General features: G+C 35.6%; 41 protein-coding genes and 2 tRNA genes (1 of these 43 running past the window's edge). 26 read left to right on the top strand and 17 right to left on the bottom strand.

Annotation, left to right across the window (positions count from 1 at the left end; translation table 11 throughout):
* On the top strand, window positions 1-370 hold the 3' portion of the coding sequence (locus tag PL77_RS16805; protein WP_044207734.1) for a response regulator. The gene continues 683 nt to the left of window position 1, outside the view; only the last 370 of its 1,053 coding nucleotides appear in the window; its start codon lies off the left edge, out of view; its stop codon occupies window positions 368-370.
* A 385-nt stretch (window positions 371-755) separates the two neighbouring features.
* Complete coding sequence (gene recQ / locus PL77_RS16800) at window positions 756-2,930, top strand: DNA helicase RecQ (RefSeq protein WP_044207730.1); 2,175 nt, start codon at window positions 756-758, stop codon at window positions 2,928-2,930.
* Between the two features lie 150 nt (window positions 2,931-3,080).
* Here the strand turns inward: recQ and PL77_RS16795 are convergent, their stop codons facing one another.
* The 5 genes from PL77_RS16795 to PL77_RS16775 form a co-directional block, all read right to left on the bottom strand.
* Complete coding sequence (locus PL77_RS16795) at window positions 3,081-5,222, bottom strand: M3 family metallopeptidase (RefSeq protein ID WP_044207727.1); 2,142 nt, start codon at window positions 5,220-5,222, stop codon at window positions 3,081-3,083.
* Window positions 5,223-5,340: 118 nt separating this feature from the next.
* Window positions 5,341-6,228 (bottom strand): NAD kinase, encoded by an 888-nt coding sequence (locus PL77_RS16790; protein WP_044207725.1) that lies wholly within the window; start codon window positions 6,226-6,228, stop codon window positions 5,341-5,343.
* Between the two features lie 2 nt (window positions 6,229-6,230).
* The gene (locus tag PL77_RS16785) at window positions 6,231-6,902 is read right to left on the bottom strand and encodes a CBS domain-containing protein (RefSeq protein ID WP_044207722.1); all 672 of its coding nucleotides are present in this window, start codon (window positions 6,900-6,902) and stop codon (window positions 6,231-6,233) included.
* Window positions 6,903-7,069: 167 nt separating this feature from the next.
* Window positions 7,070-7,825, bottom strand: a complete 756-nt coding sequence (locus PL77_RS16780; protein ID WP_044207720.1) for an alpha/beta fold hydrolase — start codon at window positions 7,823-7,825, stop codon at window positions 7,070-7,072.
* Between the two features lie 91 nt (window positions 7,826-7,916).
* Window positions 7,917-9,866: a DUF885 family protein gene (locus tag PL77_RS16775; RefSeq protein ID WP_044207719.1), complete on the bottom strand. Its 1,950-nt coding sequence runs from the start codon at window positions 9,864-9,866 to the stop codon at window positions 7,917-7,919.
* Between the two features lie 293 nt (window positions 9,867-10,159).
* On the opposite strand from PL77_RS16775, the gene PL77_RS16770 reads away from it, so the two are divergent.
* From PL77_RS16770 to glgX, 4 genes are all read left to right on the top strand, one after another.
* Window positions 10,160-11,368 carry an isochorismate synthase gene (locus PL77_RS16770; protein ID WP_052444498.1) on the top strand — a complete coding sequence of 403 codons (1,209 nt, stop codon included), beginning with the start codon at window positions 10,160-10,162 and terminating at the stop codon, window positions 11,366-11,368.
* 224 nt (window positions 11,369-11,592) lie between these two features.
* Window positions 11,593-12,225 carry a peroxiredoxin family protein gene (locus tag PL77_RS16765; RefSeq protein ID WP_044207717.1) on the top strand — a complete coding sequence of 211 codons (633 nt, stop codon included), beginning with the start codon at window positions 11,593-11,595 and terminating at the stop codon, window positions 12,223-12,225.
* A gap of 151 nt (window positions 12,226-12,376) precedes the next feature.
* Window positions 12,377-13,696 carry a UDP-N-acetylglucosamine 1-carboxyvinyltransferase gene (gene murA, locus PL77_RS16760; RefSeq protein WP_044207715.1) on the top strand — a complete coding sequence of 440 codons (1,320 nt, stop codon included), beginning with the start codon at window positions 12,377-12,379 and terminating at the stop codon, window positions 13,694-13,696.
* Window positions 13,697-14,013: 317 nt separating this feature from the next.
* A complete protein-coding gene (glgX, locus tag PL77_RS16755; protein ID WP_044207714.1) occupies window positions 14,014-16,092 on the top strand; it encodes a glycogen debranching protein GlgX in 2,079 nt (692 codons plus the stop codon).
* A 106-nt stretch (window positions 16,093-16,198) separates the two neighbouring features.
* Here the strand turns inward: glgX and PL77_RS16750 are convergent, their stop codons facing one another.
* Entirely contained in the window at window positions 16,199-16,915 is a 717-nt protein-coding gene (locus PL77_RS16750) for an OmpA family protein (RefSeq protein WP_044207712.1), read from the bottom strand.
* Between the two features lie 197 nt (window positions 16,916-17,112).
* Between PL77_RS16750 and PL77_RS16745 the strand changes: the two genes are divergently transcribed.
* The 3 genes from PL77_RS16745 (at window position 17,113) to ccsA (ending at window position 22,088) form a co-directional block, all read left to right on the top strand.
* The gene (locus PL77_RS16745; RefSeq protein WP_082026597.1) at window positions 17,113-18,090 is read left to right on the top strand and encodes an OmpA family protein; all 978 of its coding nucleotides are present in this window, start codon (window positions 17,113-17,115) and stop codon (window positions 18,088-18,090) included.
* A gap of 22 nt (window positions 18,091-18,112) precedes the next feature.
* The gene (locus PL77_RS16740) at window positions 18,113-19,297 is read left to right on the top strand and encodes a LysM domain-containing protein (protein WP_044207709.1); all 1,185 of its coding nucleotides are present in this window, start codon (window positions 18,113-18,115) and stop codon (window positions 19,295-19,297) included.
* Between the two features lie 202 nt (window positions 19,298-19,499).
* Window positions 19,500-22,088: a cytochrome c biogenesis protein CcsA gene (gene ccsA, locus PL77_RS16735; RefSeq protein ID WP_044207707.1), complete on the top strand. Its 2,589-nt coding sequence runs from the start codon at window positions 19,500-19,502 to the stop codon at window positions 22,086-22,088.
* Between the two features lie 77 nt (window positions 22,089-22,165).
* Here ccsA and PL77_RS16730 read toward each other — a convergent pair whose 3' ends face one another.
* The 5 genes from PL77_RS16730 to PL77_RS16710 all read right to left on the bottom strand — a co-directional run bounded on the left by PL77_RS16730 (window position 22,166) and on the right by PL77_RS16710 (window position 30,205).
* Window positions 22,166-23,104, bottom strand: a complete 939-nt coding sequence (locus PL77_RS16730; RefSeq protein WP_052444497.1) for a metallophosphoesterase — start codon at window positions 23,102-23,104, stop codon at window positions 22,166-22,168.
* A 133-nt stretch (window positions 23,105-23,237) separates the two neighbouring features.
* The gene (locus PL77_RS16725; RefSeq protein WP_044207705.1) at window positions 23,238-24,860 is read right to left on the bottom strand and encodes a RagB/SusD family nutrient uptake outer membrane protein; all 1,623 of its coding nucleotides are present in this window, start codon (window positions 24,858-24,860) and stop codon (window positions 23,238-23,240) included.
* A gap of 69 nt (window positions 24,861-24,929) precedes the next feature.
* Window positions 24,930-28,244: a TonB-dependent receptor gene (locus PL77_RS16720; protein ID WP_082026595.1), complete on the bottom strand. Its 3,315-nt coding sequence runs from the start codon at window positions 28,242-28,244 to the stop codon at window positions 24,930-24,932.
* A gap of 103 nt (window positions 28,245-28,347) precedes the next feature.
* Entirely contained in the window at window positions 28,348-29,280 is a 933-nt protein-coding gene (locus PL77_RS16715) for a FecR family protein (RefSeq protein WP_044207702.1), read from the bottom strand.
* A 391-nt stretch (window positions 29,281-29,671) separates the two neighbouring features.
* Window positions 29,672-30,205 carry an RNA polymerase sigma factor gene (locus tag PL77_RS16710; RefSeq protein WP_044207699.1) on the bottom strand — a complete coding sequence of 178 codons (534 nt, stop codon included), beginning with the start codon at window positions 30,203-30,205 and terminating at the stop codon, window positions 29,672-29,674.
* 614 nt (window positions 30,206-30,819) lie between these two features.
* Here PL77_RS16710 and PL77_RS16705 point away from each other — a divergent pair.
* Window positions 30,820-31,299 carry a hypothetical protein gene (locus PL77_RS16705; RefSeq protein ID WP_044207697.1) on the top strand — a complete coding sequence of 160 codons (480 nt, stop codon included), beginning with the start codon at window positions 30,820-30,822 and terminating at the stop codon, window positions 31,297-31,299.
* A 64-nt stretch (window positions 31,300-31,363) separates the two neighbouring features.
* Here the strand turns inward: PL77_RS16705 and PL77_RS16700 are convergent, their stop codons facing one another.
* Window positions 31,364-32,338, bottom strand: coding sequence for a VWA domain-containing protein (locus PL77_RS16700; RefSeq protein ID WP_044207694.1), 975 nt, complete (start codon window positions 32,336-32,338; stop codon window positions 31,364-31,366).
* A 246-nt stretch (window positions 32,339-32,584) separates the two neighbouring features.
* Here PL77_RS16700 and PL77_RS16695 point away from each other — a divergent pair.
* The 6 genes from PL77_RS16695 to PL77_RS16670 all read left to right on the top strand — a co-directional run bounded on the left by PL77_RS16695 (window position 32,585) and on the right by PL77_RS16670 (window position 36,990).
* A tRNA-Ser gene (locus PL77_RS16695) sits at window positions 32,585-32,669 on the top strand.
* A gap of 7 nt (window positions 32,670-32,676) precedes the next feature.
* Window positions 32,677-32,751, top strand: a tRNA-Pro gene (locus PL77_RS16690).
* A gap of 169 nt (window positions 32,752-32,920) precedes the next feature.
* Window positions 32,921-34,609: a glycosyltransferase family 39 protein gene (locus PL77_RS16685; RefSeq protein WP_156152403.1), complete on the top strand. Its 1,689-nt coding sequence runs from the start codon at window positions 32,921-32,923 to the stop codon at window positions 34,607-34,609.
* Entirely contained in the window at window positions 34,584-35,270 is a 687-nt protein-coding gene (locus PL77_RS16680; RefSeq protein WP_044207691.1) for a phosphatase PAP2 family protein, read from the top strand. Before PL77_RS16685 ends, PL77_RS16680 begins: the two co-directional genes overlap by 26 nt.
* Before the next feature lie 114 nt (window positions 35,271-35,384).
* Window positions 35,385-36,266, top strand: a complete 882-nt coding sequence (locus PL77_RS16675) for a diacylglycerol kinase family protein (protein ID WP_052444494.1) — start codon at window positions 35,385-35,387, stop codon at window positions 36,264-36,266.
* Window positions 36,267-36,324: 58 nt separating this feature from the next.
* Entirely contained in the window at window positions 36,325-36,990 is a 666-nt protein-coding gene (locus PL77_RS16670; protein WP_156152402.1) for a phosphatase PAP2 family protein, read from the top strand.
* A gap of 119 nt (window positions 36,991-37,109) precedes the next feature.
* Here PL77_RS16670 and PL77_RS16665 read toward each other — a convergent pair whose 3' ends face one another.
* Entirely contained in the window at window positions 37,110-39,044 is a 1,935-nt protein-coding gene (locus PL77_RS16665) for an LTA synthase family protein (RefSeq protein ID WP_044207684.1), read from the bottom strand.
* A 201-nt stretch (window positions 39,045-39,245) separates the two neighbouring features.
* Between PL77_RS16665 and mfd the strand changes: the two genes are divergently transcribed.
* The 6 genes from mfd to PL77_RS16635 all read left to right on the top strand — a co-directional run bounded on the left by mfd (window position 39,246) and on the right by PL77_RS16635 (window position 49,479).
* Window positions 39,246-42,611 carry a transcription-repair coupling factor gene (gene mfd / locus PL77_RS16660; protein ID WP_082026594.1) on the top strand — a complete coding sequence of 1,122 codons (3,366 nt, stop codon included), beginning with the start codon at window positions 39,246-39,248 and terminating at the stop codon, window positions 42,609-42,611.
* A gap of 156 nt (window positions 42,612-42,767) precedes the next feature.
* Window positions 42,768-43,997, top strand: a complete 1,230-nt coding sequence (gene gldJ / locus PL77_RS16655; protein ID WP_044207681.1) for a gliding motility lipoprotein GldJ — start codon at window positions 42,768-42,770, stop codon at window positions 43,995-43,997.
* 317 nt (window positions 43,998-44,314) lie between these two features.
* Window positions 44,315-46,609, top strand: a complete 2,295-nt coding sequence (locus tag PL77_RS16650) for a Tex family protein (protein WP_052444493.1) — start codon at window positions 44,315-44,317, stop codon at window positions 46,607-46,609.
* A gap of 165 nt (window positions 46,610-46,774) precedes the next feature.
* Window positions 46,775-47,602, top strand: coding sequence for a purine-nucleoside phosphorylase (locus PL77_RS16645; protein WP_044207678.1), 828 nt, complete (start codon window positions 46,775-46,777; stop codon window positions 47,600-47,602).
* Window positions 47,603-47,697: 95 nt separating this feature from the next.
* A complete protein-coding gene (locus PL77_RS16640) occupies window positions 47,698-48,618 on the top strand; it encodes a universal stress protein (protein WP_044207677.1) in 921 nt (306 codons plus the stop codon).
* 93 nt (window positions 48,619-48,711) lie between these two features.
* Window positions 48,712-49,479, top strand: a complete 768-nt coding sequence (locus PL77_RS16635) for a TerC family protein (protein WP_044207674.1) — start codon at window positions 48,712-48,714, stop codon at window positions 49,477-49,479.
* A gap of 64 nt (window positions 49,480-49,543) precedes the next feature.
* Here the strand turns inward: PL77_RS16635 and PL77_RS16630 are convergent, their stop codons facing one another.
* Complete coding sequence (locus tag PL77_RS16630) at window positions 49,544-50,413, bottom strand: hypothetical protein (protein WP_044207672.1); 870 nt, start codon at window positions 50,411-50,413, stop codon at window positions 49,544-49,546.
* Window positions 50,414-50,416: 3 nt separating this feature from the next.
* Window positions 50,417-51,205, bottom strand: a complete 789-nt coding sequence (locus PL77_RS16625; protein ID WP_044207669.1) for a polysaccharide deacetylase family protein — start codon at window positions 51,203-51,205, stop codon at window positions 50,417-50,419.
* A gap of 188 nt (window positions 51,206-51,393) precedes the next feature.
* Here PL77_RS16625 and PL77_RS16620 point away from each other — a divergent pair, with 188 nt between their 5' ends.
* The 4 genes from PL77_RS16620 (at window position 51,394) to PL77_RS16605 (ending at window position 56,029) form a co-directional block, all read left to right on the top strand.
* Window positions 51,394-52,980: an arylsulfatase gene (locus PL77_RS16620; RefSeq protein WP_082026593.1), complete on the top strand. Its 1,587-nt coding sequence runs from the start codon at window positions 51,394-51,396 to the stop codon at window positions 52,978-52,980.
* A 124-nt stretch (window positions 52,981-53,104) separates the two neighbouring features.
* Window positions 53,105-54,058: a methyltransferase gene (locus PL77_RS16615; protein WP_044207667.1), complete on the top strand. Its 954-nt coding sequence runs from the start codon at window positions 53,105-53,107 to the stop codon at window positions 54,056-54,058.
* Window positions 54,059-54,169: 111 nt separating this feature from the next.
* Window positions 54,170-54,604 carry a cupin domain-containing protein gene (locus PL77_RS16610; protein WP_044207664.1) on the top strand — a complete coding sequence of 145 codons (435 nt, stop codon included), beginning with the start codon at window positions 54,170-54,172 and terminating at the stop codon, window positions 54,602-54,604.
* Between the two features lie 207 nt (window positions 54,605-54,811).
* A complete protein-coding gene (locus PL77_RS16605; RefSeq protein ID WP_044207661.1) occupies window positions 54,812-56,029 on the top strand; it encodes a GTP-binding protein in 1,218 nt (405 codons plus the stop codon).
* A gap of 81 nt (window positions 56,030-56,110) precedes the next feature.
* Here the strand turns inward: PL77_RS16605 and PL77_RS16600 are convergent, their stop codons facing one another.
* Window positions 56,111-57,061 (bottom strand): endonuclease/exonuclease/phosphatase family protein, encoded by a 951-nt coding sequence (locus PL77_RS16600; protein ID WP_044207659.1) that lies wholly within the window; start codon window positions 57,059-57,061, stop codon window positions 56,111-56,113.
* A 55-nt stretch (window positions 57,062-57,116) separates the two neighbouring features.
* Window positions 57,117-57,581: a hypothetical protein gene (locus PL77_RS16595; RefSeq protein ID WP_044207657.1), complete on the bottom strand. Its 465-nt coding sequence runs from the start codon at window positions 57,579-57,581 to the stop codon at window positions 57,117-57,119.
* Between the last annotated feature and the right edge of the window lie 90 nt (window positions 57,582-57,671).

Genomic DNA, 57,671 nt, shown 5'->3' with positions numbered 1-57,671 from the left:
ATGTGAAATCACCATGATCCCTAAGGAAGATTTCTTCTCATTAATCCACAATAACAGAGACGTTTCACATGCTTTCATTAAGCTACTTACGAAAGAAGTCATCGAACAAGAAGAAAAGCTATTAAAACTAGCTTACGGTTCGGTGAGACAACGTGTTGCTGAAGTATTACTTCAATTGGATAAGCGTTATCAACAAGGACCAAACGAAAGAATGTCAATCACAAGAGATGACTTGGCGAAAATCGTGGGTACTGCAAAAGAAACATTGATTCGTACTTTATCTGATTTTAAAGACGAAAAATTGATTGAGATCAAGGATAAGAATATCACAATTATCAATTTACCAAGGTTAGAAAGATTAAGTCATTAGTCCTTGATTAACAGCCAATATTGATATTTCAACCAATATTTAAGAAGCCTACATTGAAAAAATGTAGGCTTTTTTTGTAATATTACATTACTAAAGTTGGAACAGAAGTATATTTTATTGGATTTTTTCTATTTGTAATCTTATTCAGAATTATCATAATATTCTCACCTTCAATGTTGAGGGCTTGAATATTGAAATAACAATAGCATCTATTATAATTTGGTTACGAATAACTACTATGAAAACTAATAGTGTTTTTGTATATTCATATAAACAATAGGATTGAAGCTACAATACTTTTAGTATTCATCTATACAGACACAGAATTTTTAAAGCATCCAATTATTTATACATCTTATATAGATAATTTATTTTGAAATAGCATATGGCAAGTACGAATGTACAATCACCGTTAAAAGATAAATTAAAGGAGGTATTCGGTTATAATCAGTTCCGTGGAAACCAGGAAATGATTATACAGCATATTTTAGATGGCAAAAATACTTTTGTAATTATGCCTACTGGTGCTGGAAAATCTCTTTGTTATCAGTTACCCGCGGTAATGAAAGAAGGAACCACAATTGTGATTTCTCCTTTAATCGCATTAATGAAAAACCAAGTAGATCAACTTCAGGCTTTAGGAGTTAATGCTAGCTTTCTTAATTCAACATTAAGTAAAAGCGAATCAAATAGGGTGAAGAAAGAGACTTTGGAGGGAAAGACGAAACTGCTTTATGTTGCTCCTGAATCATTAACAAAACCTGATAATATTGAACTTCTAAAACAGTCCAATATTTCTTTCATCGCTATTGATGAAGCTCACTGTATTTCTGAGTGGGGACATGATTTTAGGCCTGAGTACAGAAGGATAAAACAAATTATAGAAGAAATTGGCGACTTGCCAATCATTGCACTTACTGCAACAGCTACTCCTAAAGTAAGAGCAGATATTCAGAAAAACCTTAGAATGGAAGATGCCAACATCTTCTTATCTTCTTTCCATAGGGACAACTTATTTTATGAAATTCACCCCAAGAAAGACCCTAAGGTACAGCTGATCAAGTTCATTAGAAAACATCAGAACAAATCAGGAATTATCTACTGTCTCAGCCGTAAAAAGGTAGAGGAAGTAGCGGAGTTTTTGAGAATCAATGGTATTAATGCTCTTCCTTATCACGCTGGTATGGAATCTTCTCTGAGGATGGGCAATCAAGATGCCTTCTTGAACGAAGATTGCGATGTGATTGTAGCCACAATTGCATTTGGTATGGGTATTGACAAACCTGATGTTCGTTTTGTAGTACACTATGATGCTCCAAAATCATTAGAAGGGTATTACCAAGAAACAGGTAGAGCCGGTAGAGATGGATTGGAATCTTACTGTATGATGCTCTTCAGTCCTGAAGACATCTCAAAATTGGAAAAATTCCATAAAGATAAATCAATTACAGAGAGAGAAAATGTACATATCCTCCTTCAGGAAATGAGCTACTATGCTTACTCTTCTGTCTGTAGAACCAAGCAATTACTTCACTACTTTGGTGAACATGTTGAAGAAAATTGTGGGCACTGTGATAACTGTAAAGCGAAGCATTCTTCATTCAATGCTAAAGATCAGATTTTACTAGCCTTAAAAGCAGTTGAGGAAACCGAAGAACGTTTTGGTATTGAGCATATCTGTGATGTACTTACAGGTACTCGTACAGACTATGTGGAAAGCTACAATCATTTTGATTTAAAGTCTTTCAGTAAAGGAAGTGAGTTTGATAACAAACATTGGGAGTCTATCATCCGTCAATCGATGATTAATGGCTTCTTAGCGAAGGATGTTGATCAAATTACAATCATCCGTATTACAGAAAAAGGAAAGGATTTTGAAAAACGTCCTTTTGATATAGAATATACTCAGGATTACCAATGGCCTTCTGAATTGGAAGCTCTCAATGAGGAAGCTGTGGTAACCAATGCATTTGACAAGGAGCTTTTTGATATTCTGAAAGCGAAAAGAAAGAAAATCGCTCATCAAAAAGGTATTCCTCCTTATGCGATCTTCCAAGAACCTTCTTTGGAAGAAATGGCAACTACCTACCCTGTGACTAACGAAGAATTGATGCAAATCAATGGTGTTGGTGCAGGTAAAGCAAAGAAATTTGGCAAGCCATTCCTAGACATCATTCAAGATTATGTGGAGCAGAACGAAATCACTACGGCTAAAGATGTAGTGGTCAAAAGTACTGTCAACAAGTCTAAAGCAAAGATTGCTATCATTCAGCAAATCGACCGTAAACAGGATATTGAAGACATCGCTGAGTCATTAAAAATATCTTTTGATGATGTGCTAGATGAAATCGAAAATATCGTGGATTCGGGAACTAAACTGAATCTCGACTATTATATCGATACGATCATGGATGAGGAACGATTGGATGAAATCTATGATTACTTCATGAGTGCTGAAACGGACGAATTGGACGATGCTTATGATGAATTGGATGAGGACATCGGTGAGGATGAAATTCGCCTAGTGAGAGTAAAATTCTTGTCTGAGGTGGCAATGTAATTCTTTCAATAAAGGATATATGAAATAAGAGGGAAGAGAAAGTTTTAAATTTAAACTTTCTCTTCCCTCTTTCTTTTTATTGTTTATCCTGCCTAACGCTAAATATACAATAAGCAGTTACACGTTTGAAATTGTATAACTGCTAAAATATTATTTCGTTGGAAAACCTCTATCTCGCATGAGTGCTTCAATATGAGCATCTCTGCCTCTAAACAGTCTATAAGCTTTGGCAGGTTCTATCGCATTTCTTGGAGCAAATAAGTATTTCACTAATTTGTCTGCTACTTCCTTGTCATAGAAACCGTCAGGTGCATTCGCGAAAACCTCAGCAGCATCTGAAGTTAAAACGTCTGCCCATAAATAGCCATAGTAAGCTGCAGCATATCCCTCACCTGAGAAGACGTGACCGAATTGCGTTGAACGGTGACGCATCACAATCTCTTTAGGCATTCCAAGTGATGTCAATGTTTCCTTCTCAAATTTCACTGGATCAATTCCTGTAGGATCAACAGTATGATATTTCATATCCATTAATGCTGAAGCCAAGTATTCTGTAGTGTTGAAACCTTGGTTGAACGAAGCTGCTGCTTCAATTTTCTTCACTAATGATTTAGGCATTGGCTTACCTGTTTTTTGATGCGTTAAGAAACCATTGATTACTTTATCAGTAGATAACCAACGCTCTAATAGTTGCGATTGGAACTCTGTATAATCTCTCACGCCACTGTTTGATGTAGGATACTTTACATTCGCCGATAAGAAGTGAAGTGCGTGACCAAACTCATGGAAGAATGTTTCAGCATCACTCCATGATACTAATGATACCTCACCTGGTGCAGGCTTGATAAAGTTAGAGTTATTAGAAGCCAATACGATTTTCTCTCCTTGGTAAGAAGTAAAGCTTCTATAAGTGGTAGCCCATGCTCCTGAACGCTTACCTTTACGTGCGTAAGGGTCCAAGTACCATAAACCAATAATATCTCCTGAAGTTTTGTCCAATACCTCCCATACTCTCACATCTTCATGGAATACCGGTACTTTCCCTTTTTCAACAGCTTTGAAGTCAAATTCAAATAACTCACCTGCTACGAAGAACATTGCCTCTCTTAACTTTTCTAATTGAAGGTATTGTTTTACCTCATCAGAATCTAAGTCATACTTTGCTTTACGTACTTTTTCAGCATAATAGCGGTAGTCCCAAGGTTCAATAGTGATTTTATCACCACGCTTATCCGCTACTTTTTGCATATCGGCCACTTCTTCTTTTACTCTAGCGGTAGAAGCCGCCCATACTTTCTCCATCAAGTCCATTGCATTCTCAGGCGTTTTTGCCATTCTGTTCTGCAATCTCCAAGTAGCATAATTATCATAACCCAATAGAGCTACTCTTTCATCTCTTAATTGAAGAATTTCAGCGATGATTTTATTGTTATCGTGTTCGTCTCTGTTATCACCTCTTTTGATGTAGTTCGTCCAAACCTGCTTTCTTAAGTCTCTCTCATCTGAATACATTAAGAAAGGCTCCATCGAAGATCTTGTGTTTGTGATCGCATACTCACCTGCATGACCTTTTTCTTCAGCTGTTTTTGCTGCTGACTTTACAAATGATTCAGGAAGGCCACTTAGTTGATTTTTCTTCAAATACACAACATAATTTTCCTCATCTGCCAATACGTTATTGGAGAAGGAGTTGTATAATGAAGATAATTGTTTATCAATAGCAGCATATTGCTTTTTCTTTTCAGCATCCAGATCAGCACCATCCATCACAAAACCAGTGTAGATCAAGTCTACAATTCTTTGTGCTTCCTCTTCTAAAGGTTCTTTTTGAGAAGCCTCGTACACTGCTTTGATACGCTTGAAAAGTTTCTCGTTTTGTTTAATTTTAGAAGAATAATCAGAAATCTTCGGAGCTAATTTTTTAGCGATTTCTCTCAACTCAGGTGAAGAAACATTGCTTCTCCAAATTCCATAATAAGTGAAAGCTCTTTCTAACGGAGCTCCTGATTTTTCATAAGGAATAATTGTATTCTCAAAAGTTGGAGCTTCAGGGTTATTGGCGATGACATCAAGTTCTTTCAACTTCATTGCCATACCTTCTTCAATGGCCCCTTGAAGATCTTTTAATTGCATTTTGTCAAAAGCTGGAACTCCACCATATGGGCCTTCCCACTCTTGTAATAATGGATTTTTAGATGTCAATTGTACTTCTTCTTGTTGTTTTGGTGTGCAGGAAAAGAAGATGCACATCAGCACTCCTATTCCAAATAATGATTGAAATTGTTGTCTCATTTCGATAAATTGAATTGTTGTTGTATGTAATGTGAGTACCGGTTTAAATTAGTACACACTCGTTTTAGACGATTTATTCCGCTTTACTCTGTTTCCCATTTCAAGCTTAAAAACATCTTTAGTTTCGATTATCCAGTCCCCAGTTTAATTTCTTCCTTAGGGTATCTAAAAAGTTATCTTGTCCACCAATTTTCACTAATTTGGCTTTAAATGGACATTTTTTCACGGCTAATTGAATGGTTGCATCTACGGCTTCAGATCTTGAATCAAGAGATACTAAGAAGTTTTTACTTCGTCCCTCAATTTCAAAAGAAATAATACTACTGTCTGATACAATGAGTGGTCTTACATTGAGGTTATGAGGACATACAGGTGAAATAATAAAGTTTTCCGAACCTGGGATTACCACCGGTCCTCCTACACTCAATGAATATCCTGTTGAGCCAGATGGAGTAGATACAATCAGACCATCAGCCCAATAAGAGTTTAAGTACTCTCCGTTTAAATAAGTATGAACTACAATCATAGAAGAAGTATCTCTCTTCAAGATCGTGAATTCGTTAAGCCCAAATTTGATCCCTCCAAAAAGGTCCTCTCTATCACTGACCAATGCAAGCATTGTTCTTTCCTCAATGGAATAATAACCATTGATTAAAGCATCTATAGTAGTTTGAAAATTTTCTCTTTGAATAGAAGCCAAGAACCCTAGTCGACCTGCATTTACCCCCACAATTGGGATTTCAAGCTCTTGCACATAAGTCAAAGCCTGAAGTAATGTACCGTCTCCACCAATAGAAATCATAAAGTCTACCCCTCTTAGTGATTCGGTGTTACTAAAAACTTTTAATCCACGAGATAATTCTGGTTCTATTTTCTCCAAATAAGGAGCTAAGGCATCAGAAATCACTAATTCCACTTCTACTTTATCAATAATATACTTTATGGAATCAATAATAAATTTGCTGCGTTCAGTTTCTAGCTTACGGCTATGTAATGCAATTATCATTTTTAAAGTTCTAAATACCTTAATAGATTATCCAATCTGTCTTTGCTGTCATCTTTTCCTTCAGTAAATGTTGAAGAATAGATCACATTCAGATTAAAACGTTCAAAAGTAGCAATTACAGCATCCACTTCTACTTTATTTAATTTTAAAGTAACGATGACCATTTGGGGGTCATCAGGGTCAGATTCTACAAATGCACTTAAGATTTTCACGTTATTCGATTCGACCCATCGGCTCAAATCCTCCAACGAATAATGAATGGCTTCAATACGCAAAGCCACGATATTTCCCAATATCTGATCAGCATGCATTCTTGCCAACTCGTTCATCATCTCCTCTACGACAATCGAACCATGGTATTTCCCTTCTTTGTCTACCACTGGTACAATTTCAATATCAAACTCGTCTACTACTCTTAATACATCATAGAGATGGGTAGCAGGTAGTACAGATGCTTCCTCATAAGACAATGGTAGCTTCACAGACTTCACGCCCTCATTTATGTTAAGGTCAAAAAAGTCACTTTCTACCACTAATCCCAGGTACCTGTCATCCTTCACTACAGGAAGAGATTGAATATTGTTTTCCTCAAAATAAGTAAACACACATTCTAAAGTTGTATCTGGATCAATACTGGGTAATGTTTGTGAAATTAACTGTTTTGCTATCTGCATACCATCGTTTTTTTAATTCTAACGATAATTATAAACAAAATGGGAGATAAACCATTGATTTTCACCAATTTTTACCTCCCAATCTGAGAATAGTTATCAACACTATTCTAAATTCCCTTTGTAAATTTAGAGAAATTATTTGAAGGTTTCTCTAAACTACATTATTGTTAGTTATTTCTCAAGAAATCATCCACTAACATGTTGAATCTATTTGGATGTTCCATCATTGGAACATGACAACACTTATCAATAAAATGCAATTCAGAGTTTGGAATTCGTCTGTTGAATTCGTGTCCTGCTGATGGAGGTGTAATTGTATCATTCAATCCCCAAATCAACAATGTAGGGCATTTGATATCATTTAACTCGTCTCTAAGATTGTGTTTTTGTGCTGATCTTGCATAATAAACAATTCTCAAGCACTTTGCACTGTCAGAAGTCACTTCAAACACCTCGTCAACAAGTTCTTTTGTTGCTACTTCAGGATCATAGAAAGTATAACCAACTCTATCCTTAATAAATTCATAACTACCTCTTTTAGGGTATGATAAGCCCATACCAGACTCATAAAGTCCCGAACTACCCGTAAGAATTAGTTTCTCTACCTTATCTGGGTTTGCTAAAGTAAATAACAAAGAAACGTGACCTCCTAAGCTATTTCCTAATAAAGAAAACTTTGTTAATCCAAAGTCCTCTACAAACTTTTCAGTATAAGCGACCAATCCTTCTAAATTTGATTCATTTCTTGGTGAACTATAAATCGGAAGCATTGGAATGATCACACGGTAACGTCCAGAGAAGTAACTCAACACCTCAGACCAGTTACTCAAAGCTCCAAAAAGCCCATGTAACAGGATCAATACTTCACCCTCTCCTTCATCTATATAACTAAACCCGTGCTTTTCTTTAATTGTAAGACTCATATTTGTACTTAACTGTAATCGTTATTTCGAAAATACGTGCAAAGATAAGATTAAATTTGACCTTTATGCATATAAAATGCATGTTTAAAAATTACTTCATCTTATTTTCAGATTTATTTGCAAATATTAATTTATCAAATTCTGAAAAAGAAACTGCACCTTCTAAAAAGAGCGGTTTTAACTCATCTATAACATCCTGACTACCAAACTGCTCTCCTTTTTTTACAAGATAACTTTCAAATAGGTGCATTCCAAAACCTCTTGCCACTCCTTCACCTATTGAAGAGGAAGATAAGTCAACAATATTCTCCGCTTCACGTTTTGTTAATATAGATTTTTCAATGACATACTCCACAGCTTCCTTTTTGGTCCACAAATAATGATGTATACCTAAGTCACATACCATATATACCAAATTATGTACTTTCCATAGTTGGTATTGTATCTTTTCTTCCAATGAAGCATTGTTATAATAACCGTTTAAGTAGACATTTTTCCAAAACTCTTCGAGGTAGCGAAACGTTAATCCCCTTCTAAAAAAAGGTAAACTTTGGTTTGTAACCTTAAAACTACTCCATTGATTTAAAGCAGAAAGACAAATAGCCGTTGGTTTTAAAACCACCTTGTTGTAAAAGCTCACTGAATCTGAGAAGTACACCTTACCATACCTACTCCTATCATAACTCCCTTCATAATGTAAAGGCTCAAAAAAAGTAGTAGCAACTACAGGCGGTAGTTGTGTAAATTCCACTGGCTTTTGTGTTGTAAACAATGTAGGTGTCTGAAGAAATATCTCTTCAAATTGTTTTCTATATTCAGTAGGTGTAATTAGTTTTTGCTCTTCATATAATGAATCGATTTTTTCTCTCAGTGTTCCTTCTTTCGCTCCTATTTCTGCCAACATCTGATGTAATCTTGCTGTTTCTTTATGAAGAAGGTTTTTCCCTAAAAAGTATAAATTCTTTGGTCGGTATTTAAAATCAAGATGGGCATCATTCATTCCTAATTTATTCCTTAAACTATGCTGATAGTACATCTCTCCAAGAGGATACTGTAGCATTGTAATCTCTTCAGGAGCTTGCATTTCCAATTCTGCAACGGTTCTATATAAGGCATCAAATGAAGGAATTATAGCTCCTTCAATTGCTTTTTTGAGTTCATATTTTAATTCCGAACGATTGTTTATCAATTCTTCATTGTTCACCTGATCCAACTTGGCCATGAAATCTTTGAAAAAGATATTGTCCTCTACACCTTGCTCTAAAAACACCTGTAGTTGTTCTCTTACCCTTTTCAAGACACTTTTGGGAGGTATTGTCAGACCTTCATTGATATGAAAATGATGAATACATTCTTCTAATGTTTCACCTTGCCTTCTATAAAGAATGTTTTTGGTCGTAATTTCAGCGTATTCTCCCGTCGGGTTTAATCGGTTACCTGCTATAAGTTCTGCTATTTTATCTTGAGCATCAATAAGTCTGCTAATGTAATTTTTAGCATCACTTATATCATTAATGGTATGACAATTCAACATCAGAAGTGGTAGTTGCACTTGTATACCAGAGGTATGATCTATTGGGTATTTTGTGTTCTTAAAAAGTAATTTTTCTAGTATCTCTTGTTCTATCAAATAACGAAATGTCTGAGCGGACAAACGTTCCTCTTCCGTCATATTTTTTAAATCATAGCGATCTAAAAACTCATATTCTTTCTGAACATACAACGAATCATATTCCACCTGAAAAGTAGAGACATCATTCAATCTACTCTCGGATTCATTCGTAATATAAGGCCACTTAAAAGCTTTTGTTCGGGTCAATACTTCAGGGTGTTCTTTAGCATAATCATAGAAGAAACGGTCCAAAAGAGTGTATAATTTGGAGGGTTTAAAGTACCAAACATTTACTCTATCTGCTACTACTGACAAAACCCCAATAATTACAAGTACCTTAAGGTACCCTGCCCATTTCATAAGGAAATGCTTTTTTACCTTTGTGAGGTAATACTTCCTGTAAGCCTTATTGAGTTTATAATTGTTCATTGTAGTGAAGTGCAGTATTTTGTATTTGATCCAAAAGGTTATCCTAACAAAATTGAAGCCATGAACTACCTTTTTTTAACAAGTTTATTCTCTTGCCATAGGCAAAAATCGACCTAATTCTAATACATTTGCAAATACTAGGCTAATAAATACTAAATGATTATAACTATATCCTTCATTTTTTAGTTATTCATTAAAGTACTAGGGGGAAGTTTGAGTGTGAACCGTGATTCATTCACGCAAATTTCATTTACTTTTACCTTCATACTTAACCGTAAAAGAACAGAACAGATTTGGAAAAAAGAGTGGATCAGAAGATTACGAAAGTGAATAATGCTCCTCTTCATTTTGATGAGGTGCTTGGGACAGCGTTGGATAGTGGACAACCTTTTGCTGCTTGGAAAATGCCTCAAGAGGCTTCTCAACAAATAGTGGTATCTTTACAAAAAGAAGCATTAAGGGTTGAGGTTGACTTGGAAGAGTTACCTAAAGGTTTTCTTGCCAGACCTTTCCAAGACAAAGAAGACAAAGCCTACCTTATTCCTGCCGATATTTACTATAATTCTGATTTAGCTCAAATTGAGTTTTCTAACGATTATGACTTTGAAACGAAACTGAAGATTGAAAGCACACTCAGTCGTTTTGATTACAAAGAGCATAAAAACCGTTGGAAAAAACAGATGCTCAAAACACATTTCCCACCAACTTCTAAAGAGCATTTCACCACCATTGTTCAAGAAAGCGTTGATGCGATGAACAATGATGAATTCTTGAAAGTCGTTTTATCCAGAACGAAAGAAGCTCCTTTAAAAGAAGACTTTTCTCCTATTGAGTTTTTCCATCGCCTTTGTGAAGCGTATCCCAATGCATTTGTTTCAATGTGCTACCTCCCTAATGTAGGGCTTTGGATGGGTGCTTCTCCAGAAACGCTTATAAGCATGGATGAAAATGGAATATTCAAAACCGTAGCATTAGCCGGTACTCAAGCAAGTAATGGTATGTTACCTAAAGATGCCTCTTGGAAAAGTAAAGAAATTGAAGAACAAGCTTTGGTTAGCAGATATATCATAAATTGTTTTAAGAAAATAAGATTAAGAGAATTTGAAGAGAAAGGCCCTAGAACAGTTGCTGCGGCTCACCTCCTTCACCTTAAAACGGACTTCAAAGTAGATACTAAAGCTACCAATTTTCCTCAATTAGGGACTGTAATGCTCAAATTACTTCATCCTACTTCTGCGGTATGTGGCATGCCAAAAGAAATTGCCACTCAGTTCATTTTGGAAAATGAAAAATACAACCGCTCTTTATACAGTGGGTACATCGGGCCAGTAGGAATTCAAAACAGAGATCATTTGTTTGTAAACCTAAGATGCCTGCAGCTTTTTGAAGATCATGCATTACTTTACGCCGGAGCAGGTATTACATGTGACTCTGATCCTGAAAAGGAATGGAAAGAAACCGAGATAAAAATGGATACGATGTTGAAGCACTTGAATGGTTAATTTGTGCTCAACTGTCATCAATAATATTTCAAGCCCTATCCAATTTTTTGATAGGGCTTTCTTATTGTTTATAAGTCGCTTGTGTCAACACCCCTCTTTTTAATTGTCTTTAAAATACAATAATGTGTAAGGATCTAAGTTTTAAAGAGACTAATTACCAAATTAATCACTTTTTAGCCTTAGTATCCGATATCACATACTAATGCACCTTATTATTTAAATCTATGAAATACATCATCTTATCACTATTGCTTAGCATAAGCACTTTTGTTCTTGGACAAGAAAAAGATATTTACAAAAAATATGGCATTGAAGTAGAAACTTTACAACCTGGATTAAAAGTAGGTGATTTTGCACCTGATTTTGAAGGTGTAGATCAAGATGGTAAAAAAAGAAAATTATCAGAAATGCTAAAAGAAGGTCCTGTAGTCATTAACTTTTTTAGGGGAAGTTGGTGTCCATCTTGTTATAAGCATCTTAAAAGTATCAGAGATTCATTAGATTACATTACTGCAACAGGAGCACAAATTATTATGGTCAGTCCTGAAGAAAAAGAAAGTTTAGATGCTTTTGCAAAAAAGAAAGGATTCACTTTTCCTATGATCACAGACCAAGAATTAGACATCATGAATAGTTATAAAGTGACATTCCAGGTCACTGAAAAATATCAGAAGAAAATTAAGACGTTTATGTTTACTGATATTGCGGCCAATAATGCCATCAAACAGGCTTCTCTTCCTGTACCGGCAACCTACATTGTGGGGCAAGATCAAAAAATTATAGCAATGCAATACGACCCTCGATATTCTAATAGAATGAGTCCTACGGCAATTATTAACGCATTGAATCAAGAATAAATAGAATTTTTATATTGAATTGCGTAATATTGAAGCGAGTTACTTTTATTTATAAGGTAACTCGTTTTATTTTTAATAAGTCACCCTTTTTTATCAAAGACTAAAAATCTACTTGCCAACAGGTTAAGTACAAAATATAAATTATAAGAGTATGTCTGCATCAATAGGAGCTGGAGAATTTATTGTAGAAGGAGGCCACCAATTAAGTGGTGAGATTATTCCTCAAGGAGCTAAAAATGAAGCTTTACAGATTTTATGTGCTGTATTGCTTACGGAAGATAAAGTAACTATTCACAATATCCCTAACATTATTGATGTCATGAAACTGATTGACATCTTAGCTGACCTAGGCGTTAGAGTTGAAAAATTAGGAGAAGGTTCTTATGAATTTGAAGCAAGAGACATCAATATTGAGCACCTTCAAACTAAAGAGTATTCTGAAAAAGCTTCTAAACTTAGAGGTTCAATCATGGTATTGGGACCACTTTTAGCCCGTTTTGGAAAGGGTAAAATTCCAAAGCCAGGTGGAGACAAAATTGGTCGTCGTCGTTTGGATACTCACTTTTTAGGATTCAAAAAGTTAGGTGCTAAGTTCAACTATACTCAAGATGGTTTCTTTGAGATCGATGCTACTCACTTAGAAGGTACTTATATCTTGTTAGATGAACCTTCAGTAACAGGTACTGCCAATATCATTATGGGTGCTGTAATGGCCAAAGGTAAAACAACGCTTTACAACGCAGCATGTGAACCTTATATCCAACAGCTTTGTAAGATGCTGAACCGTATGGGTGCCAATATCAGCGGTTATGGCTCTAACTTATTGACGATTGAAGGTGTTGAAAAATTAGGAGGGACTACTCATACCATGCTTCCTGATATGATTGAAATTGGTAGTTTTATCGGTATGGCTGCCATGACACAATCAGAATTGACAATTAAAAATTGTCGTATTGATGAATTAGGACAAATTCCTACGGTATTCCAACGCTTGGGTATTCAGATGGAATTCAGAGGGGATGATATTTATATTCCTGCTCAAGAGCATTATCAACTAGATCGTTTTATTGATGGCTCAATATTAACTGTAGCAGATGGACCTTGGCCATTATTTACACCCGATCTATTGAGTATTGTTTTAGTGACTGCCATTCAAGCAAAAGGTACTGTTTTAGTCCACCAAAAAATGTTTGAAAGCCGTTTATTCTTTGTCGATAAGCTGATTGACATGGGAGCTCAAATCATCTTGAATGATCCACATAGAGCCACGGTTATTGGTTTGAATCGTCAATCAAAACTCAGAGGAATTCAGATGACATCTCCAGATATTAGAGCAGGTCAGGCCTTATTGATTGCCGCTCTTTCTGCTGAAGGTACAAGTGTGATTTCTAATATTGATCAAATTGACAGAGGATATCAATTTATTGATGAGCGCTTGAGAAATATCGGTGCTCATATCGAAAGAAGATAGTTCTCTTTTTAAAGAAATAGACCTGAGGGGTAAGGAAATATAATTTTTCTTTATCCCTCTTTTTTTTGGGTGTACTTACCATTGAATAATAACAAATTGTAAATATTAAGAGCATGTTTGAAACATCTCTTTTAGTGAAAAATCACCGTTTCAGAACGTGATTTGATTAATTTCATCAACTATAGAACCACAATTTTCTTTGAAATTAATTTCATCACAACCTAAAATGAAAAATTTTCCCTTCTAAAATATATAATCCAAACATGCTCTAAAAAATTTGATTAACTTCAAGGCTAAATATAATATTAAGAATAGCGATGAGTGTGAAGTATTCTAAAGGAAACAGTTATCCTCTTGGAGCTACTGTCAAGAAAAAAGGTACTAATTTTTGTATTTACTCTAAAGGTGCTACTGCAATCGAACTACTGCTTTTTGCAGACAAGGACAGCCCTAGACCCTATCACGTAATACGTTTAAATCCCGAAACCAACAAAACTTTCTACTATTGGCATGTATTTGTTGAAGGTGTTGGTCATGGTCAAGTATATGGTTATAGAGCATTTGGAGATTTCCTTCCAGAAAAAGGACAATGGTACGATGGTAGCAAGGTATTAGTAGATCCTTATGCAAAAGCGGTCTGCATGAATGATAAGTATTCAAGAAAAGCAGCCATTAGACCTGGTGACAACTGCCTTCACGCTTTAAAAAGTATTGTGATTGATGATAGTAAGTATGATTGGGAAGATGATAAACCATTATCTAGACCATATTCTAAAACTATTATCTATGAAATGCATGTGGCTGGATTTACTAAAGATCCATCTTCAGGTCTTTCGGATGAAATGAGAGGTACATACAAAGGGCTGATTGAAAAAATCCCTTATCTACAGGAGTTAGGTATCACCGCTGTGGAACTTCTACCGATCTATCAGTTTGACCCTCATGATGCACCAAAAGATAGAATCAACTATTGGGGCTATAGCCCTGTCAATTTCTTTGCACCTCACTCCGCTTATGCCATGGATCAAAATGATCCGACTAGCCCTGTAAGAGAGTTCAAAGACATGGTCAAAGCATTACACAATGCTGGTATTGAAGTAATTCTTGACGTAGTATACAATCACACTACCGAAGTGGGACCTAAAGCAGGACCAACCATCAACTTTAAAGGGTTGGATGCCACGACTTATTATATTACGGACAAAAACAACAACTACGAGTTCCTTGATTTCTCAGGATGTGGCAACTCTTTCAACGCCAATCATTCTGTGGTAAGAAGAATGATCATGGACTCTTTAAGATATTGGGTTTCGGAAATGCATGTTGATGGTTTCCGTTTTGACTTGGCTTCCGTCCTCTCAAGAGATGAAGAAGGTAGACCGTTAGAAAACCCTCCTATTTTATGGGAAATTGAATCGGACCCTATTCTAGCAGGAACAAAAATGATTGCTGAAGCATGGGATGCTGCAGGTTTATATCAGGTTGGTTCCTTTGTAGGTGACCGTTGGAGCGAATGGAATGGTGTGTATAGAGATGTATTAAGAAGGTTTGTAAAAGGAGATATGGATCAAATTGGTCCTTTTGCAGGTTGTGTAGAAGGCTCTCATCATATTTTCCAAGACCAAGAACAAAGAGACCCTAACCGAAGTATCAACTTCATTACTTGTCATGATGGATTTACCATGAATGATTTGGTGTCTTATAACCAAAAGCATAACCTTGACAATGGTGAGAACAATAATGACGGTAGTAATGACAACTTTAGTTGGAACCATGGAGAAGAGGGATTAACGGACCTTCCACAAATCAATAATTTGAGGGAACGTCAAATTAAAAACTTCTTTACGCTACTTCTTCTTTCTCAAGGGACACCTATGATTTTGATGGGTGATGAAGTCAGAAAAACCCAAAATGGTAACAATAACGCCTACTGTCAGGATAACGGTTTAAGTTGGTTCAATTGGAACGACCCTCAGAATAATGCCGAATCATTACGCTTCGTAAAAGAGTTAATACAATTCAACCTTAAGCACGGCGTTTTCCAAACAGAGCGATTCTGGAGTTCTAAAGCGAGAGCCAGAAGACCTATTATTTCATGGCATGGTGTAGAATTTGACTACCCAGATTGGAAAGGGAACTCACATGCTATTGGCTACATGCTGACTTCACCCAATACAGGTGAACAGCTTTATATCATGGTCAATACATATTGGGAGCCATTAAGTTTCGAGATTCCTGAACCTACTATCAATAATACAAAAACACAATGGAAACGTATGATTGATACTGGCTTACCTTCACCTCAAGACATTGTTAATTTTGATGATGCGGTACTGATTGTGCCTGGTCATTATACTTTAGCACCAAGATCAATTGTAGTGCTACAATCCTTCTAGTAAAGAATAAAGTGCTTCATTAAAAATAATGAGCGAACAAAAAGCCAACTTGCGATTATAATTCACAAGTTGGCTTTTTCTATTATACTATTTTCTTAATTCGGTTTTACTCTCTCACTAACAAAAATTCTATCCTCCTGTTTTGCAGATGTTTTCGATTTGAACACTTTACGCCATTCCCACATTCATTGACTAATTGTGACTCTCCTGCACCCTTCGCAACCAATCGATTAGAAGACAGTCCTTTTGCCATTAAAAGTTCACGTATGTACTCTGCTCTTTTTGCTGTCATCTCCATATTGTATTCATCAGAGCCTCTTGAATCAGAATGGACAGTAATGTATAATGTTACTTTAGGAAAATCTTCAAGGATTTCACCCAATGCATCAATCTGATCTTTATTTTTTATTTCAAAAGCACTATTGATTTCAAAATCTATGGTGTTTAACACATAAGGCACATTTAACTGTACCGCATTGATTCTATAGGTTACATCTATCACTTCAGTTTCATCTTTCCCTATTGTAGAGAAATGATGTACTCTTTGATCAAAATATTTTTTTTTCGTTCCGTGAACTGTAAAGTTTGATTCGCCATTTAATGTCAAAACAAATTTTCCTTCTTGATCTGTATAAATAGTTGTCTTGGCACCACTTTTGGTATTCACTACGCATACTTTTACACCTTCAACAGTTAAACCAGTACTACTGTCGAGGTAGAGCCCTTTCAGGGTATACTCTTTTACGGATGCATTTGAGACAATAGCGAAGCAACTGATGAAAAGAGTGATGAGTGGGTATAAAAAACGATTGGTAATTCGCATAACAGTAAGTTTATCAACACACAAGAGATATTGATTATCTAGAAGTTCTAAAAACAAATATACAAATTATTAACGCTCGTTGATAGAATAAGTTGTTTAAACTTCAAAATAATCTTACTCAAATGAAAAATAACTAAACATAAGATTATCAATATTTTGCTCACAAAGATAAATAAAATCAATGAAATTGATTAACAATGAATAGATCCATATTTAAGAAATGCTTTCTTTTTCTTTATTTACTTACTTGTACATATTGTTTTGCAAGTAATAAAGTGTCTGTTCATGGTGTAGTTTATTCACATAAATCCAAAAGTATTGAAAACGTAAAGGTAGTGGTTTATTCTTTTGAAGAAAAACAAAATATGACACTACTCACTCCTGTAGAGAGTACTATCTCTGATCGTGATGGTAAATTTGAATTGCATTTAGACAATCATTCCAACTATCAGATTAAGTGTTTTAAAGAGGGATGGAAGATGGAAAACAATGCCATCATCTTAGCTAAAGAAGCACATGGTACACAAAAAATCAAAATCAATTGTCAATTAAGAAAAGCAGATAATATTTACGAACTGATCGGTGAGTTACATCAGGATAAGAAAGATAAATATCAGATCGATTTATTTGACCCCTCTTCAAATACCGTGATTAGCCTGAAAGAGAAAATTTTTGATTTCAACTTTCAGTTAGATAAAAAAGGAGGATACATACTAAAAGTGATCAATCAAGATGATCATATTTTATATATGAATAGAATAGAGGTGAATCAAGCCACCAATAAAGTGGTTATCGATATTCCCTCAGATCAAAAAAGACGATTTAAAGTTTATCCTTTTACAGTCAACACTTCCAATATCAATGATGATGCTTACGAGGAGTTAGGGTTAATTGTAAAAAGGATGAAAGAAAAAGAAAATATTGATATTAAAATCGAGTGCCACACTGATTCTAGGGGGGATGACAATTTTAATCTAAAAATTTCCCAAGAACAGGCCAAATCCATTAAAAACTACTTAATTTTACAGGGTATATCTTCTGAAAGAATCTTTACAGAGGGTTTTGGTGAGAACTTCTTGCTCAATGAATGTAAGAATAACGTAAAATGTTCTAACTTAAAACATCTTGAAAACAGAAGAGTGGAATATTTGTTTTTAGTAAGTTCTACAAGATAGCTTACGTTTTTTAAACATTAGAATGACCGTCAACACAGTACAAAAATATACGATAGGCTACGCAGCAATAAAAGATGATGTTTCCAAGCATTGGATTGATGATATTAGTGAAGATAGTTTACAAATTGGTACCGTTTACACTGATGAATCAATCACTTCAGAACAAGAACTTAATATTTCCACTGCCTTTAAAGAAAGTCATAAACCACAATTGGCTTTAAAAAATGCCGCGAAAGTAATCAAGGAAAATATTGGTGCACATTATGCTTTAGTCTACATCAAAGACCGTAGAATGTGGCACACTCGTAGTGGTAATATTCGAGTATTCGTCTTCAGACAAGGTCGTTTTTTATCCCCTCCGCATCACAAAGCTACTTCTGTTTCTACTCCTTTCCTTCTCAAAGAAGAAGATCAATTGATTTTAGCTTCTTCCAAATTATTATTTGATAATGATCCTAAAATCTTAAAAGAGATATTTCGATCTTCTCTCCCTCAAGAGATTGCTGAAAAACTACTTTCCACTGGCACTCCTGCCGGCGAAAACTCTATTTGTACTATTTTACCTTGTGAGTTTTTAAGAGATAATACGCCTTCCAGAGATAGGATGAAGGTATTGGATGAGGTATTTCCTTTTGAAAAAGAGGCAGCAGAACGGTTAGCTCACCCTAATCAGCAACGTAATACAATCTATAACTTTGCTGGTTTTGTTCTCTTCACACTATTGGTCATTTTTATGTACAATAAGAATAAAACCAATTGGAATGAAGAGATTGCACTCAAACAACAAGAAATCACACAACTCCAAAAACAGTTGAGTAAGGCGAATGATAAAATTCGCTCCTACGACAACTATCAAAAATTACATACTCAGTCTATCGCTGAAAGAAATTTTGATGCATTTGACAGTGAGAGATACCGAATGTATGCTCTTTTTAGAGATGTAAGAAGCAAATTTGACAGAAATCAAGTCGCTGACAAGTTCAATATCTACAATCCACTAGCCATTGAAGCAAAAGTGGTAATGGGTGAAAATTGGTTTATTGTACCCGTGAAAGGTACGCATCTAGTGCAAAAAGGTGAAACGCTGAAAAAAATTGCCGCTCTTTATTATGATAATGTAAAAGAGGGAACTCAACTTATTCAACAATTTAATCCTCAAGTTGTAGAAGGACATTCTATTTTCCTTCCGTTCGAAATGGAAAAGTAATCCATTTGATACTCTTATTTTTACGGAAGTCCAAAACATTCTAACTTCACAAATACTTTGTTGCATACAACATTGCTACTTCAAAATAACATTTAAAATCAAAAGGAACGTTAATACGCTCTTTCAATTAGGGGTTGACTAACCTCTTTCGTAATTTTGCTTTTAGGTTTAACAACTACCTACATTTCAAACAAAATTCACAATGATCCACTCTTTTATAGGTGATTTAGGACATACATCGATCATCGTAGCTTTTGTCGGGGCAATTCTCTCGGCTATTGCATATAGGCTTTCTGCTACTGAAAATAATTCAGTTGAAAAAAATCAATGGCTGAAATTAGCTAGAGGAACGTTCTTCCTTCACGGTTTTTCGGTCTTCAGTATTGTGTGTATTTTATTTTACATGATTTTCAATCATTACTATGAATACCACTATGTATGGAGTCACTCTTCCAATAATTTACCAGCGTATTATATCGTATCAAGTTTCTGGGAAGGTCAAGAAGGTAGTTTCCTTGTTTGGTCTTTTTGGCATGTGCTTGTTAGTATTTTTGTGATCAAAAAAGGCGATCAATGGGAAAGTAATGTAATGTTTATTATTGCTGCTGTACAAGCCTTTTTGATGTCGATGGTATTAGGTATCGATGTTCTTGGTAGTAAAATTGGTTCCTCTCCTTTCATCTTATTAAGAGATGCTATTGAAGCTCCTGTATTTGCTAGCAATCCTAACTTTGTTCCTGAAGATGGTACAGGTTTAAATCCTTTACTTCAAAATATATGGATGGTGATCCACCCTCCTACACTTTTTATGGGTTTTGCTTTAACGATTGTTCCTTTTGCCTATGTGATTGCAGCATTGATTCAAAAGCAATACTCTGAGTGGGTTAAACCTGCAATGGGATGGGTTGTTTTAGCCGTTTCAGTTTTAGGTCTAGGAATTATGATGGGTGCTTATTGGGCCTATGAAACGCTTAACTTTGGTGGATATTGGAACTGGGACCCTGTTGAAAATGCAGTCTATGTACCTTGGTTAATCCTCTTAGCAGGATTGCACCTTATGGTCATTCAACATAAAAGTAAAACAGCTTTAAAGACAAGTATGATCTTGGTGGTATCAGCCTTCATTCTTGTACTTTATTCGACATTCTTAACAAGAAGTGGTGTATTAGGTGAAGCCTCGGTACACTCCTTTACAGACTTAGGTTTATCAGGACAATTATTATTGTACTTGGTATTTTTTACTACAATAGCCATTGTATTATTCATTGTACGTTGGAACCAAATGCCGAAAGATGAAGATGAACCAAGTGTTTACAGTAGTGAGTTTTGGTTCTTTATTGGTGCTACGACATTGACATTAATGAGTTTCCAAGTTTTAGTACCCACTTCAATTCCTGCTTGGAATGCATTGGTTTCTAATTTCGGAATTCAATCCAACCTCGCTCCTCCTGCTGATGCGGTTGCATTCTATACCAAATTCCAACTTTGGTTTGCTGTAGCCGTAGCCATTGTGTCTGGTACTACCCAATATTTCTTCTGGGTAAGAATTGACAAGAAAAATATATGGAATACTTTATCGATCCCGTATGTAATTACGCTAATAGGTGCTGCTGCAATTATTGTAATAGGTAACGTTCACCAACCTACTTATATCATTTTACTTACTGCTGCCATCTTCTCATTAGTAGCCAATATTCAAGTATTAGTCCAATATACTAAATTAAAAATGTCGATTTCAGGTGGTGCTGTTTCACACATTGGAGCTGCATTGATGTTATTGGGTATTTTAAGTTCTAGTGGATTTGAAAAAGTAGTTTCTTTAAATCTTTCTGGAAGAATTTACAATAGTGAGTTCCCAGAAGAAATGAATAAGGAAAATGTATTACTTTTCAGAGGGCAGCCTAAGAAAATGGATCGCTATTTATTGACGTACAAAGGCCCTCGTTTCACTTCAAGAGATCTTCCTGGATATTTTGATAAAGAAAAAGTAAGACAAAAAATCAATGATCCATACCATGCAATTGTAATGGAAGACCTTATTCAAAACGGCGAAACCATAGCAAAAGCAGGTGATGAAATTCAGATTTACAACGAAAATATCTATTACGAGATAGAATATACTGACGAACAGGGCAAATCGTTTTCATTGTACCCAAGAGTACAAGATAATGAGCAAATGGGTCCTATTCCTTCTCCAGATATTGCTTCTTTCTGGAACAAAGACATGTACACTCACATTACAAACCTCGCTGTAGATGAAGAAGAGATTGAATGGAGTGAAGAAGAAGCTTTAAATATGTCTTTAGGAGACACTATCTTTTTAAATGATTACGTAGTGATTTTTGATGGTGTAAAACCGCTTGAGAAGGCTCCTGGATATGTTATTAAGGAAGAAGATGTAGCACTGCAAGCCAATCTTAGAGTTTTAGTTGGAAACGGCAGAAGTATCGACCTTAAACCGTCTTACATTCTTACAAAAGTGAAAAGAATGGGAATGGGTGGTGTAACTGAAGATTGGGACGCTGGAATCATTTCTGACACCAACAGAGAGCTGGGTCTGAGAGTGGCATTAAAGGAAATCAAGCCTAAGGAGAATAAATTTGTCTTCTCTGCTGAAACAACTCAAAAAGATTGGGTGATCATGAAGGCTGTTGAAAAGCCGTTTATCAACTTACTTTGGATCGGTACTATACTTCTTACCATTGGTACAATTATCTCAACGGTAAGGAGATTTAAAATGGGTAAAGTAGCTACTCAACCTAAAGAAAAAAAGAAAGAATATCAGTACTAAAGCTGTAAGATTTCAATAATGTCAAAATCAGGGAGGTAAATTAATGTTGTATTAGTAAACATAATTTACCTCTTTTTTTATTTATCAGAGGTGAAATGCTTAGAGATTGCCCTTCTAAAACCCCTTACCTGGATTTCTCCATTTTCCATGACATCTATTATTGAGTAACTATTATTCTCCGGTCCATTATAATCTACTTGTGCTATCATAGTCATATAATGAATTCCATCGATATTTTTATAGTACTCTCTATGATAATGTCCTTGAAAAACCATCATCACTTTATTCGAATTATTCAATATTTTTCTCACTTCTTGATGTTCACCTGGATAGTACTTACCATCTTCTTCGCCCATAGGGTGTAAAGTATGGTGGATAAATACAATAGTTGGATACTTCGTTTGAGCAAGGTCCTCTTTTAACCAATCTTGCTCGTGTTTTGGGATGTGAACATCTTCCCAATGAAAATTTCCTTTATCATGATTCGTCCCATCTTCAAAGTAATTGGCATCTAATACCACAAAATGTATGTTGTTTTTATCAAATGAATAGTAGCTTTTATTTTTGTCAATATTGGTATTTTCTATTAATGATAAGAATTCGCTTTTACTGATGCCATCAATATCATGATTGCCGATTGCATGGTATTGATCTCCGTTAAAATTGGAAAACTCTTTTTCGATAGCTTTAAGATATTTGATGGTATTTTCTTTGTTTGGCTTCTCGTCCTGATCTTTAAAATCTCCAAGATGAATTACGAAATCCAAGTCTTTCTGATTGAAAACTTGTATTGCCTCTCCCATTTTGAAAAGACTCTGATCATAATGATTGACGTTATCTGATGGATTATTTTTGCGCTCTGCGTAATGACTGTCCGTGATCAATCCAAATGATACTAATGGTTTTTGTTCTTCCTTTTTTTCTAAAGATTGACAACCAACAAATGGGAATAATGATGAAACCAATGCTGATTTCTGTAAAAATGAACGACGAGTTACGTTATATTTTTTTTCCATTTTAATAAAAAAGAGGGAGACCCGAAAGCCTCCCTAGTAATCAATAAATCTATTCTAGTACTGTGAGTAAAGAACTGTTTTGTGCACCATCTTTAAAACAATGGTGTACGTTCCATTCCTTCATTTCCGATAATTAATAACCAGGATTTTGAATCAAATCTTTATTTGCATCCAAAGCATTTTGAGGAATAGGATAAACTCTTCTGTTTACATCTGAAACCAATTTATCTTTATAAGTTTCTTCGAACTTGCCAAAACGAAGTCGGTCTGTTCTTCTAAAACCTTCCCAATACAATTCAAACCCTCTTTCGTTAAACATTCCTTCTAGGTCGATTGAAGTCAATGTTGATGCTCCTCTTGCAGATAAGACGGTGTTGATATCAGCTACTGCACCACCTTGATCACCTTTTCTTAGTTTTGCTTCTGCTCTCATCAAGTAGATTTCAGCTAGACGCATAATTGGAATATTGACTGAACCAACAGCAGTATTACTTGCTCCGTTGTCAAATTCAAACTTATAGACACGGACCCCTGCCGCTTGTGTTTCATTACTTAAGTTTACTTCTGGAGTGAAAATCATAGGCTCGTTGTTTCTGAAGTTTGTCAACTTATCAATAATCAACCACCCTTTTTCATCTCTAAGGAAGTCAGAATTATCTTCATTTCTGATAACACCGTATTGCTGACCAACCATAAAACCACGGTTCAAGTGATATTGTTCTTCAGGGATTGAACCTGTTTCATATTTAAAGTTTTCTTTATGGAATCGAGGATCGTTTTCTTTTCCATTCCAAGTATTATAAAACTCTTCAGTAGTTGCTCCACCATTCCAGCCTCTGTGTGCATTGGATACCCAAACATTTCTGCCAGTCACAAATAAAGCCAATTTATTTGAACCTAATTCATTTAGATATTCTTGTTTCACACCAAAAATGATCTCTTTTTTGTCATCATTATGTCTTGAAAATAAGGAGAAATAATCTTCATTTTCTAATGCAAAACCTCCGTTGTTGATGAGTTCCGATGTATACGAAATAACCTTATCTAAATCTTGCGCATCAAAAGTTACAGTCTCATATCGTTTAGTGTACACTGATTTATTCAAATACAACCTAGCCAATAAACCATTGACTGCTTCTTTAGTAATTTGATAGTATTCAACGTCAGACGATGAAGGTAAATTTGGCATTGCAGTTTCAAAAGTTTCAACGATTTTATCAAATGCCTCTTCCGCTTCTAATATGATTGGCTTATCTCTAAAATCTAACCCCTCCGCTTCACGGTAAGGTACTTTTCCCCAAAGATCCAAGATCGTCATCATGTAAAAAGCTTTCATTGCTTGTGCTTCAGCAAGGATTTGTTTGTGTTGAGGTTTGTCAGACTTCATCACCTCACTTTCTGTCATAATAGCACGTGCAAGACCAGTGTTAAGCTTTTCCCAAGCACTACCAATCGTCACATGAAAAGCCGTCCAAGTATGACCATAGATTTCTCTCCATTGACCATTACCATCCCAGTCTGTCCCACGAGTTGGGCAGATGGTCTCGTCAGTACTCACTTGTTGCAAAGGCCATACATTTTCATGGTCGGTGAAAGTATTCAGCATCATATTATAAGTTGCCGACATCAAAGCTTCTGGACCACCATCTGAATTAGGTAAGTCTGGGTTGAGTGCTTCATCCAAAATTGGTTCTGTGAGGTTACAAGCACTCAAGAAGATCATAAATGATGCTATAAATAAAGTGATCTTTTTCATGGTTATATTTTTTAGGAATGAGGTCATTATTACAATAAAACCTCATTCGTTTTTGATTCGATATTTGAATTAGAAATTGATATTTAATCCCATCAGGAAAGTTCTAGCCTTTGGATAAGCGGCATAGTCAATACCATATGACAGGTTTCCATTTACTGCTTTATTGGCATTTACATCTGGATCATAACCTGTGTATTTACTTAAGATAAATAAGTTCTGTCCTGTCAAGAATATTCTACAGCTTGACATCCAATCCACTTTTGATGCACCAATAGTATAACCTACCGTTAGGTTGTCCAATCTTAAGTAACTTCCATCTTCAAGGTAGTAAGTGGAAGGTACAGGTATGTTTGTTGCTGACTCTCCAGAATTGGCCAATTCATTGGTAGCATTTGATCCATTAGCTAGACCTGGCACTGAGAAAAAGGCATTAGCAGTGTTGTTATAAATCTTATTACCTGCCACTCCATTGAAGTTGATAAAGGCATCCCATTTCTTGTATTTCAAAGTAGTACTCAATCCAAAAGTCCAAGAAGGAATTGCTGATCCCGCAATGATACGGTCTTCATCGTTAATAATACCGTCACCATTTTTATCGTCAATAATATAATTTCCTTCTTCGTCAAAACCTTTAAAATCAAAGAGTAGGAAAGAACCAAGTGGAGCACCATTTGTGATGATATTAATAGTACTTCCTGCCACACCTGGACCATGTAACATACCTGTCATAATTCTTGATACAGGAAGGTCTTGAACGTCATTTTTGATGTAAGCGGCATTGACATTTAAATCCCATTGGAAATCTTTCTTCGTCATCAAAACTGTATTTAAGTTCAATTCAACACCTTTGTTGATCACTCTTCCATCAATATTTTCCCAAACATAAGGAACAGGCGAAGGTGCAGGAGCAGGCATGTAGACCAACATGTCGCGTGTGGTTTTATGGAAATAATCCACTGAACCTGTCAATCTTCCTTCAAATAATCCGAAGTCTACACCAATGTTTGTTTGCTCACTCATCTCCCATTTCAAATCAGGATTTTGAGTTCTACCCATTACAATACCTGGAATAAACACTCCATTGTACCAATAGCCGGCTCCATTATCTGAAGCATAAGCTTGTTGAGTAATCTTGCCAGGAATTTCTTGATTACCCGTCATACCCCATCCAGCACGTAGTTTCAAGTCATCCAAGATATTCTGACCTTTCAAAAACTCTTCCTCAATGATTCTCCAACTTGCTGAGAAAGCTGGGAAGACACCATATCTATTGTTTTCACCAAACTTAGAAGAACCATCTGAACGTAGTGAAGCAGAAACGTTGTATTTATTCGCAAAGCTATAATTTACACGTCCATAAAATGATTGCAACTTATTGATCTCTCCTGATCCAAATGGTGCTACAGAAGTCCAATCCGTACCGATCCCCGGATTCCAATCGCCTTCTATTTCTTCAGTTGTAAAATTGGAAGTGGTATAACCATGTGCTCTTAATAAAATTTCTTGATACGAATGACCTGCTAAAACACTCCAAGTAGATCGCCCAACCGTTTTATTATAAGTCAAGTAGTTCTCTATAATCGTATTGACATTTTCATTGTCTAGCTTTGAAATACGTCCATTGGGGTTCATAAAAGCAATATTGTTAGGCCTGTTTAAGACACTTCTTGATGACATCGCATAGTCTGCTCCAATCTGCGTTCTCCAGTTTAAATCTTTTGCAAGCTTTACTGTAGCGCCCACATTTCCCAGCAATCTATTGGTTCTCGTTTCATCTTTATATAATTCTAAAAAGGCTAATGGATTCGCTCCTGAAGGGAAGAAGAATAAAGAACCATCATCATTATAAACCGGGTAAGTAGGGTTTGCCTTTAAAGCATTCGTAATGATCTCCCCGTCCGCTGATGAGCGATCAGAAGTAGGTGCTGCTAAGTCATTAATATGTGAAGCTGTAAAATTGATATCTACCTTCACTCTATCTTTTAGAAAGCTTTGCGTATTATTAAAACGGGCTGTAAACTTCGTCATGCCACTTTCCTTAATCAAGCCTTCTTGATCCATGTAAGATAGTGATACAAACGATTTTCCACCTTTTGCATTTCCGTTAGAAAAAGATAGGTTGTGGTTTTGTGTAAATGCTTGACGATAGATTTGATCTTGCCAATCGGTATTGATTGTTTCAGAATAAATATCTCCAATATTATGTTTATTAGCTACTGCTCTATATTGGTCACCATCCATCATATCGATTTTTCTAGCTACATTAGATACACCAAAATAGTTGGAATAATTGATCTTACTTTTTCCAGGTTCGCCTTTCTTAGTTGTAATCAAAATTACACCATTCGAACCTCTAGAACCATAGATAGCAGTAGCGGAAGCATCTTTCAAAATCTCCATTTTCTCAATGTCATTGGGATTTAAAAAGTTCATTGGGTTTTTCGCTTCTGCTCCCCACTCTCTACCTGCACTTTCCGGTGCAGCCGCTGCTACAGGTGTGTTATCTAATGGTACTCCATCAATTACATAAAGAGGAGCATTTCCTGAACGGATAGAACTAGCACCACGGATATTGATATTTAAAGCAGCACCAGGCTCACCACTAGCAGAAGTCACTGTCACACCTGCCACTCTACCTTGCAATGACTCTGCAGGCGACATGATAATCCCTTGATTCAGATCTTCTGCTGAAATAGAAGAAACCGCCCCAGAAATTTCACTTCTTTTCTGTGAACCATACCCTACTACAACAATTTCCTCCAATTGCTTCACATCTTCACTCAATACAATATCAAAATTACTTCTGTTTTGTACTGCAATAGTCTGACTTTCGAACCCTGTAAAACTAAAAGTCAGTGACGCATTTGAATTTATATTTTGAAGAATAAAATTACCCTCAAAATCTGTAATTGATCCTTTATTTTGACCTTCAACTCTTACGGTAACACCTGGAAGAGGTTCTCCTTTTTGATCTTCAACTTTTCCACGGATTGTCTTCACTTCTTGCTGGATTCCAACACCAGAAGTAGTTTGTTGCTTCTCAGAGTAAGTCACATAAATGACTTTATTTCTTTCTCTAAATTCAAGATTAAAAGTACTCGAAATACTATTGAGGATATCAGTAATAGTACCTACCTTCTCAAAGGTCACTTTGCCTACTTTGTCCATATCTTCCTTAACAAAAGAAAAAGACAGATCACTTTGTTGTTCAATAGATGAAAAAATTTGAGTAACCGACTGATTGGTCACATTGACCTTCAATGTCTCTTGAGTAATCGTTGTAAGATGTACAACAGGTTGCTTCGTAAAAGCGTTTACCGAAAAAGTCATTCCTTGCCATAGTAATACCAGGCAGCAGACTTGTAAAAGTCTCCTTTTGTTCATAATTTTATTTTTGAAAAGACAATAAAAATCTTGGGCAACATTTGGACTCCTACATCACATGTTGCCTTTTTTTATATACTAAAAGTAATACCCAGTGGGTCTTTTATTCTTTGATTAAGTAGTAATAATCTCCCTCTTTGTCTACTTTAAGCTTGAGCATAAACGCCAAGTTATCAAGGGCTTCCTCTAAAGTATTTTCTTCAAACTTTACTGAAACAGTGTAATGTAAAAGTGTTGGATCTTTGACCATAATCTTATGTCCGTACCAACGTTCAAGCTGGTGTAAAACCTCTGTCAGAGGCTTTTCTTTAAGAACTAAATCAAATTTTCTCCAAGTCGCTTCTTTGTTAGGTTCAAATATTCCAACAGCTAAATCTTGATTTGAAACCACTACTTTTTGACCTGGCTCTAAAACTGTTTTTTGCTTTTCTGTAGAAAATTCAACACTTCCCGAAAAGAGGCTAACCTGATTCTTATCCGTATTGATATTAAATGAAGTACCTAATACTTTCACATTGCTTTCCATTGTCGGAAGTAGCACTTCAAATGGATGTTTTTCATTATGTGAAATATCAAAAAAGCCTTCCCCTTCTAATCGTACATTTCTATTGAAGTCTTCATCATACCAGAGTTTAGCACCTTTATTAAGCAAGACTGTACTTCCATCTTTTAAAACCACCCTCTTACTCCCTTTCAAGGCTGTTACAAATACTTTTGTTCCTGAAGAAGAAGAATTATTAAATAAGTAAAACGAAATACCTACAAGAAGAAAAATAGCAATACTGCTCGCATACCTCATCCAAGATTGGAAACTTCTCACTTTTGTGATTTCAGAAGTATCAGCTGTAGTAGCACCTTGAATTTTATCCATCATCAATTGACGGCCTTTCTCAAGATTAGCCGTTTTCTTGGAAGATGGAATAGAATCCCAAGTTTCTTTCAACTCCAAAAAATCTTTATCCGATTTTTCTTCTTCGCTGACCTGCTTTTCTCCTGCCAATCTTTTGGCTATTTCTATGTACTTTTCGTCTTGCATATTTTTTTGTTTTCAATGCTATGACGCAGTTCTTTTGATTTACCCTACGGTTTTAATGTAAAGGAATCGTTAACTAAGAAAATCTTTATTCATCTTTTTGAAACATATAAAGTAAATAGCCATACTAAGTTTTAAAAACTCATGGTTTTTAGAAATCGGGAGATTTCTATTGATCTGAAGGACACGAATGACGCTGACGCTTAACATTCGCGCCAGTGATATCGTTTCACTCCCCTAGCGCAAGAGTTAAGCGATAGCGTCTCTTGTGCTTTATAGATCTTTAGAAGTCTCTGACTTCTAGTAAGTAAAATAGGGACTAAATATCATGTACCATGACTAAAAGGAAGAAGAAGGAATCTTAAAAGTAAACAATAATTTAGTTTACATTGAATTAAAGATGCTTCTCTAAAAACTCTTCATGAATCAACTTCAGTGTTTTTCCAATATATTTTTCTACTGTTTTGACACTGATTTCCAACACTTCTGCAATCTCTTGATATTTTAATTGATGAAAACGGCTTAACTCAAAAGCTTGTAATTGTAAGGGTGGAATATTGGTTTTGAACTGCTCCCAGGCAGTTTGCATATCTTCTGTTAAGAGGGTTTCTTCTGGTGAAAAAGTGGTTTGGGTTATTTCTTCCTCTTCAATAGAACTGACTGTAAACTTAGTTTTTCGGGTAAGGCTAATACATTGATTTTTAACCATTGTAAAAAGAAATGAACGTGGGTAGCTGACTCCTTGCAATAGTGTTTTACTTTCCCAAATCTTCACAAATACATCAGAAACCAGTTCTTCAGCTTGTGGATAGTCATTTAAAAAAGTGAAAGCAAAATCACAAAGTCGTTGGTAATAGGTTTCAAATAAAATGTTTAAAGCGTTAATATCACCTTCGGAAATATCACGAAAGAGTTGTAGTTCGTTCATCTAATCTAGCTTTTATAGCCTCAGTTTTCAATCTACACAAATGTAGTAAGTAATTATCATGGATGTATGGCTATCTATATTATGAATTTATTAAGGTATTTACCTATCACACTGCAAACTAAGATGTCTAATATTTATAGTATTTAGAACTCAGGAAAGTTTATGATGATCTAATTGACATTCACGCCAGTGGATTTTCCACCCAATTCAGTGGCTAGTATTTTCTCGGCCTGTAAGGGAAAAGTGTTACAAAAAAAATGATGCAGAAGAAAACTTGAAAGTCAATTCTATAAATATTGTAGAAAAATGGATTGGAAGTTTGAGAAAATTTAGTTTTCAGTATACTTATCGAAAGAGAATTACAACTGTCCATTATAAACAATGGTAACTCAACCTTCTTTTAGTCGATTTATCTAAATAAAATAATACTCTTCGTTTCAGTCTCAACAAAAAGCGTTTAAACCTTTGGTACTTTATTACAAGAGCTATCAACACCTTAACAAACAGTAAATGAAAAACTTATAAATTATTGATCATCAACTAAGGCCTTACATCATAAAACCTTATTTATCATTCTAACGTTAATAATTCTTAACTATTTATCTCTCAATAATATGAATACTAAAAAACAACAACTAACATGGAAAAGCGGAACTTTTAGTAATAAAATAAAAGTGTATGAAGATAATAACCTCATTGGTTCCCTTGACATGAGTATGATGTCTAAAAATTCTAAAATGACATTATACAGCAAAGAATATTGTATTGAAAACAAAAGTATCTGGAACAGTGATTCAATGATTATTGATCGTGTAACCGGAGAAGTAATTGGCGAAATGACTTACACTAAATTGCTGGGAAAAGCCAAGATTACATTGGAAGGAAAATCTTATAAATGGAAAACAAAAGACATATTTACTACTAAATGGGATTTGGTTGATGAAAATGAGATGGTATATGCTTCGTATAAAGCATCTTTATCATCAGGCAAAATCACAATAATAAAACCTCACCCTACACTCATTTTAATTGGTCTTTATTCTTATATTTATATGAATCAAGTCAGTGTACTTTCCACAGTTGGTATCGCATAAAAAAATCCCTTTGGTTTTGAATTAAATTGAAACCAAAGGGATCTTTTTCGTCAAAAGATTCAGACTATATTTTAATAACTCTGACTGCTAAAATAACATCCAGGCCTAATAATAGTAATGCGATTGCTAAGAAATAATAATATTTATTGGCTGATACATCTGCCATTTTTGAACCTTTCAATTCACCCTCAATTTTATTGATAGAACTAATGAGTCGATTGATATCATTTTGCTTATCACTGATTTCAAAGTACTCTCCACCAGTAACACTCGCCAAACTTTTCAATGAAGAAGGATTCAATTTTGTAATAATATCATTCCCCATTTTATCTCTTTTAAAACGATATCCGGCAGGAATTTTTGATCCAGATTCTGTACCAATACCCATTGTAAATAACTTCACCTCCTGGTTCTTTATTTCTTTGACCATTTCATCAGTATCCTCACCAAAATCTTCTCCATCACTCACTAAAATAATTACTTTAGATGCCTTTTTGGCTGTAGGCACTCCTTCCTCTGCGTCTTCTAGTTTCGTAATTGCCATTTCCAACGGAGGACCAAAGTCCGTACCCGAATTAGAAATTAAAGAAGTTGACATCGTCTCAATAAACATATTCAAGGCATTTCCATCGTATGTCAAAGGACACTGTAAAAAGGCATCACTTGTAAATACAATCAGTCCAATGCGATCTGAATTGAATGATTTTACAATTTGTTTTAACTCAAACTTTAATTTCGCTAAGCGGGAAGGCTTAATATCCGTAGCGTCCATTGATTTTGACAGGTCTACACAGATGTAAATATCTTTACTTACCGCTTTTACTTCTTTTTTCATCTCACCAAAAGATGGCCCCAATAAGGCTATTATAAAAAGACCAAAATAAATGGTTCTTAATATAAGCTTATAAAGAGTAGCACCACCTTTTGCTCTAAAAGATTTACGTGCTCTTAAGATTCTATAAAGGTAGAGGCAATAAAACAGGAAGAATATTGCAATCAGTGCAAATTCTAACCCACCGAGTTCCCTTGCTAACGTCATACTTTATGTAAATAGAATAAACTTGTTCATTAATATCACCTGCTAATTTAAAAGATTTATTGATGCAATAGAATAGGTAGAAGAAAATTGTACTTTTTACTCATTGAATATCAGATCAATGAATAAATCCTAAATTTAATTAACACTTTTTTATGGAATTCTATTTGGAATAATGGAATTTCACCGCTTATATTTGCATCGCATTAAACGAAAAGGACGTCAGAAATGACAACCAAATACGTTTATGGAGAGTTGCCAGAGTGGTTAATGGAGCGGTTTGCTAAACCGTCATCGGGAAACCGATGCATGGGTTCGAATCCCATACTCTCCGCTAAGTTCGGGATGTAGCACAGTCCGGTTAGTGTACCTGGTTTGGGACCAGGGGGTCGCAGGTTCGAATCCTGCCATCCCGACAAGAGCGATCTTCTAATAAGAAGATCGCTTTTTTTATGCCCTTTCATTTCTATTACGTTCACATTCCTCGATTCTATTTTTTGATTACTTTACCTCTGCTTCACGCATCGTTAAAAGTTGCCTTCTACTTTTACAAAAGATCAGCAACCTACTATAAGACGATTAAAATTGAAGCAAAAACACTTTTATATACTATTATTCGGGGTCTTATGTGTGAATTTCCTAGGCCTTTTCAATGATATATTTGATGTAGACTCTGCATTGTATGCATGTATATCGAAACATATTGTTAACACCAACGACTTCGTTAACTTAATTGTCTGGGATAAAGACTGGCTAGACAAACCTCACTTTCCTTTTTGGGTATGTGCCATATCCATGAAGATTCTAGGCGTTAATAGTTTCGCTTATAAACTTCCATCCTTTGTATTCTTCTGTATCGGGCTATGGTACACCTATAAGCTTGCCAAGGTGCTTTACAATAGAACCATCGCCCAATATAGTGTTTTGATCACAGGAACGGCATTACACATCATGTTATCAAATAATGATGTGAGAGCTGAAGCTATTTTATTAGGACTAATAATGGGTGGAATCTACCACCTTTATCAATTTTCAAATAAAAATAAGGTTTCTCATTTATTGGCAGCTGCACTTTTTTCGGCATTTGCAGTAATGACTAAAGGGGTCTTCATTCTGATCATACTCTACTCTGCTGTATGGGGTGATTTAGTTTTAAGAAACAAATGGAAGAATATCTTCAGCATAAAATGGATAATTGTTGTTGTACTTACTTTAGTTTTTACTCTTCCTGAAATTTTTGCACTGTATTATCAGTTTGATGCACATCCTGAAAAAATCGTATTTGGCACTACCAATGTCTCAGGAATTAAGTTTTTCTTCTGGGACAGTCAATTTGGACGCTTTTTCAACTCAGGACCAATTAAAGGCGAAGGTGATCCATTTTTCTTCCTTCATACGGTACTATGGGCTTTTGCCCCTTGGGCTTTGATTGCTTATGCAGGGTTATTTATAGAACTCTACCAAAGAGTCAAAAAAGGAATCGTAGCCGATGAATACATTACAGTCTGCGGCTTTGGTGTTATCTTCATTATTTTTTCGATTTCAAAATTTCAACTTCCTCACTACACCAATATCGTATTTCCACTTTTAGCAATTCATACCTCCCAAACTCTGGTTCGATGGTCTGACCAGAAAAAGTGGATAGAACAAGTTTCTAAAATTAGCATACAGCTTTACTGTGGACTGTTTTTCATGATCTGTATCGGCATCATGTTCTTTTACTTTAACGAAGTACAATACCTAGGTGCTACCTTGAGTGGCATCCTTTTGGGCTGCATTGTCTACTACAACCTTAAAAAAGGTACTGTCCAAAAACATATTGTAATGGGTATAATATGCAGTTTAATCATGGGTACTTTTATTCATGAAGTATTTTATAAAGATGTACTCACTTACCAAGGAGGCACTGCAGCAGCAAGGTATTTAAACGAAGAGTTTGAAGAACGAGAGGTACATCAAGATGTTGAGAGTTGGTTATTCCAATTTTACCTCAACGCAAAGCATCAAAGTAGTATTGACCTTGAATCCCTCCAAAACACTCCTCCTGAAAGTAGGCCATTGATTTATACAGATTATTCTTTTTTGAAGAAACTCGAAAAGAATAATATCCCCTATCAAATTATCAATCAATACGGATCCTTTCACATCACAACAATGAACTTGGCGTTTTTGAATGCAGAAACAAGAGCGTCATCTCTAGATACATTATTAATAATTGATCTGAAAATACCTCAACTTTCGAAAACAAATGAATGCGAAAAAAAGAATCTATAACATCCTTGGAGTAATTTCATTGCTACTTGTTATTCCAATAGTATTCGCTTTGATTACTAGAGAAAGAGATACCGCTTGGATGGTACATTTATTAAATGACAACCACACGATTACTTTAGACTATTTCTTTAAATACATCACGAATTTAGGAGATGGTTTATTCTTAATTCCACTTTTGGGCCTAGTCTGGCTTGTAAAGAAAGAATATTGGCCTGTTCTGGTGATGTCTGCTGCTCTTCATGGCATTTTGGTGGCCGTATTAAAGAGAGTTGTCTTTACCGGTGAAGCATTAAGCTTAAGGCCTGCCGGTCAATTTGGGGCAGAAAGCTTTCATCAAGTTCTAGACGTTCAGTTTCACTATTCGAATAGCTTTCCCTCTGGACACACTACAACAGGGTTTGTTATAGGGGCTATGATTATTCTACTATTCCCGAACTGGAAAGGAATTACAGCTGGAATGATGTATGGAATTATCGTTGGTATTTCAAGAATGTATCTGGTACAACATTTCTTCTTAGATGTAGCTGTAGGAAGCATCTTAGGCACTCTTACGGTATATGCCAGCCTTTATGTATGCGAACGCTATTACTTGCTTAAAGTAAAACCATGGAAAAAAGATTACCCTTCACTTTTTGGACAGCATTCAATTCAGAATATGTAATGAATTGAAGCTCCCCCTTGCCTAACTACAATTAATCAACATCACCGAGTTATTTAACTTTGTGATGTTTTTTTATCACTTTTGTAAACTAAAATCAACCTAATAACGCAACAAATGAACAAAGTGGTTTTGATTGCCAACCCTGTTTCAGGTAATGGAAAGGCAAAAAAAGCAGCCCAGAGGTGTGCTTCCATTCTTAAAGAATATAAGTTTGACGTCAATATTGAACTTACGGAATATGCTGGTCATGCCACAAAGCTATCCAAACAGCTTAGCAATACTTATGATATTATTGTTGCGGTTGGCGGTGATGGTACTGTCAATGAAGTAGCAACAGGTTTGGTGGGAACTACTGCAACTTTAGGTATCATCCCTAATGGATCAGGTAATGGGCTAGCACGTCATCTGAAAATCCCAATGAATACAGAAAAAGCCACCGAATGTATTGTTCAAAAAAAGGTCATTGCACTTGATGCTCCCACTATCAATGGAAAATATTTTTTCTGTACTGCTGGTATAGGTTTTGATGCTCACATCTCACATGTTTTTGCTCAAATGGACGGTCGTGGTCTAAAAAACTACATCAAAGCGATTTTCAAAGAATATGGAAGTTATCAGTCCAAAGAATACGGAGTACGATTGGATCATCAAGAAATCATAAAGCAGAAAGCCTTTGTCATGACCATCGGCAACGCTGCTCAATACGGAAATGAAGCTTTTATTGCTCCTACTGCTAAGGTAAGTGACCAACAATTAGAAATGACAATTCTTTCTCCTCCTAACCTCATCAAAGGAGCGATATGGGGTATTCGTCTTTTCCTTAAAAATATCCACAAGGCTCCTTCCGTTAAAACATTTAGTGGAAAAGAAATTGAAATAAGCAGCTCGGAGAAAGCTGTCAATGGTCATAGAGATGGGGAACCTGACACATGGAAATATCCTTTGATTTTTAAAGTAAATGATCAGATAAAAGTGATTGGTGTAAGTGATAATTAAGAATTAATAATCATTTATTTTTGGCTTAGTAATTAGAACACCAAAAAGATAAATATCTTTGAGAAAAAAAGAAGATCAGATGCAAGATAAAGAATCAAAACTACTACTTTATTCGGCCATGGTGATGTTTATCCCATACATCATCTCCATTATAACAAACGAAACGGCTACCGCTTGGTGCGTTCATATGTTTAACGATATTAATACTCCTTTCTGGAATGCTTTTTTCGCATATGCCACTCACCTTGGTGATGGACTTGTGCTTATTCCGTTGTTATTTATATTGCTTTGGCTAAAAAGAGAATATTGGAGTGTATTAGTTATGGCTTCTGCAATTCATGGCATTATTGTTTACGTTGTAAAAGAGCAGATATTAAAGGGAACTGAATTTGCCTTACGTCCTACGGGATTACATGGTCATGACGCCTTTCATCAAATTTTGAATCATCATTTACATACTATTGATACCTTCCCTTCCGGACATACTACTACTGCTTTTGTAGTAGGAGGAATGATTATTTTGATGCTTCCTAATTGGAAAGGAATCATTTTAGGCATTGGTTATGGTGTAATTATCGCCATCTCAAGAATGTATTTAGCACAACATTTCTTAGTAGATGTTTCTGCAGGTGCTATTGTTGGTTTACTGACGGTTTGGTTCTCATGGACTGTTGCAAAACGAAAGAATTGGTTAAGATTAAAGCCATGGGAGAAAGTCAGTTAAATCACTCCATTTAAGATAAACTTTCCATTTGAAGTGGATAACAATAATAAAAAACGCTAGTAATTACATCTTTAGATATAAATACTAGCGTTTTTTCATGCTCTCTAATCAATATTCATCTACTCTTGGACAGCCATTTTGTTATCAATAGCTCTATTTGAATATTCTTGCATAATTCCTTTCGCAAGATCTTCTAGCTCCTTCTCCTCTGGAAGACCTGTTCCCTTTAAATCATGTTCTTGCAACCTGTCTGTTTTAAAGTTGTACATGAAGGCTACCTTTTCCCCATCAAATCCTAATGTATAGTCTCCTTCTGTTACTTGGAAAATATTAGGGTCTAAAAAGTTGACAGAAAAATGTTTTTGAGTAGAGTCGATCGCAGAAGAACCGAATGAAATATAATCTTGCTTTACACCTAAGTAATCCATCAAAGTTGGAAAAATATCAATTTGTTGGGTGATCGTAGAATCAATTCCAACAAAATTCTGATCTCCTGGAGTGTAATAAATGATCGGTACTTTGAACAGACCAAGGCTCGTTTTATACTCTGGATAATAAACCTGATTGGTATGATCGGCAGTGATGACAAAAATAGTATTTTCAAACCAAGGCATTTTTGAAGCTGTTTCAAAAAAACGTTTAAGGGCGTAATCAGTATACTCCGTTCCTCGATTTAGTGGCATTGGACCACCTTTAAATGTCTCTTCGTATTCTTCTGGAATCTTAAATGGATGATGTGACGACAATGTAAATAATGAAGTCACAAATGGCTCTTCGAAAGTATTCATTGTTTCTGCATAATACTGCAAGAACGGCTCATCCCAAATTCCCCAAGTACCATCAAAATCATCATCATTGTTATACTCGGTCATTCCAAAGTAATCATCATAACTGGCTAAATTCATGAAAGCCTCAAATCCCATAGATCCATTGGGTGCTCCATGAAAAAACGCAGAATAGTAGCCTTCTTTTTTCAATACAGAAGCTATACTGTTAATATTATTCGTTGAATAATGTGATAACACATAAGGAGAGTAAAAATTAGGGATACTGGAAATTACAGACGGTAAGGCTGAGATAGACTTTCTACCATTGGCAAACGCGTTGACAAAGGCTTTGGAATGTTGTATTAATGAATCTGTAAATGGAGTGTAACCTACATAATCAGGATCTACAGGATTTTGATTCAAAGCTGAAATGTATTCTCGCCCAAAACTTTCAATCACAATCGTCACCACATTCATTTTCTTTTGTGGCTTATCTTGATTCGGATGATGATATGCAGAATACACTTTTGACAATTCATCTTGCGTGAAATAATTATGTTTTTTAGCGGTCTTTTTGTTCATAGTTCTCAACATCGCAAAAGGAGTATTGAGCACTACAGACATTTCAAGTGGCTTTTTCACAAATTCTCCAGCATTATTTAAAGAGATAGGACGAGTTGTCCCGTCAAAACCACCCCTAGCAGCTCCTGCTAATAAGCCAGCACTTACTATAAAAATCAGCGTATGAATAATAGAATATCTCAATACAGGTCGTTTCACTCTAGGTTTTTGTATTACTACTGCATTATAAGCGAAGATGAATACTACTATCAATACAACCCAAATCACTGTCATGTACCAATAATCCACAAATAAGAAACGGAAGAATAAAGTTGCTCCATTTTCCTCATTAGAGAACTCTCTAAAGATAGAAGCTGTTGTTCTTTTGGAGGTAAACCTAAAGAAAACAGTATCTGCTAAGTTCATGGCCAATGTGATCGCATTCACAATAAATACAGAATACTTAATCACACTTTGATACGTTTGATTATACCTCACCTGAGATGGGAATAAACTCATCAGTACAAAAATGGCATTGGTATATATCGCCGCAGGCAAATCAAACTTAATTCCTCCTAAAAATAACGTTTGAAGATCTGCATCAGGGAAATAGGAGTTATTGTAAAAGAAGAATATAAAGCGTGCTGCAGAATATAAACTTAGTATCAGTAAAAATCTATAGATGTTGACAAAAAAGATATTTGTCGTTTTTGTTTCTCTAGGCATAATGTTTCGTTAATCCATTATTAATAATCGGCCAAAGTTAAACAAAAAGAATTCAGAAAATCATGCACTTTATAAAACAACTCCCCTATTTTTGCCATTACTGATAAACTTAGTAGAATGAAAAATGGACTGTAATTGAAATTCAGATACTTTTTTTATATAAATTAAGTTTTACATGCATTGTTGTTATAAGTAATTTTCATGGGAGATTCACAAGACCTACACCAAATAGAATTAAAGGATTTAATCAAAGCTTATCAGTCCGATAGTAATACCGCCCTTTTAATCAATAACCTCAAAAAAGAAAGTAGCACCACCTACCTTAAAGGACTTTGTGGCAGTTTAGATGCTATTATTGCTTCCTCTATTTATTCTAAATTAAAAGGCTGTCATGTCTTTGTGATGCACAACGTGGAAGAGGCTTTGTATTTTTTCAATGACCTCCAAAACCTTCTCCCGAATGCAGATGTACTCTACTTTCCCTCTTCCTACAAAAAGCCTTTTGAGTTTACAAATGTAGAAAATGCGAATGTTCTCCAGAGAGCAGAAACACTCAGTTCATTAAATGAGATTAAGAATAAGGGTGCATTACTCGTCACGCATCCTGATGCTTTAACTGAAAAAGTAATCAATAAAAAATCTTTAGTTGAGAATACTTATGTCGCTAGAATAGGTGAGGAAATTGATCAAGGATTCATTAGGGAACTACTGATCGAATATGGTTTTGAACCTTCTGAGTTTGTATATGAAGCAGGGCAATTTGCGATTAGAGGTGGAATTATAGATATCTATTCTTATGCTAATGAACTCCCATTTAGAATAGAGTTGTTTGGAGATGAGATTGAAAGTATACGTACATTCGATCCAATCACTCAATTATCACAAGAAAATAAAGAACACGCTCCTATTGTTCCAAACGTACATAATAAACTTATGCAAGAAGTAAGAGAATCTATGCTTGATTTCTTACCTAATGCTACTGTTTGGATCAAAGATTATGAATTACTTACTGACACCATTGATCAGTATTTTGAAAAAGCAACTGAGAAATTTGAAGATATTCTCAAGGTTAGTGGTGGTACTCATATCATTAATAAACCAGAAGAAATTTTTGAAACCAAAAAAGGTTTCGTTCAACTTCTCAATAAATCTCACAGGGTCCTTTTCGGGAATAAAAAGGGAGTCCGAAATGCTGAAACGATACTTTTTGAAAGTAAACCTCAACCTTCATTCAATAAGAATTTCCACTTATTGGGAGAAACTTTAGAAAAACAACAACATGAAGGTATTCGGAATATCATCATCTCTGACCTTCCTAAACAATTGGAAAGACTTCAAACAATTTTTGAAGAAATAAAACCTGATCTTTTTGTACAGGAATTAAACTTAGGTTTAAGAGGTGGCTTTATTGATAAGCAAATGAACATTGCTTGCTTTACAGACCATCAAATTTTTGAGCGCTTCCATGCTCCCAAAGGAAAACAGAAGTACTCCAAAACAAAATCCATGACGCTGAAAGAGCTTCGTGAATTAAAAGCAGGTGATTTTGTGACACACATGGATCATGGTGTGGGGCGCTTTGGAGGAATGGAAAAAGTGGAAGTCAACGGTAAAATGCAGGAAAGCATCCGTTTGATTTATAGAGATAATGATCTACTCTATTTGAGTTTACATGCTCTTCATAAAATTTCAAAATACTCTGGACAAGAAGGCAGACAACCGACCATTAGCAAACTAGGATCTCCTGAATGGGAAAATAAAAAGAAAAAAGCGAAAAAGAGAGTCAAAGATATTGCTAGTGAATTGATTCAACTTTATGCTAAAAGAAGAGAATCGAAAGGTTATCAATTTGATAAAGATGGATACTTACAGGCTGAATTAGAATCTTCTTTCCTATTTGAAGATACCCCAGATCAGGCAAAAGCCACCCAAGAAGTAAAAGAAGATATGGAAAAACCATATCCAATGGATCGATTAGTGTGTGGTGATGTAGGTTTTGGTAAGACAGAGGTAGCCGTAAGAGCTGCATTCAAAGCAGTATGTGATAGTAAACAGGTAGTGATATTAGTACCGACCACTATTCTGGCTATGCAACATTATAAAACTTTCTTAAATAGAATTGGTGATTTACCATGTACAGTAGATTACATCAATCGTTTTAGAACTCCTAAGCAGATTAAAGAGATTCTGAAAAAAGTAAAGGAAGGGAAAATTGACATATTAATAGGTACACATAGAATCACAAGTAAAGATGTAGAATTTAAAGATCTTGGCTTGATGATTATTGACGAGGAGCAAAAGTTTGGGGTAAAGACCAAAGAGAAGCTAAAAGAAATGAGAGTGAACGTAGATGCCTTGACACTTACGGCCACACCAATCCCAAGAACTTTACACTTTTCGTTACTAGGAGCAAGAGACCTTTCAGTGATCGAAACTCCACCTCCCAACCGTCAACCTGTAACGACACAAATTTCAACCTTAAATGATGAGGTGATTCGTGATGCCATACATCACGAACTATTAAGAGGTGGACAAGCTTTCTTTGTTCACAATAGAGTGGCAGATATTGAGCACTTCGCCAATAAAATCATGACGTTAGTTCCAGATGCAAAGGTGACCTATGCACATGGACAAATGGATGGACCGCAATTGGAAAAAATCATGCTCCGCTTTATCCAGGGAGAATACGATGTTTTAATTTCCACCAACATCATTGAATCTGGACTAGACATCCCAAATGCCAATACTATTATTGTCAATCAAGCTCATATGTTTGGACTATCTGATTTACACCAAATGAGAGGACGTGTGGGAAGATCCAACAAAAAAGCATACTGTTACTTATTAACGCCTCCAACTATAGCTTTGACCTCTGACTCTAGAAAACGCCTTTCTACTCTAGAAGAGTTTTCAGATTTGGGTGATGGATTTAAAGTAGCAATGCGTGATTTGGACATTAGGGGAGCTGGCGACTTATTAGGTGGTGAACAATCTGGTTTTATTAATGACTTAGGGTTTGACACATTCAATCAAATATTAGAAGAAGCTGTACAAGAAATCAAACAAACAGAATTTGCTAATTTATTTAAAGAAGAGCTTGAGAAACAAACCATCAATGTCAAAACTGTAATAGAAACTGACTTTGAAATATTAATTCCTGATACCTACGTTTCTAATATTTCTGAAAGACTCAATTTATATATGAGGGCCGATAAATTGAAAAATGAGAAAGAAATGGAAAAGTTTGTTCAAAGTTTAAAAGATCGATTTGGTCCAATTCCGTCTCCTGTTGAAGATTTATTAAAGACCGTAAGAATGCGCTGGGTCGCTCAAAAAATTGGAATGGAGAAGCTAATTCTTAAAAACGAGTCTCTAAAAGCCTATTTATTAGAGCACACACATGCTGCTTACTATCAATCTGATGAGTTTGGAAAAATTTTGATGTATGTTCAAACACACCCTAAAATTTGTCAAATAAAAGAGACAAAAAAGCGCTTAATCCTTAATATTGAAGAAGTTAACGACTTAAACAAGGCTATTGAGGTACTCGATAACCTAAGAAAATAAAGACTTTATTTTTAAAAATATTCACAACTTCGACTTTTGGGTACAATTATTGAATAAATGTATTTCGTTGCGGTTTCATTATGGGAATGAAACACATTTTTTGAAAATTAGTATGTGCCGTACTGGGTACATTGAAAAAATAGAGATCTGAATATCATGAGCAAAAGGAATCTGCTTTATTTGGCTGCGGTACTACTAACCGGTTTATTAGTTACTAGCTGCGCCAAAAATTCAAAGCCTGACGCAACTAACCCTGGAGGATACGATACAATGACAGGGTTGGAATATAACGGTAAAGACGACAATAGTTTTTCGGTTAGAGACTATAGTGGAATGCCAGAAGTTCCAAACATGAAATACATCGAGGGTGGTCGTTTTGTATTAGGTTCATACGAAGAGGATTTAATGAAATCTCGTGACAATATCGAACGTACGGTTTCAGTAGCTTCTTTCTGGATGGACGAAACAGAAGTTGCCAACCTTAACTGGTTACTTTACTTACACCATGTAAGTACTGACTCATCAGTTTCTGGTATTTCTTTAGAAGAGGCATTGCCTGATACAACTGTTTGGGCTGAGCAATTAGCATTTAATGATCAATACGTTGATCACTACTTACGTTACCCTGGTTTCCGTTATCACCCTGTAGTAGGTATCACATGGACACAAGCTCAAAACTATTGTGCATGGAGAACTACAGTAGTAAATAAGAACTTAGCAATGATGGATGGTACTGACGAAGAAGCTGAAGCAGCTGAAAACGGTGAGTCTATTCCATTAGAATCAGGTGTTGTACTTCCTGCTTTCCGTTTACCAACTGAAGCAGAATGGGATTACGCATCACAAGCCTTAATTGGTTTACAAGATATCGACGAAAACTACTCTGAACGTCGTATTTATCCATGGTCAGGTCACTCGGTAAGAAACCCTTATGGTGAGTCAATGGGTGATATGATGGCCAACTTCAAACGTGGTCGTGGTGACTATGCTGGTATCGGTGGTAAACTGAATGACGCAGCAATGGTTACGACTTGGGTATATGACAACCCTCCAAATGACTTCGGTCTTTATAACATGGGTGGTAACGTATCAGAATGGGTAGAAGATATCTACCGTCCTTTATCATATGCAGATATGGATGACTTAAACCCAGTTCGTAAAAACGATTACTTAGATGGTCCTAACCAAGGTTACAACTACCAATCATACGGTTATGTTCGTCAATATGATTCATTCATCTCTAACTCGATCCGTGTTTACAAAGGCGGTTCTTGGAAAGATGTTGCTTACTGGATGGCTGCAGGTACTCGTCGTTTCTTAGATCAAGATTCAGCAACTGCAACAATTGGTTTCCGTTGTGCGATGATTAACCCAGGTGAAAATTAAAAATAACTCCTAATTAAGGAGAAAGAAATACAGCAAAAAGGCCTTCAATTTCGTTACCGAAATTGAAGGCCTTTTTATGTTTCAAACTTTACATATAACACTTCAAATTAATGTAAGAATATAAACACTCTGTATTGAAAAACGCCCTTCAAAATAAGCTCATAAGTTTTAATAATTTATTTTGAGTAGGTACTTAAAAAGCGTATTTTCGCATTCTATACTCTTCTTAAAAATGTATACTTTTTACTTTTAAAGAAGCTTGTCAAGCATTTTCAAAAATGCTTTTTTAAAGACCCTTTTGCATCGTAATTAATACTATGGTGAATATCACAAACAAAATTGCTCAAGCCTTGAGCATATCAGAAAAGCAAGTAAGAGACACCCTTGCTTTATTGGATGAAGGAGCTACTGTACCTTTCATTTCTCGATATAGAAAAGAAGTTACAGGTAGTTTGGATGAAGTTCAGGTTGCTGACATCAGAGATAAGGCATTACAACTTAGAGAACTTGATAAAAGAAGAGAAAGTATCCTTAAGAGTATTGAAGATCAGGGTAAATTAACGGATGAACTAAAAGATAAAATTCTTGCAGCTGAAACAATGTCTGTATTGGAGGATATTTATCTTCCATATAAACCGAAAAGAAAAACAAAAGCAAGTATCGCTAAAGAAAGAGGCTTAGAGCCTTTAGCAGATATTCTACTTTCGCCAGACTTATCTACAGATATTGAAGCGGAAGCAGCTAAATTTGTAGACCCTGAAAAAGAGGTTGGAGATATTGAGAAAGCACTTGCTGGTGCTAGAGATATTATTGCTGAGAAAGTAAATGAAGATGCAGAAACTCGTGCTGAAATGCGTGAGCTTTTCATGAGTAAAGGTACTTTCAAAGCTAAAGTAATTCCAGGTAAAGAAGAAGAAGGTGCCAAATATAAAGACTATTTCGATTGGAATGAGTCATTAAAAGGTGCTCCTTCACACCGTGTACTTGCTATGAGAAGAGCAGAAAAAGAAATGATCATTTCATTAGACTGTTCTCCTGAAGAGGAAGATGCATTATTCTTAATGGAAGACATTCACGTAGATCAAAGAACTCCTAGTGCAGCGCAAATCCAAATGGCGGTAAAAGATGCTTACAAACGTCTTCTGAAACCTTCAATGGAAACGGAATCACGTTTAGTTTCTAAAAAAGATGCAGACGAAGAAGCAATTGGTGTATTTGCTGAAAACTTAAGACAATTATTATTGTCAGCTCCTCTTGGACAAAAAAGAGTTTTAGCACTTGACCCAGGGTTCAGAACAGGTTGTAAGTTAGTTTGCTTAGATAGACAAGGTAAACTTTTAGAAAATACAGCCATCTTCCCTAACGAGCCACAAAGAAAAGTAGCTGAATCTGGTTCTATTGTAAAAAGATTATGTGAGAAACACGATATTGAGGCGATTGCGATCGGTAATGGTACTGCAAGTCGTGAAACAGAGTCTTTTGTTAGAAACCTTGGACTTTCGGGTGTTGAGATCGTTGTTGTGAATGAAAGTGGTGCTTCTATTTACTCTGCTTCTGAAACAGCAAGAAATGAATTCCCTGATCTTGATCTTACAGTAAGAGGTGCGGTTTCTATTGGTCGTAGACTAATGGATCCATTAGCGGAATTGGTAAAAATTGATCCTAAATCAATTGGTGTTGGCCAATATCAGCACGACGTTGACCAATCTGCATTGAAGCAAAGTTTGGATGATGTAGTAATGAGTTGTGTGAACGCAGTAGGCGTGGAAGTGAATACAGCAAGTAAAGAATTACTTTCATACGTTTCTGGTTTAGGACCAAGCATTGCTCAAAATATCGTTGATTTCAGAAATGAAAACGGAGCCTTTACAAATAGAGCTCAGTTGAAAAAAGTACCTCGTCTTGGACCAAAAGCTTACGAACAGTGTGCAGGTTTCTTAAGAATCAGAGATGCTAAAAATCCATTGGATGCTAGTGCCGTTCACCCAGAAAGTTACAGTATTGTAAAACAGATGGCAGATGATCTAGGGGTTACCATCAATGAGTTGATGTCCAATGAAAACCTTCACAAACAAATCAAGTTAGATAATTATGTGACGGAAAATGTGGGTATCCCTACACTTACTGATATTTTAAAAGAGTTAGCAAAACCAGGACGTGACCCTCGTGAAAAATTTGAGGCCTTCCAATTTGCTGACGGTGTAGAAAAAATCACGGACCTTACAGTAGGAATGAAGTTACCTGGTATTGTTACAAACATCACGAATTTCGGTGCGTTTGTAGATATTGGAGTACACCAAGATGGTTTGGTTCACCTAAGTCAAATGGCTGACCGCTATATCTCTGATCCAAATGAGGTCGTAAAAGTACATCAAAAAGTACAAGTGGTAGTGACGGATGTCGATATTTCTAGAAACAGAATTGCTTTATCAATGAAAAGCGGTGATGGTGTTGGAAATTCACAAGGACGATCACAAAACAGAGGGAAATCAAATACAAATAGAAGACCTTCTAACCAAAACAACAGTAACAGAAGAAGCAATAATAACGATAACGACGACAACTTATCAATGCAAGATAAATTGGCAATGTTGAAAAATCGTTTTAAATAAAACTAATCCCCTACTTTCAGCAATTGGAAGTAGGGGAATTCTCTTTGTCATAGAAAAGCTTCAAATTGAGCTGTAAGACAAAACTATCTATTACTAAATTTCTTAGAAGCCCATTTCGCAAACGATAGGTTTCACATTATTCCAACACAAAAATTAAAAAGTCAAATGATTACATATAAAGAAAAGGTTGAAGAGTGTGTTCAAAAAGTACAAACTCTTTGTGATGGATTTCAGCCTGAAGTAGGAATTGTATTGGGTACTGGTCTTGGCGGACTTGTAGAGGAATTGGATATCAAATATGATTTGTCGTATGAAAAACTTCCTCACTTTCCTTTATCTACTGTAGAGTCTCATAAAGGACGCTTAATTTTCGGTTATTTAAATGGAAGAAAAGTGGTAGCGATGCAGGGAAGATTCCATTTTTATGAAGGATATGACATGAAAGAAGTTACTTTTCCTATTCGTGTTTTAAAACTTCTAGGTGTCTCTGCTTTAATTATTTCTAATGCGGCAGGTGGTATCAACCCTAACTTCCAAAAAAGTGATTTGATGATCATCAACGATCACATCAACTTGATGTTTGGAAATCCATTGATTGGTAAAAATGTAGACGAGTGGGGTGATCGCTTCCCAGATATGTTTGAACCTTACAGCAATGACCTTATTGAGAAAGCAAAAGAAGTGGTCAAAGAACACAACTTACCAGTTCATGAAGGAGTATATGCCTCAGTAACAGGCCCCAACCTTGAAACAAAAGCAGAATACAAATACTTAGGGATTATAGGAGCTGACGTTGTAGGAATGTCAACCGTACCTGAAGTCATTGTTGCAGTACAAATGAAACTTCCTGTTTTTGCTGTTTCAGTAGTCACTGATTTATGCTACGAAGGAGCACTTCAACCTGTCGATTTACCCGAAATTTTGAAAAATGCCAGTAATGCTGAACCTCATCTTTCAAAATTAATTGGCGGTTTATTGACAAAAATCATATAAAAATGTTAAATTAATAAAAATAAGCACGTAATTTGCATATTTAAATCCATAATTTAATCGGAACAACCTTCTTACTACTGAAAGAATAGTAGAATATGAACAAAGCACTATCAGCACTATTACCTATAGACCTAACGTATATTGACGATGCCATTATGCGTTATTCTCTAACTGCCGCACCTGTATTTTTAGTACAGAAAGTTATCCTTATGCATGTCATAAGAGACGGTTCAGCGAAAGAAGAAGTAGAGTACAAAGGAAAACTTGTGACTAAGAAAGACATGGTCTTGCAAAAAATGCAGGAGCTTGTTGATAAATTCAGTGAGTTAAATGACAGAAACATCGAATTTGTATTCCAAGTTTCTGAATCAAGCGATCCAACATCGAAGATTTTAAAAGCCATTCAAAAAAACAAGGTAGACCTTGTTATCGCTGGTAAGAAAAATATCGCTGAAGGAAGCGGTACAATTGCACGTCTTTTGACAAGATATGCTTATTGTACTGTATTGACTGTTTCGGAAAACCCTCAAGTACCAATTAAAAAAGCCATCGTTCCAATTGATTTTTCTGAGATGTCTAAAATGGCTATGAAAAATGCTATTCAGATTGCCAATAGAAATCATATGGAATTGACCATACTTCATGTATACGCCCTGCCAACAGGATATACAGCTTCCGGAAAAACACCAGAAGAGTATGCTCAGGTATTACTACAACATGCTGAAAAAAGATGTAAAAACTTCTTGAAGCAGTTTGATTTTGGAGACATCGACTACAAAACAAGGTTACACTTTGACATCTATGGAAACAATGAAGCTAAAATCATTTCCAACATATCATTAGTAGAAGATGGAGACTTGATTGTCATGGGATCAAGAGGAAGATCGGCCCTAGCTGCTACTTTTATTGGTAGTACAGCCGAAAGCTTATTAAAACAACATACTACAATCTCAACTATGGTCGTTAAAGACAAAGTGAGAAACTTAGGATTGTTCGGAGCTTTATTAGAAATCTAATTTTCCTAAATCAAAAAAACATTTCAAAAGCTCTAAGATCACTCCTGGTTTTAGAGCTTTTTATTGCTATAAATTTTCAACTTAAACACTAAAATGGAAGCACTCTTCACAACTGCTGGATTAATCAGTTTAATCACACTAACATTACTTGAAATCGTCCTCGGTATTGACAACATTATTTTCATCTCTATTGTTAGTGGAAAACTCCCTCAAGAACAACAGGACAAAGCGAGAAGCTTAGGTATCATGATGGCATTAGTTGTTCGTATTGGTTTATTATTTTCTATCTCATGGCTTGTAGGATTGGAAGATCCTCTGATTACTATTCCTTTCTTAGACCTTATTGGTGTAGACGGAGCATTGAGTGGCAGAGACTTGATATTACTTGGCGGCGGATTATTCTTAATCGCCAAAACGACAAGCGAGATTCACGTTCATGTAGAAGGTGAAGACGAGGAAGAAATGCAAGTCAAAAAAGTAAAATCATTTTGGAGCGGAGTAGTTCAAATTGTATTGATTGATATTGTTTTCTCTTTTGATTCAATCTTAACCGCAGTTGGACTTGTAAAAGAATTACCAATTATGATTGCTGCCGTAATTATATCACTTTGCGTAATGTTATTCTTCTCTAAGAAAATTGCCAATTTTGTAGATACTAACCCTACCATTAAAATGCTAGCCCTTTCATTCTTAGTAATGATTGGTTTCCTATTAGTGATCGAGGCATTTGGTGTTCACGTTCCTAAGGGATATGTTTACTTCGCTATGGCTTTCGCATTTGGCGTGGAACTTCTTAATATTAGAAGTAGAAAAAAGAACCCTAAAATCAGTAATGCTGAAAAAGAATCTGTATCAGCTTAATCTTGATATTTATATAAATAATATCCCCATCAAAATTGAGATTCATTTTGATGGGGATTTTTAATTAGAGGACATCTGTTTTATCTGGTTTATTAAAATAAATATTACCATACCAACGTCCTTCTCTTTTCCTTCGATTGTAGCTTGATAATACAAATTCACTTGGTTCTTGAAATTGTTTAAGATTGATAGCCCCTTCAATGACATTAGAATACAACACCTCCTTCTGATTATAAACTTTCAATCTTATTTTTGTTTTGTATTCTCCTTTATAGATCGGTATTGTAAAATAAGCATAAGATAGACCTGGAAGAGGATTATAATGTATACTATTCCCACACCAACTATGTACCCAATATTCTATGGGTTTCCATTCCCCTTCAGGAGTTAAAGCTTCTTGGATAGCCATAATATCTCCATCTTGAGCAGCTATATATTTAATACTATCTGTCAAGTTTGAAATCCACACTCTATATCCTTTAACATGTTCATGCACAGGAGGAGTTAGATGTCTTTTAGGGTAAACTTCTTTACCTGAGGAAAGGATGGGTAATTTAAAGTTATGCCATTTACTCACTTTATAACTGATGATTTTTGTAGTATCAATCGTAATAGAAGGTTGATAAGACATTATTGCCTCAATAGGATCAAATAAGTCATCTTCATTATCATCATACTCTTCATAATGTTTGTCCATGATACTATCCGTGAAATTATTAAACCTTGACCTCATAGAATCATAGGATATCATTCTCTCAAAATTAGAAGATGCCGCTTGCATAATTTCAGTTTCGAAAAAGGGCAAACTATCAATATCATATAGTTCTTTATCCTCTATCTGAGGTGGATCAAAAACATACGCTTTGGGCTTGTTCTGTAATTGACAGTTCCATAATAATAGGCTTAAAAAGAGTAGTGTAATTAATCTGTTCATAGTTTACTTTTCATTTTTTAAATAACGAGCTACTTCTACCATCGTATCTACCCAAATATCTTTCTTGTGCTTTGATAAATACTCAATCAGTTCAATATGTGCAGCATTGGAAACATTCAAACTATGCTCACCACCAACACCATGAAATAGAAATACCACCAATGCGTTTTGCTCTTCCGCCTCTTGGACTAGCTTGATCATCTCCTCCCCTGTTTGTCCATGCATACTGAAACATTTGATATTCTTCATGTCAATGGTCTTGCTTGATTCCAAACCATGAAAAGTTCCTCTTGCCGCTACAAACTCACTTTCTACTTGATCATAGAAAGTTGTTCCATTAATTGTCAAATCACCGCAAGGGTAGGCAAACGTTCTCTCGTCTTTTCCATCAATGGCTTTCAATAAAGTGTTTGTTGTTTTGATTTCATTGACGGCTCTAATAATACTGTAATTACTGAGGTCTCTTTCAGGTATCACCCAATCTCTATTATCAATACTTCCGTCACAAGGGTGTGCTAAAGTATGATTGCCTAATTCATGTCCTTTTTGGGATGCTTTTCGCCACTCCTCCATTCTCTTATTCAGAATTTCGGTATCACCCATTACATAAAATGTCCCATTAAAATGATGCTTATCTAAAACTGGCATTACACTGTCTAAATGTACATTCAAGGCATCGTCATAGGTCAATACAACTGCACATTTTTTCCCATTCCAAGGTGTATCACTTTGGGCATAGATTACATTGATTACAAAAAAGAAAAGAAGAAAGGTAGTAGTTATTTTTCTCATTACTGAAACTAGTTTGCACTAAAAAAAGATTCATTTGTACAGGATTAGTACTTGTTTTAAATTTAGAACATAATCTAACTACTAACAATTCATTAGTGGTAAATTATATCTAATCTAAAGAATATCAACTCAATCTATTAAGTGCTAATAATAAATCTAGTTGGGTACTTGACAGTAAATTATTTCAGATGAAAACCTTAATTATGAGAAAAACTATTCTAGTATTACTCTCGCTAGGAATTGCATTTTGTTCCTACGCTAGTGAAAAACCTGAGAAAAAAACACCTAAGAAACCTAACATCGTCATTTTATGGGGAGATGATATAGGACAATTCAACCTATCATTTTGGAACCGCGGTCAAATGGGGTATATGACACCTAATATTGACCGAATTGCAGAAGAGGGAATTGCTTTTACAGACTATTATGGAGAGCAGTCTTGTACTGCCGGACGCTCCTCTTTCCTGACGGGACAAAATCCTATTCGATCTGGCCTTTCAAAAGTAGGGCTTCCAGGTGCGAATGCAGGTTTTAGACCTGAACACCCTTCTATAGCTTGGCTATTAAAGCGAGAGGGCTATGCTACTGCTCAGTTTGGCAAAAACCACTTTGGTGACCGTGATGAAATGTTGCCTACCAACCATGGTTTTGATGAATTCTTTGGCAACCTATACCATTTAAATGCAGAGGAAGAACCTGAACACCCTGATTATCCTCAAGATGACTGGTTTAAAGATAAATTTGGACCAAGAGGTGTGATCCACTCTTATGCCGACGGCAGAGTTACGGATACGGGTCCATTGACAAAGAAAAGAATGGAAACGGTGGATAGAGAAATCACGGAAAGAGCAATTGAATGGGTAGGTGAAAAAGCGAAAGAAGATGCTCCATTCTTCTTGTGGTACAATACCGTTGGGATGCACTTCCCTACTTACCGTGCAGATGATATCAAAGGTATTTCTGGTCAAGGGGGGGATTCTTTTTATGCGGATGTTATGGTAGATCATGACAGAAATATTGGAAAGATCTTAGCAAAATTGGAGGAATTGGGTGTGATGGAAAATACCATCATTATGTATTCTACAGATAATGGTCCGCATTATAATGAATGGCCTGACGGTGCAGTGACTCCTTACAGATCTGAGAAAAACACCAACTGGGAAGGTGCTTATAGAGTGCCTTGTCATGTGATGTGGAAAGGTACTATTCCTGAAGGGAAAATACTTACTGGTATTGTTTCTCATCAAGATTGGTTGCCGACGGTGATGGCTGCCGTTGGAGTAACGGATATCAAAGCTCAATTAGAAAAGGGGATTGATTATGCAAACAGGAAAGTACAAACGACGATTGACGGCTTCAATATGCTTCCCTATTTCAAAGGAGAAGCAGAAGAGAGTCCAAGACGTAACTTTATTTATACTTCAGATGATGGTGATGTGACGGCAGTCAGAATGGATGATTGGAAAGTGGTATTTATGGAACAAAGAGCACGCACCATGCAAGTATGGGCAGAGCCATTTGTCCCACTTCGTTTACCAAAAATCTTTAATATCAGAAGAGACCCTTATGAAAGAGCGGACACTGACTCTAACTCTTATTGGGCTTGGCTGGCAAAACGTGCTCCATATATCTACAAAGCGGGTGCTACTGTGGGTGAATTTATCCAATCGCTTTATAAATATCCTCAAATAGAAAAAATTGATTCCTTCTCCATTGATGGTGCTATGGACGATTTTAAAAGGTGGAATGAAGAAAGATTGAAATCGAAACAGTAATACTACGTTTTAAGCAGTTATACATTTAAAATTGAGTTTTGATTGTATAACTGCTTAGTATTAACTTGCGGCTTCATTTGGCATTAGGTCAGATGAAGCCTTTTTTATTAATTCACATACCCCTATGCAAAAGGAACAGTTTTTATATATCATCAAATACAATTCAAATGAGATCTCCATGTGTGAACTTGAGACAAAAATACTTTTTGATCAAGCACTCCAAGGCAATCATTTCTTCTCTGATGTAAAAATTGAACCAGACAGCAGTGCTTTTATCAAGAAAAGAATTGACATTCTCTTTGCTACTGAAAATTATGATGAATTACTGGAAAGCATTAAGGCGAAAGAAATATGTGCTGAAGGCTTCAAATTGGAATATGAAAAACTGAAAGGGGACGAAATTGGCTACAAACCTCGTTTAAATAAACTTCGCGATATTGGTTATATCATCACGGGAGAGCCTGATTATTACAACCCAACTGTGACTTATGCTTTATGTAATTTTGAAGGGGTATGGTATTTTGGTGAATCGATCAGAGATGATGCTGAATGGCAAAAACACAATGATAAACCCTGTTCTTTCAGTAATTCATTGAGTATGAATACAGCCAAAACATTGGTCAATATTGCTTCTAAAGGAAATAAAGAAAAACGATTGATTGATACGTGTTGCGGTGTAGGAACAGTAATGTTAGAAGGGTGTTATGCAGGTTTTAATATTGAAGGATGTGATATCAACTGGAAGGCCTACAATCATACCACAAAAAACTTAGAGCATTATGGTTATTCGGCAAAAGTCTATAATGAAGACATCAAAGACATTACTCAAAAATATGATGCGGCGATTATCGACTTACCCTACAATCTATACTCAGTTTCAAGTGATGAAATTGTAGAAAACATCATTGCATCTGCCTCAAAAATTGCCTCAAGATTGGTGATTGTTTCTATCTCTGATATTAAAGTGATTATTGAAAAATATAACCTTGAAATGGTGGATTTCTGTACTGTTGATAAAGTAGGGAAAGTGAAGTTTACTAGAAATATTTGGGTATGTCAATTAAAAGCTAAATTATAATTCTCTTTCCAATAGATATTTTCACTTTTCTATGAAACAGTTCATTTCTTCTCTAAAAAATGATAATTTATACTTTTGATTATCAATTAAATATCAATCTACTCAAATACTATGAAAGAAAGAGAAGTCATCAGAAATGGAGAAGGAGAAAACTACAACTATTCACAAGATCACTGCTTTGTGAAACTCTCGTCTAACCACACTAACGGGGAACTCAGTTTTGTAGAAGACACTCTGAAACCAGGCTTTTTCCTTGCACGTCACCACCATAAAATCATGACTGAGATATTCTATATTCTTGAAGGAGAAGTAGAATTAATTTTTGATGATGAAACGGTAATTGGCAAGCCCGGAGATACCATCACGGTGCCTCCAAATGTATGGCATGCGGCAAAATGCGTGGAGGGTGGAAAAATGCTCACTATCTTCAAAAATGGTCAGTTTGATTTATACCTCGAGAAACTTTCTAAACTCACCGATGCCGATTTTGAAGATGCTGAATTGATGAAATCTATTTCAGCTGAATTTGATATTTATGAGGAATAATCCTCATTTATTATACATAAAATGGAAAGTCAATCTAGCCTTAGGTTGGCTTTTTGTTTGATCCTACATTAGTTGCAATCAGTAAACCATAGCATTAACATTACTGTTTTTTCCTTTATAGCTATCACACAAAACCTGCAATAAAGTTGCGTTTACATTCAATTGGATTTATTTTGCGACACTATCGCACTTAAAAACTTTAAACTTATGAATAGGAAACTACCTGTAACTGTTTTGAGCGGATTTCTCGGAGCTGGAAAAACTACTCTTCTCAATCATATTCTATACAACAAAGAAGGACTGAAAGTGGCCGTCATTGTCAATGATATGAGTGAAGTAAACGTTGATGCGGAGCTAGTCAAAAACGAAAACACTTTATCTCGCACTGAAGAGAAATTAGTGGAGATGAGCAACGGTTGTATCTGTTGTACGCTACGTGAAGACTTGATGGTAGAGGTAGAACGACTCGCAAAGGAAGAACGTTTTGATTACCTACTGATTGAAAGTACTGGTATCAGTGAACCCGTTCCAGTAGCTCAGACTTTTTCATTTGTGGATGAAGAAAATGGAATCGATTTATCAAAGTTCAGTTATATCGATACGATGGTGACGGTGATTGATGCCTTCAATTTCTTTAAGGATTTTGGTAGTCCAGAACGATTGGTGGATAGAGAATTGACAGATATTGATGGAGATTATAGAACGATAGTCAACCTTTTAACGGATCACGTAGAATTTGCTAATGTAATCATCCTAAATAAAACTGATCTTGTCACTGAGGAGCACTTGGGTGTTTTAAGAGCGGCTATTCATAAGTTAAATCCATCGGCTAAAATTATTGAGTCGTCTTACAGTAAGGTCGATCCTCCTAAAATTTTGAATACTGGGTTATTTAATTTTGAGGAAGCAGAGCAAAGTGAAGGTTGGATTGAAGAACTCAATAAAGAGGAACACACACCTGAAACAGAAGAGTATGGAATTTCTTCTTTTGTTTATCGTAATGAAAAACCTTTTGACCCAGAACGATTTTGGTTTTACGTTCAATATGAGTTCCCAAGTACTGTGATCCGTAGTAAAGGATTGTTTTGGCTGGCTTCACGTCCTGAGCAGGCATTAGTTTGGAGTCAGGCTGGAGGTTCGTTAAAAGCGGATAGTGCTGGTGTGTGGTGGAGTAGTATGCATCACAAAAAGCGACTTCAATACTTGGCTTTTATTGAAAATCAAGAAACAATTGAAGCGGGTTGGGATGAGGTGTATGGCGATCGAAAAAATGAATTGGTCATCATTGGACAAGACATGGATGAGGCACAAATCATCAAAGACCTTGATGAGTGTATTGCTACTGAGGATGAACTAAAAACACTCCGTTGGAAATTAGGGTATGAAGACAATTGGCCTGTAGAGAGGTCTTATGCTTTTGAGTAAAATATTTTTCACCTATGTATAAAAAATACCTACACTAAACTATTTGTTCGGTGTAGGTATTTTTATGTTGAAAAGTACTTGTTATTTCAATTTGAAATTAACGATCACCGGATTATGATCAGATACTAATTCATTGTCAGTTTTGATGATTTTAGTATGAATATCCTTTTCATTGGCTATGTTTGATGAAAATAGAATATGGTCGATTTGCTCCGGTTCTCCCTTATAATTATAGGTCCATCGCACATCAAAATCCTTGAAATATTCTGATCTTCCTGTTTGAATCAATTCCTCATAGATATCATCAAACCCTCTGACTCTATAGACTGACGGGCTCTTTTTCTCAGCATTTAAGTCTCCTGTTACAATTACTCTTCTGCCAAGATTGAGCTGTTTTATGATCGCTCTTCGAGCAATACTCGCCTGAGCAATTCTCTTGGCATCGCTCTCAAACCCACCTCTTTCACTTTTGAAATGAAGAACAAAAATATCAACCTCTTTCCCTTCAATCGTAGCGGTTACTTTCATTCCTTTACTTATCCCCGTTTGTCCTTCAGCGTCTCCATCGAGTTCTTCAAGGTAAATTGAAGTTCCTTCAATCTCATACCAAGTATCTTTTAAAGGGTATTTTGACAAAACAGCCACATGTTGCCCTGTAAAAGTATCTTTGCTATCACAAACTTCCCAGTAATCGTAAGTGACTTCTATTTTCTTTAATTCATCTACAAGAACTTCCAAGTCTTCACGAGTACCTACCTCAGTAAGGGTAATAATATCTGCATTAATCTTCTTGATCATTTCTGCGACATTTGCAGACGCTTCTTGAAGCTTTTCAGACCTATTTTCTTCCTTATCCCAAAATTTCTGTTCCTTTTTAGAAGCATATTTCATATCATAAGGTAAGCCAAATTTGAGCTGTACTTTCTTCTTATTTAGAAACTCTGCATTGAAAGTTGCTATTGTTACTTCTTGTGCAAACAGCGAACTAAAAGCCGTGAAAAATAGAAGAAAGAATAATTGAATTTGTTTCATTATTAGTTTTATTTTCGATTAGACTCGCAAGTAAACCAAAAATAGGAAAACGGTATCATTTATTATCAGCTTTTATAATATCATCCGCAATTGCCATGTGATGTTTGGTATGGATCATTAGAAACTTTATTGCCTGTTTCTTTTTTAAATCTCCAAAATAAGGATGTTTAAAATATTTATCTTTTTCAAGAGTGCTTAGATCTGCCATCTTTTGTTTCGTCACTATTAAATCAGCTCTTAGAGAGGCTTCATCATATTTCTCCGGCCTTACCATTTTTGGAGACTTTCCTTTTCCTCTTGGAATTTTATTCATACCAAAAACAATCAATCGAGGTAATTTAAATGACCATTTATATTTTTGGGGATCGGACTTTTTCATAGCTTCAATAACACTATCCAACACTAATAAGCTATGTTTTATATGCCAGCCAACATTAGCCTCAGAAATAGAGGATTGAAGAAGGTAATGATTTTCTATTTTGGATTCAATATCTGTAAGTAAGGCTTCTATTTCTTTCATAGTTCAAGATTTGTAGGAATAAATTTAAATACAATGTAAACTAAGTTTTTCTTCAACTTTTAATCAACCTTTCTACAAGCATTTATAGGA

The organism is Flammeovirga sp. OC4 (assembly GCF_000812565.1).
Taxonomy (GTDB): domain Bacteria; phylum Bacteroidota; class Bacteroidia; order Cytophagales; family Flammeovirgaceae; genus Flammeovirga.
Note: the sequence above shows the minus strand (reverse complement) of the source record. Positions and strands in the feature narration are given on the sequence as shown.

What these genes read in the sequence shown, in the direction of transcription:
- recQ (WP_044207730.1), top strand. Translation starts at nt 756, where the DNA reads ATGGCAAGTACGAATGTACAATCACCGTTAAAAGATAAATTAAAGGAG.
- PL77_RS16795 (WP_044207727.1), bottom strand. Translation starts at nt 5,222, where the DNA reads ATGAGACAACAATTTCAATCATTATTTGGAATAGGAGTGCTGATGTGC.
- PL77_RS16790 (WP_044207725.1), bottom strand. Translation starts at nt 6,228, where the DNA reads ATGATAATTGCATTACATAGCCGTAAGCTAGAAACTGAACGCAGCAAA.
- PL77_RS16785 (WP_044207722.1), bottom strand. Translation starts at nt 6,902, where the DNA reads ATGCAGATAGCAAAACAGTTAATTTCACAAACATTACCCAGTATTGAT.
- PL77_RS16780 (WP_044207720.1), bottom strand. Translation starts at nt 7,825, where the DNA reads ATGAGTCTTACAATTAAAGAAAAGCACGGGTTTAGTTATATAGATGAA.
- PL77_RS16775 (WP_044207719.1), bottom strand. Translation starts at nt 9,866, where the DNA reads ATGAACAATTATAAACTCAATAAGGCTTACAGGAAGTATTACCTCACA.
- PL77_RS16765 (WP_044207717.1), top strand. Translation starts at nt 11,593, where the DNA reads ATGAAATACATCATCTTATCACTATTGCTTAGCATAAGCACTTTTGTT.
- murA (WP_044207715.1), top strand. Translation starts at nt 12,377, where the DNA reads ATGTCTGCATCAATAGGAGCTGGAGAATTTATTGTAGAAGGAGGCCAC.
- glgX (WP_044207714.1), top strand. Translation starts at nt 14,014, where the DNA reads ATGAGTGTGAAGTATTCTAAAGGAAACAGTTATCCTCTTGGAGCTACT.
- PL77_RS16750 (WP_044207712.1), bottom strand. Translation starts at nt 16,915, where the DNA reads ATGCGAATTACCAATCGTTTTTTATACCCACTCATCACTCTTTTCATC.
- PL77_RS16745 (WP_082026597.1), top strand. Translation starts at nt 17,113, where the DNA reads ATGAATAGATCCATATTTAAGAAATGCTTTCTTTTTCTTTATTTACTT.
- PL77_RS16740 (WP_044207709.1), top strand. Translation starts at nt 18,113, where the DNA reads ATGACCGTCAACACAGTACAAAAATATACGATAGGCTACGCAGCAATA.
- ccsA (WP_044207707.1), top strand. Translation starts at nt 19,500, where the DNA reads ATGATCCACTCTTTTATAGGTGATTTAGGACATACATCGATCATCGTA.
- PL77_RS16730 (WP_052444497.1), bottom strand. Translation starts at nt 23,104, where the DNA reads ATGGAAAAAAAATATAACGTAACTCGTCGTTCATTTTTACAGAAATCA.
- PL77_RS16725 (WP_044207705.1), bottom strand. Translation starts at nt 24,860, where the DNA reads ATGAAAAAGATCACTTTATTTATAGCATCATTTATGATCTTCTTGAGT.
- PL77_RS16720 (WP_082026595.1), bottom strand. Translation starts at nt 28,244, where the DNA reads ATGAACAAAAGGAGACTTTTACAAGTCTGCTGCCTGGTATTACTATGG.
- PL77_RS16715 (WP_044207702.1), bottom strand. Translation starts at nt 29,280, where the DNA reads ATGCAAGACGAAAAGTACATAGAAATAGCCAAAAGATTGGCAGGAGAA.
- PL77_RS16710 (WP_044207699.1), bottom strand. Translation starts at nt 30,205, where the DNA reads ATGAACGAACTACAACTCTTTCGTGATATTTCCGAAGGTGATATTAAC.
- PL77_RS16705 (WP_044207697.1), top strand. Translation starts at nt 30,820, where the DNA reads ATGAATACTAAAAAACAACAACTAACATGGAAAAGCGGAACTTTTAGT.
- PL77_RS16700 (WP_044207694.1), bottom strand. Translation starts at nt 32,338, where the DNA reads ATGACGTTAGCAAGGGAACTCGGTGGGTTAGAATTTGCACTGATTGCA.
- PL77_RS16680 (WP_044207691.1), top strand. Translation starts at nt 34,584, where the DNA reads ATGAATGCGAAAAAAAGAATCTATAACATCCTTGGAGTAATTTCATTG.
- PL77_RS16675 (WP_052444494.1), top strand. Translation starts at nt 35,385, where the DNA reads ATGAACAAAGTGGTTTTGATTGCCAACCCTGTTTCAGGTAATGGAAAG.
- PL77_RS16665 (WP_044207684.1), bottom strand. Translation starts at nt 39,044, where the DNA reads ATGCCTAGAGAAACAAAAACGACAAATATCTTTTTTGTCAACATCTAT.
- mfd (WP_082026594.1), top strand. Translation starts at nt 39,246, where the DNA reads ATGGGAGATTCACAAGACCTACACCAAATAGAATTAAAGGATTTAATC.
- gldJ (WP_044207681.1), top strand. Translation starts at nt 42,768, where the DNA reads ATGAGCAAAAGGAATCTGCTTTATTTGGCTGCGGTACTACTAACCGGT.
- PL77_RS16650 (WP_052444493.1), top strand. Translation starts at nt 44,315, where the DNA reads ATGGTGAATATCACAAACAAAATTGCTCAAGCCTTGAGCATATCAGAA.
- PL77_RS16645 (WP_044207678.1), top strand. Translation starts at nt 46,775, where the DNA reads ATGATTACATATAAAGAAAAGGTTGAAGAGTGTGTTCAAAAAGTACAA.
- PL77_RS16640 (WP_044207677.1), top strand. Translation starts at nt 47,698, where the DNA reads ATGAACAAAGCACTATCAGCACTATTACCTATAGACCTAACGTATATT.
- PL77_RS16635 (WP_044207674.1), top strand. Translation starts at nt 48,712, where the DNA reads ATGGAAGCACTCTTCACAACTGCTGGATTAATCAGTTTAATCACACTA.
- PL77_RS16630 (WP_044207672.1), bottom strand. Translation starts at nt 50,413, where the DNA reads ATGAACAGATTAATTACACTACTCTTTTTAAGCCTATTATTATGGAAC.
- PL77_RS16625 (WP_044207669.1), bottom strand. Translation starts at nt 51,205, where the DNA reads ATGAGAAAAATAACTACTACCTTTCTTCTTTTCTTTTTTGTAATCAAT.
- PL77_RS16620 (WP_082026593.1), top strand. Translation starts at nt 51,394, where the DNA reads ATGAAAACCTTAATTATGAGAAAAACTATTCTAGTATTACTCTCGCTA.
- PL77_RS16615 (WP_044207667.1), top strand. Translation starts at nt 53,105, where the DNA reads ATGCAAAAGGAACAGTTTTTATATATCATCAAATACAATTCAAATGAG.
- PL77_RS16610 (WP_044207664.1), top strand. Translation starts at nt 54,170, where the DNA reads ATGAAAGAAAGAGAAGTCATCAGAAATGGAGAAGGAGAAAACTACAAC.
- PL77_RS16605 (WP_044207661.1), top strand. Translation starts at nt 54,812, where the DNA reads ATGAATAGGAAACTACCTGTAACTGTTTTGAGCGGATTTCTCGGAGCT.
- PL77_RS16600 (WP_044207659.1), bottom strand. Translation starts at nt 57,061, where the DNA reads ATGAAACAAATTCAATTATTCTTTCTTCTATTTTTCACGGCTTTTAGT.
- PL77_RS16595 (WP_044207657.1), bottom strand. Translation starts at nt 57,581, where the DNA reads ATGAAAGAAATAGAAGCCTTACTTACAGATATTGAATCCAAAATAGAA.